The sequence below is a fragment of the Sedimenticola hydrogenitrophicus genome (genome assembly GCF_025175675.1).
Lineage (GTDB): Bacteria > Pseudomonadota > Gammaproteobacteria > Chromatiales > Chromatiaceae > Sedimenticola > Sedimenticola hydrogenitrophicus.
The window spans coordinates 57,672-112,726 of record NZ_JANIOA010000006.1 but is presented as its reverse complement, the minus strand read 5'-3'; the positions used below and the strand labels follow the sequence as shown (position 1 = coordinate 112,726).

The following is a 55,055-nucleotide window of genomic DNA, read 5'->3' as shown; positions in this document are numbered from 1 at the left end:
ATGGCTGGCGCCAGATCCCGGCCGCGGAGCGCAAGATCGCCTTCGACAGCGCGGTGGAGCTGCTGGGGATCGGACCGCTGCTGCAACGGGCCACCCACCGGCTGTCCGGCGGCGAGCGTCAGCGGGTGGCGATCGCCCGGGCGCTGCTCACCTCGCCCCGGCTGCTGCTGATGGATGAACCGCTCTCGGCCCTGGATCATGCCGCCAGGCAGGCCATCCTGCCCTACCTGGAGTCGCTGCATGACGAGTTCGGCATCCCGTCGCTCTATGTCTCCCACGACCCCCGGGAGGTCGCCCGGCTGGCCGACCAGGTGGTGCTGCTGGACCAGGGCAAGGTGGTGGCCTACGGGGAGGCCTCCAGCATGATGACGCGCCTGGATCTCTCCCTGGCGCGCTACGCCGACGCCACCTCCATCCTGGAGGGGAGCATATCGGCCCATGATCCGACCTACCACCTCACCTGGATCGGCATGCTCGGCGGCCGCGTCGCCGTGCCCCGGCAGGAGCTACCGGTGGGCAAGCGGGCGCGGGTGGAGATCCAGGCCCGCGATGTGAGCCTGTCGCTACGAGCCCATTCCGATACCAGCATCATCAATATCCTGCCGGGGCGGGTGGTGGACACCCAGGAGATCAGCCCCAGCCAACTGCTGGTGCGCCTGGAGCTGGAGGATGGCCAGACCCTGCTGTCGCGCATCACCCGGCGCTCGGCCATGGCTATCGGCCTGCACGAGGGGTGCCGGCTCTATGCCCAGGTCAAGAGTGTGGCGCTGATAGACTAGTGGCACCAACAACGGCGGATGGGTGAAGGAGGAACGACGTAACCCATCAAACGGACAGCTTGCCGTACACGGCGGATGTCTGGCCGAACGTGCCGTCGGTTGGCGGTTGAGGAGTCGGTGGGTTACGCGGCACCCAAGCGTGATCGTGACCTGGTAGCAACGTGCCTGTGCGCCGCTAACCCACCCTACCATCCACACGGGCCAGGGCCGCCCTATTCGGCGTAACCGAGCGCCTCGTCCAAACGGTGCTTGCCCTTGACGAAGATGCCGTTGCCGCGCGCCAGCTCCTGCCCGCGGGCGTTGTAGGCGATCGACTCGACAATGAACTGGGTGCGGGTCTGGCTCACCACCCGGCCCACCGCGCGCATCTCGCCGCTGGCGACCGGCCGGATCAGGTAGGTGGTGAAGGAGGCGGTGAGGACGAACACCTCCGGTTCCAGGGAGCTGGCGGCGAAGTAGGCCGCATCGTCCAGCATCTTGAAATAGACCGAGCCGTGCACCGCCCCCGCCGAGTGGTGGTACTCCTCCCGCAGCTCGATAGAGACCTCCGCCCAGCCTTCCGCGACGGTGATCTCCGGCTGGTAGAGCTGGTTGATCGGGGCCGCCAGGTACATGCGTTGCAGGGCGTGATAGTGCGGCGTCATATCGATCGACATGGTGCTTCTCCTCGGGTGCGAGGGTGTCCGGCCTGGAGACTCCGGGCATTCAGGAAAAAGTCTATCAGAGAGCGGTGACAGCTGCGCGCCGCGTCGACCGGCCGCCCGATCCTCGAGCAGGAGACGCAGCCCCTCGCCGCTGATGTTGACCTGATTGCGCATGCCTGGCTCCCTCGTTGGCCCGTTGAATGGCGGGGTTGAACGGCCGGGTTGGACAGCGGGCGGTGCGTGGCCGGAACACGGCGACCCGCCTAATCGAAGCCCCGCCCCTGGCCGGCCTCCTCGTAGGTTACGCCGTCCCGGATGTGGTAGATGCGCCGGAAGGTCGGGATGATCTTCTCATCATGGGTGACGACGATAATGGCGGTCTCGAAGCGGCGTGCCATCCGGTTCAGGATGCGCATCACCCCCAGTGCCCGCTCGCTGTCCAGCGGCGCGGTCGGTTCGTCGGCCAGGATCACCGGCGGCCGGTTGACCAGGCCGCGGGCGATCGCCACGCGCTGCTGCTCGCCGCCGGAGAGCTGCGACGGCATGGCCCGGGCGCGGTGCTGCACATCGAGCCCCTGCAGCAGTTCCAGCGCCCGGCGGCGGGACTCCGCGTTCGGCTGTCCGGCCAACATCGGCAGCAGCGCCACGTTGTCGGTCACATCGAGAAACGGAATCAGGTAGGGGGCCTGGAACACGAAGCCGATCCGGTCACGCCGCAGGGCGCGCAGATCGCCCACTCGCCAGCCGTCGTCGTAGATCACCTCGTCACCCAGGATCATGCGCCCGGCGGTCGGTTCGATGACCGCGCCCAGGCACTTGAGCAGGGTGCTCTTGCCCGATCCCGAGGGCCCGATCAGCCCCACCACCTCGCCTGGGGCCACCTGCATGTCGACCCCCTTCAGGGCGTCCACGGCGGTGTCGCCCCGGCCGTAGCGTTTGGTCAAACCTTCGATGCGGATACCCTTGCCGCTCATCTCAACCTCCGATCGCTTCGGCCGGGTCGACCTTTAGGGCGGCGCGGATGGCGATCACGCTCGCCAGCACGCAGATCACCACCACCGCGCCGAATCCGATCACTGAATCCAGCGGCAGCAGCAGCACGTACTTAGGGAACACCGGCGCCCAAAAGGTGGCGGTGATCTTGCCCACCGCGAAGCCGATCACCCCGAGGGCGATCGCCTGCTGCAGGATCAGCGCGGCGATGGTGCGGTTGCGGGTGCCGATCAGCTTCAACACCGCGATCTCGCGGATCTTGCCCAGCGTCAGGGTGTAGATGATGAAGGCCACGATGGCCGCGCTGACAATGGCCAGGATCACCAGGAACATGCCGATCTGCCGGGCCGAGGTGGCGATCAGCTTGCCGACCAGGATCTCCTCCATCTGCGGGCGGGTGTAGACGGTGAGCCGCTTCCAGCGGCGGATCGAATCGGCCACCGTGGCCGCGGCATGTCCCGGCGCCAGTTGCACCAGCACCGCGTTGACGTAGGGGTTGCTGCTTTGCGAGTTGATCACCGCATCCAGCAGCCCGGGCACCCCGGGGCGGTTGAAGGCGGGATTGTCGGCGGTGCGCCGACGCTCCTGGCGGATCGCCTCGTTGTCCTTGAGAAACTGCGCCTCCTGGGCATCCCGTAGCGGGATAAACACCATCGGATCGCCGCTGGAGGAGACCATGCGCCGGGTCAGGCCGACCACGCGATAGGCGTTGCGGCGGATCTGGATCCGCTCGCCCAGTTTGAATCCGCTGGCGACATCGGCCACCGCCTCGAAGTGTCCCCGGGTGATCTGGCGCCCGGCCACCAGGCGGGGCGGCCAGCCGGGCAGGCCGGGCTCGCCGGCGGTGATGCCGGTCACCATGGCGCGCACGTCGCGCTCGCCCTGGCGTACCTGCATGGTGAGATAGGTGACGTTGGCCACCCGCGCCACCCCGGGCAGACCGCGCACGCCGCGCCACACGTCATCATGCAGGCTGGAGGATTCGGCATAGGGCCCGAGGGTATCCCGCTGCACCACCCAGAGGTCGGCGCCGCTGTTGTCCAGCAGCACCCGGGCGTCGTCCACCATGCCGCGATAGACGCCGGCCATGGTCAGGGTGACCCCGATCAGCAGACCCAGACCGATGCCGGTGAAGACGAACTTGCCCCAGGCGTGCAGGATATCGCGGCCGGCCAGGCTGATCACGACCCGGCTCCGGACAGACGCTCCACCGGGGTAATCCGGCTCCGCGCGCTCAGCGCCCGGGCACTGTAGACAACGATGCGGTCGCCGCTTCTCAGCCCCACACGCACCTGAACCCGGCCGTCGAGACCGGCAACACCCAGCTCGACCGGGGTGAAACGCAGGTCGCCCCCGCTCACCTGCCAGACCCCGAGACGGCCCTTGACCCGCTGGATCGCGGCATTGGGAATCACCGGCGCGGACGGCAACCCGGGCAGGCTCACCGTCACCTCCGCCAGTTCACCAAGCGGCGGCAACGGATCGGGAAGACGCGCAAAACTCACCTTGGCCAGGGTCTCCTCGGTGACTTGGTCGGCCAGCGGTTCGACCCGCAGCACCTGGCCCGCCAGCCGCTGCCCGGCACGGGAACGCAGCACGATCCCGGCCGGCAGCGCCGCCCGCAGTCCCTGCGCCTCGGTCTGGTTGAAGCGCACGTTGATCCACAGGCTGTTGGTATCGATCAGCTCCACCACCGCCTGGCCGGCCACCACCGTGGTGCCGGGATCGGCGCCGCGCAGTGTCACCAGACCGGCGGCCGGTGCAACCAGTTGCAGATTGTCGCGTTGCGCCTGCAGCGCCTCCTGTTCCGCGCCGACGCGCACCAGCTCCTCGCGAGCCCCGTCCAGGGCCGCCCCGGTCAACAGCCGTTCCTGCCGTTTGCCGGCCACCACCTCCTCGCTGACTGTATGCGCGGCGAGCAATTTTTCGTAACGCAACGCCTGCGACCGCGCGTAGGCGTGCGCCGCCTCGGCCTCGCGCAACTGCGCCCGGGCGCGTTTCAGTGCCGCCGCCTGGGCCAGCAGCCGGGCCTCCAGGTCCACCGGCTCCATCTCCCCCAGCAGCTGCCCCGCCCGGACCCGATCACCGACCTGCACCTCCAGGCGCTTGACCCGTCCGGCGACCGTGGGGCCGATCCTGTAGCGGTAGCGGGCCTCGACGGTGCCGATGCCGAACAGTGCGGGCGATAAAGTGTGTTCTTCCACGGTGGCCAGGGTGACCGGCACCGGCGCCAGCGGACCGGAACGCACAGCCACGTAGACGAACAGCCCCAGCAGCGGCAACAGCACCGCCAGCAGCCCCAGGGTACGGCCCTGGATCGGCAGCCGTTTCACCGCCCGCTCCCGATGCCACGCCGGTAGATGGCAAATACGCGCGGCGCATCACGGCTGATCCGTTGCACATCGCCCGCCAGCAGCGACTGCATCACCAGCCCCTGGATGGTGCCGACAAACAGGCTGACGGCCGCCTCGGTATCGAGCGCCGGATCGAGCTCCCCCGCCGCCTTGCCGGCCTCGATCAGTTTACGCACCCGCTCGCCATAGCGGCCGATCAGGGTCTGCACCATGCGTTTCGGCGCCGTCTCGCCGGCGTGCTGCAGCTCGCCGAACAGCATGCGCGGCACCCCCGGGTGCTCCGCCACGAAGCCCACGTGGGCCATGAACATCGCCTCCAGCGCCGCACCGGGGGAATTGACCGACCTGATCGCCTTATCCACCCGCGACAACAGGCGCTCCGCCACCCACTCCATCACCGCGCGCAGGATGGCGTCCTTGTTGGGGAAATGGCGGAACAGCGCGCCCTGGGTGAGCCCCATGCGCTTGGCGATGGCGGCGGTGGTGATGTCGCTGGGATTCTGTTCGGCAGCCAGTTCCACCACCGTCTCGACCGTGATGGCGCGCCGCTCCTCGGCCGGCAGGTGTTTGACATGAAGTGCCATGATTGCTCCCAATAAAGATAGTAATTAGTTACTCACTTTATACCTTTTAATCGTCTTGTCAATCTGCTTGAGCGGAAGAAGACGCCATGCCGTGGGTGGAACAGGGGCCGACGCCCGACCCGAGCGGGTAGAATCAGGCGAGGGGAGCGAGGTCGTCCCTCGATTGCCGCAGGTCCTCCTCGCCCCCCAGTTCACGCAGGCCGGTAATGGCGGTGACGATGTGCGGCTCATGCCGGTCCAGCGGATAGACCATGTAGACCGGCAGGGTGATGAGCGGACTATCCTCCACCGGAAACAGCCGCTGCGAACGGATCAGCTTGCGCACCAGGCGCACCGGGAAGTAGGCGGAGCCGCCGTGATTGCTGATCAACTGCATGGCGAGCCAGCCGATATTGACCCGCTGCGCCGAGGTGTCCATGTCCGGAAAGCGGGCGGAGAACTGGGCCAGGAATTCCGGCCCCCAGTCGACGTGCACATAGCTGGAGTCCTGCCAGCGGCGGTCCGGGGCGCTGGTCATCAGCACCAGCGATTCGCCGAAAATATACTCGGCGGCGATGGTGGGCCGGCTTTGCGGGGTGTAGAGCACGCCGATATCGATATCCCCCTGCACCAGTCCCTGCATGATCCCCTCTTCGAAGCCGATCTCCAGCCGCAGCGAGATGTCCGGCGCGCTCCGGCGCATCCACTCCACCCAGTGCGGCAGGAATCCGTCCCACAGGGCGATGCGTCCCTGCAGGGTCAGCCCGGCGCTGAAACCGCTGGAGAGCCCCACGTCATGACGCGCCTGCTCATAGGTGCGCACCAGCACCTTGGCGTGGCGCAGAAAACGCCGTCCCGCCGCCGTCAGTTCGGCGCCGCCGCGGCCACGCCGGAACAGCGGGGTTCCCAACTGCCGCTCCAGGGTCTTGATACGGGCACTGACGGTCGATTGGGTGATGTGCAGTTTGGCCGCGGCGCCGACAAAGTTGCCGGCGGCGGTCACCGCCAGAAAGGTGCGGGCGAACTCGATGTCCATGGATGGCAGCCCTCCTCGGCCAGGTGCGGATGGCCTTATCATATCGAATATTACGATATTAAATAACAATAATATTCGTTTGTTGAATGCTGCTCCCCTATTTATACTGACTCCAGTACCGCCTGCCGCAGCGCGAGGAATCGATGAAAACCAATCCCTTTGCCATACGCACCGAATACGTCACCTTCGATAACCAGCGGATCGCCACCGATCAGGAGGGTTATATCCAGGATTTGGACGACTGGTCTGAAGGCTTTGCCCTGGCGCAGGCGGCAAAAGAGCACCTGACACTGACGGAGGAACATTGGGAGGTGATCCTTTTCATCCGCGATTACTATCACCAGCACCATGTGCAGGCCCAGGTGCGCGACATGATCAAGCACTTCAGAAAGGTCTGGGGAAGCGAACGGGGCAACACCCGCTATCTGCACGACATCTTCCCCATGGGTGGGCCGCAGAAACAGGGCAATCGTCTGGCGGGCATTCGCAAGACCAAGGGTGAACACTGAGCATTCATCCGCGCCGCACCCGGCGCCAACCCACCCTCCTCTCCCCGTTTCACCAGCCAGAGCCCTTCACCTACCCGCCGACCAACAGCGGCTGACGCAGCAAATTCGGTGACCGGCCCTGTTGAGAAGGGCGGGAGTCGATTAAACTGGCGCGGTCGATCCGCTTCAAGCCGGAAGCGCGATCCCCGGCACCGCCCGGCCACCGTAACAGGACCTGCTTCCACAACTCAAGAACACATCAATGGCCCACCTTTTGACTCGTGCCCTGTTCACCCTGCTGCTGCTGCTCGCGCCCCTCGTGCCTTGCTCGGCCGGGCTCCAGCTGGCCGATCTGCCCCGGATCGCCGGCGATCATCCGGGCAAGAGCGGGGTCTACCTGCTGGAGAAAGGGGAGCAGTCGTTGCTGGCGCGGGCCTGGCTGGTGGAACAGGCCAGGCGCTCCATCGACGTGCAGTACTTCATCTGGAGCACCGACAACATCGGCACCCTCTCCAGCGAGGCGCTGCTGCGCGCGGCCGAGCGCGGGATAAAGGTGCGCATTATCGTCGATGACCTGTTGATCGATGCCGAAGCCGAAACCCTGCTCTCCCTGGCCGCCCACCCCAATGTGCAGATCCGCATCTACAATCCGATGCACTCGGTTGGCGTCTCTTTCTGGCGGCGCGCCTGGGGACTGGTGAGTGATTTCCGTGCCTCCAATCAGCGCATGCATGACAAGAGCGTGATCTACGATGGCACCGCGGCCATCACCGGCGGCCGCAACATGGCCGATGAGTATTACGACCATGACCAGGAGTACAACTTCCGTGACCGGGATGTGCTGCTGGGCGGCCCCGTGGTGCAACGGATGCAGCAGAGCTTCGAGCAATTCTGGGACCACCCGCTCAGCGTCCCGCTGGAGCGGCTGTTGGCGGATGAGCAGTCGAACCTGTCGACGCGGCAGGTCGACGCCTACCGCGTCTGGCTGCATGGTTACGCCAAAGACCCCGCCAACTTCGCCCCGGAGGTGCGTGACGCACTGGCCAGGATGGCCAGTGACGCACCCGCCATGATCGCTGCGATGCGCTGGACGGATGTTCGCTTCATCAGTGACCAGCCCGGCAAGAATCCGGGCCATGAGGGACTGGGCGGTGGCGGCAACACCACCCGCTCACTGGTCGAACTGATCGCCGGGTCGCGTCGGAGCATCACCATCCAGAGCCCCTACCTGGTCATGCCCGAGGGCGGCCTGGCCCTGTTCAGCGATTTGATCCGGCGCGGCGTCCAGGTGCGCATCGTCACCAACTCCCTGGCCTCCACCGACAACCTTCAGGCCTACTCCGGTTACGCCAAACAGCGGGACGCGCTGCTGGCGGCCGGGCTGGAGATCTATGAGTTCAAGCACGACGCACCGATCGCACGGGAGTTGATGACCCGCCCGGTCCCGCCGACCCGCGAACCGCCGCTGTTCGCCATTCACGCCAAGTCCCTGGTGGTGGATGACCGGATCGCCTATATCGGCACCTTCAACCTGGACCCCCGCTCGGCCAACCTGAACACGGAGGTCGGGGTAGTGATTCATGACGCCGGGATTGCCCGTCAGCTCAGGCAGGCCATTGAACGGGATATGCAACCGGAGAACAGCTGGCGTGCCGGCGCGGACAATGCGGAAAACGGTGGCGGCATCAGGAAGCGGGTAAAGCTGTGGTTCTGGGAGCTGATGCCGCTGGAGCCGTTGCTGTAGGATCTGTCCCTAGGGCCGTCAACCGGACTCCGCAGTAGTCATCTCCAGGTATTTCTTCACCGTCCGGCGATCCAGTCCCGAGTGTCGGGCGACCGCCTCGTAGGTGCCATAGCGACGGAAAAGCTGCTCGCAATACCGGCTTAGCAGCTGGCGCGCCGTCGGCGCCTGGCCGACCGACCACTCCCCGTCGTCTGCCCGCGACTCCCAGGCGAACTCCTCCGGAAGCAGCTGTCGGGACAACAGACAGCGACGTATCACCTGTTCCAGTTCCCGCACATTTCCCGGCCACGGATAATCGGCCGGCAGATCCCGTTTGATAATGCCCATCACCTGATCGAGTACCTGCTCGACGGGGCCGCCCAGCATGCGTTCGAGCAGCAGTCTCACCATCAACACCAGCTCCTCCGGGGACTCCGCCAGTCGCTGGCGGAGCGAGGGCATGTGCAGGACCTGCGAACTCACCCGGTAGTAGAAGTCATCCCGGAAGCGGCCGCTCTGGCGCAGTTCCGGCAGGGACCGGTTGGTCGCGGCCACGAGGCGTCCGGAGAAGCGCTTCTCTTCATGGCTTCCCACCGGGGAGAAGCGCCGCTCCTGTAATACCTTGAGCAGCTTGATCTGTACGGTAACGCTGACATCCCCGATCTCATCGAGGAACAGGGAGCCGTAACGGCTGCAGCGGCCCAACAGCCCCGTGTGAGTGTCCACCGCCCCGGTAAACGCCCCCTTGCGATGCCCGAACAGCTCCGATTCGATGAGGTTTTCCGTAAACTGGGACAGGTTGGTGGCGATAAAGGCCTGGGTGAAGGCGCTACGGAAACAGCCGCCCTGGGGGTCGTAGGGGATATAGCCGGAGCGCCCGATGGCCGCCGCTGCCGCGCCCTTGCCGGTACCGGTCTCGCCCAGCAACAGGGTCGAGAAGTCCTCCATCCGGTCCCACAGATAGCGGTCATAGAGACGCGCATCCTCGGTGAACAGCAGATTCCACAAGCCGCGCCGCAGCGCCTGCATGGAGGCCGTGCGTCCCACCAGCGCCCGATCGATAAAATAGTAGGCGCGGCGCAATTGGAAAAAGAAACCGAAATAGCGCAGCGCCTCGCGCGCGGAAAAGCCGCACTGCTCCAGCTCGCCCACCACCGCCTTGGCGAAGGGGACCGGCAGCGGGCGATCCGGCTGCGCCAGTTGCTGTTCGATATGACGGTCCAGCGCTTCGGTACAGTTATGGTAGCTGCGAAACAACAGGCCGTGTTTCAGCCATTCACGCTCTTCACCGCTGAGTTGCTGCAGGCGGGTGATGCCGCGTTCCGCCAGACCGGCCAGCATCCGCTCCAGCGGAGCCGCGATCACGCTGAAGTAGTGGGCACCGCTATCCAGCCCTTCGCGCCCTGGAGAAATACCGGGGGACACACCAGGAAAACGCGCCCCCAATAGCGCCGGATCGATACTGAACGGGTTGCTGTATATGGTCTCCTCCAGTTGCTGGAGAAACTGCCTCTCCCTCTCGTTCAGCATGCTTGTGCCCCTGATTTTTTCACTTCATGAATTGTAACTACTCACCCTGTCTGTAAGTGATAGGCCTGCCTTGTTGGCCGATCTCGATCCAGCCATCATGTGAGGCCGGCAAGATAGGCCTATCGCCCCGTGAATAGTTACCATAAATTATACATTTTTTGTATATCATGCATGCATTTTTGTACTTTATGGGCATTTACTATCAGATACAAAGCCCTGACACATGAGCACATCTATATGAAATTTAATAATATTTTTTCTAAAAACAAAATTGGCAAGGGGGTTGCAATGACAGCAGTGCATATCACAAACAGGAGCAACAAATCATGCACATCGCATCAGAAAGCCTTCAATCCTCCCCTGAATCCACCCCCCTGTCCGGCGAAGCGCACATGCAGACCTGGGACGGCAGCGAACTCTTCTACCGTTACTGGCTGCCCGCCTCCCCCTGCGACCGGGCGGTGGTGCTGTTTCACGGCGGACACGAGCACTCGGGGCGTTTTCTGGAGCTTGTGGAGCAGTTGGAACTGGAGGATTTTGCCATTTTCGCCTGGGATGCCCGGGGCCATGGCTTCTCCCCGGGGAGTCGGGGCTTTGCCCGCCACTTCCTGGACTATGTGCGTGACGCCGAAGCCTTCGTGCGCCACCTGGCGGATGAATACCGTATCCCACTCGAAGAGATGGCGCTCATCGGTCACAGCGTGGGCAGTGTCATCGCCGCCACCTGGGTGAATGACTACGCCCCGCCCATCCGCGCCATGGTACTCGGCTCCCCCGCCCTCAATATCAAGCTCTACGTGCCGGCCGCCCTGACCGGACTCCGGCTGCTGCAGCGCCTGCGGCCCGACGCCCATATCAACAGCTATGTCAAACCGGGCATGCTGACCCACGACCAGGCGGAGGCGGCGGCACGCCGCGCCGATCCGCTGATTTCGCCCCGCATCGCGGTCCGGGTCTTGACCAGCCTGTTCGACACCGCCGAACGATTGATCGACAGCGCCAACGGCATCCGGGTGCCGACCCTGATCCTCTCCGCCGGCAGCGACCGCGTGGTACAGCAAGCAGCGCAGCGGCGCCTGTTCGACAATCTGGGCAGCCGGGAGAAGTTGTTCAGAAACCTGCCCGGCTTTTATCATGAGATCTTTCATGAGCGCGACCGGCACATCCCCATCGCCGCGGCGCGCGAATTCATCACCCGCCAGTTCACCCGCACGCCTTCTCGGATGATGCAGACCGGAGCCGGCGCCGATACCGGTGCCTGCAATCAGGACCGCTACAAGCAGTTGCAACAACCGCTTCCCCTGCTCTCCCCTACCCGCTGGTGGTTTGCCGCCAGCCGCTTTGGCCTCAAAACCCTGGGCCGCCTGAGCGCAGGCGTGCGTCTGGGCTGGGAGAGCGGTTTCGATTCCGGCCGCACCCTCGACTACGTCTATCGCAACCAGGCAAGGGGTCTGGGCCCGCTGGGCCGGCTCATCGATCGCCACTACCTCGATAGCGCCGGTTGGGTCGGCATTCGTCAGCGCCGCCTGCATCTGGAGAGACAACTGAACCGGGCCATCGACGACCTCAGGGCACCAGGACAGAAGGTCCATATTGTGGATATGGCCGGAGGCCCGGGACGCTACCTGTGCGAGGTGATGCGCCAGCGCCAGGACCCCGCCATCAGTGCCGTTTGCCGGGACCGGGACCTGGCAGGACTGGCGGAGGGGCGCGAACTGGCCCGCGCGTCAGGTGTGACCCGGCTGACACATGAACCGGGGGATGCCTTCGACCCGGACTCCATCGCGACCCTGTCGCCGCGCCCGGATATCGTCATCGTTTCCGGCCTCTACGAGCTGTTCGATGACAATGCCCGGGTGCTTCGCTCGCTGCGCGCCATTCACCGGCAGATGCGTCCGGGTGGGTGGCTCATTTACACCAACCAGCCCCATCACCCGCAGCTGGAGCTGATCGCCCGCACCCTGATCAACCGTGACGGCGACCCCTGGGTGATGCGCCTGCGCCCGCAGTCGGAGATCAACGACCTGGTACGACAGGCCGGTTTCACCCCCCAATCCCAACTGCAGGACGATGACGGAATCTTCACCGTCACCAGCGCCCTGAGGGAGGCCTGATCATGGACAACCCGCAGACAACCCCCACTCACTGGGAAAAACTGTTTTGGGCGCTCGGGCTGGGCAGTCTGTTCCTCCTGGTCTACGGCACCACCAACAGCCTGAGCGCCGAGCTGAATGGACTGCCCAGCCTGTATCTGCCGTGGGAGGAACGGATACCCTTCCTCGGCTGGACCATCCTGCCCTACCTGTCGCTGGATATCTTCTTCATTCTCAGCTTTTTCTGGCTCAGGGATCGACGGGAACTGCTTGGCCATGCCGGACGGATACTGCTGGCCCTGGGCATCTCCTGCCTGCTGTTTCTGCTCCAGCCGATGCAGTTCGGATTTGTCCGCCCCGAGACCAGCGGCTGGGTTGGCGGACTGTTCAACCTGCTCACACTCGACCTGCCCTACAACCAGTGCCCCTCGCTACACGTCAGTCTGAGCCTGATCTACTGGCCGCTGGTGCGGCGTATGGCCGACGGTTGGGGCCGCCGCCTGCTGGGCCTCTGGTTCTGGCTGATCGCCCTCTCCACCCTGACGGTCTATCAGCACCATTTCATCGATCTCGTTGGCGGCTTGCTGGTCGGCCTGCTGGTGATGCATACCATCCCCCTGAATGATGCACCGGGGGCGGTGGTCAACCGGCAGTCGGCGCGTATGGCGATTCGCTATGGGGCGGGCGCCCTGGCCGCGCTCGCCCTGGCCCTGCTGAGCCGGGACTGGGGATGGGGCTGGCTGCTGCTCTATCCGATGCTGACCCTGGCACTGGTGGCCGGCGCCTATGCCGGCGGCCGGGCCGATTTCCTACAGAAACGCCACGGCCGGCACTGCCTGGTCACCCGGCTGCTGTTCGCCCCCTACCTGATCGGCACGCACCTGACCTGGCGCTACTATCGCTCCCGCGTCTCGCCCTGGAACCACCTCAGTGATGGCATCTATTTCGGTCGCCGCCTCACCGCCAGCGAGGCGGCCCGCCTCAAGCAGTTGGGAGTCGGCGCAGTCCTGGACCTGGCTCCGGAAACCGCCGAAACAAAGCGCTGGGGCGAGCTCCATTACCACCACGTCCCCCTGCTCGACTTCGCCACACCCAACCGCCAGGCGCTTCAGGCCGCCGTGCGTTTTATCCGCCAACACCGCACCGGGGTCTACGTGCACTGCAGCCTGGGCCTCTCTCGTTGCGCCCTGGTGGCGATCGCCTACCTGATGAGTGAGGGCATGAGCCTGGAATCGGCCCACCGATACACCAGGGAACACCGTTCTGGTATAGTGCTCGACGATTACGCTCTGGGTACGCTAATCGCGGACACTGCAAACACGGATATGATCACCAGGAAGGGGACGGCTCATGCCTAGCATCTATGATCTCAAACCGGCCTTTCAGGGCCTGCTGCGACCGCTCTGTGCCCGTCTGGCCGCCGGCGGCATCACCCCCAACCAGATTACCCTGGCCGCCCTGCTGCTCTCGCTCGCCAACGGCACCGCCCTGGCACTCTATGCAACCGAAGCCTGGCCACTGCTGTTGCTGCCCGCGGTGCTGCTGGTGCGCATGGCGCTCAACGCCCTCGACGGCATGCTGGCCCGGGAGCATGGGATGCAATCCCGCCTCGGTGCCGTACTCAACGAACTGGGGGATGTGCTGGCCGATACCGCTCTCTACCTGCCCCTGGCGCTGGTGCCCGGCGTATCCGCTACGTTGGTCGTGTTGCTGGTTTTCCTCGCCATCCTGACCGAATTTGCCGGCATCCAGGCGATCCAGATCGGGGCAGAGCGTCGATATGACGGCCCCTTCGGTAAAAGCGACCGGGCGCTGCTATTCGGTGCCATCGGTCTGCTCCTGGGTCTGGGCCTCTCCCCGGGCCCCTGGCTGATGCTACTGCTGGCGCTGGCTACCGTGCTGGCCCTGCTTACCGTTCTTAACCGGGTTCGCCATGCCCTGCTGGGCGGGGGGCAGGCATGAACTTCCATCCTCACGCCCTGTGGGCGCTGGCCGGCATTTTCGGCATCCTGATCCTCGCCACACCGACCGCCCACCTGATCGAAAAAAGGCGCCAACTGCCGACCGCCGGCGAACTCACACTTCGCGTCCGCTCCTGGTGGATCATGGTCAGCCTGTTCTCCGCCGCCGTGCTGCTGGGAGCGACCGTCACCACCTGGCTGCTCGGTTTCATCAGTTTCCTGGCCCTGAAGGAGTACCTGTCACTGATCCCCACCCGACGCTCCGACCGGCGGGTGCTGTTCTGGGCCTACCTGACCATCCCGCTGCAGTACTACTGGGCGGCGATCGGCTGGTACGGCATGTTCATCATCTTCATTCCCGTCTATGCCCTGCTGGTTATCTCCGCACGCAAGGTGTTGATCGGCGAAACCGAGGATTTTCTGCGCTCCATGGGTACGATCCACTGGGGGCTGATGATGACGGTGTTCAGTATCAGCCACGCCGCCTTCCTGCTGGCGCTGCCGGAGGACGTTGCCCCCGCCGGCGGTGTCGGCCTGCTGATCTACCTGGTGCTGCTAACCGAACTCAACGATGTGGCCCAGTATGTGTGGGGCAAGCGTCTCGGCAAACGCAAGGTGGTGCCCCGGGTCAGCCCCGGCAAGACCTGGGGGGGACTGATCGGCGGCTGTGCCACGACCCTGGTGGTCTCCCTGGCCAGCGCCCCCTTCCTGACACCGCTCAACCCGATCGAGGCGGTGGGCGCCGGCCTGATCATCGGCCTCTCCGGCTTCCTGGGTGACGTGGTGATCTCGGCGGTAAAACGGGATATCGGCATCAAGGACAGCGGCAGCCTGCTTCCCGGACACGGCGGCATACTCGACCGGGTGGACAGCCTCACCTTCACCGCCCCGCTGTTTTTCCATTACCTCTACTACTTGTACTACTGACGGGTACTACTAATGGGCACTACTGATGGCGGGAGATGGGAATCATGAAAGACTGGCCTAAGCTGCTCTTCTTCACCTGCATTGTGCGCCCCCTGGTGCTGATCATACTCGGCCTCAATGTCCGCCATCGGCAACACCTGCCCGCCACCGGACCGGCGATCGTCGTCGCCAACCACAACAGCCACCTGGACACCCTGGTGTTGATGTCGCTGTTTCCGCTCGCCCAACTGCGGCGGTTGCGTCCGGTGGCCGCGGCCGACTACTTCATGGCCAATCCGCTGCTGGCCTGGTTCGCCACCCGGGTGATCGGCATCATCCCCATCGAGCGAAAAAACCACGAGGGCCATCACGACCCGCTGGCCCCGGTGCAAGCGGCCCTAAACCAGGGCGACATTATTATCATTTTCCCCGAAGGCACACGCGGCCAGCCGGAACGGATGCAGAAGTTCAAAAGCGGCATTATTCATCTGGCGAAAGCACACGACACCATCCCCATCAGCCCGGTGTTCCTGCACGGCCTGGGCAAATCCCTGCCCAAGGGCGAGGGGCTGCTGGTACCGTTTTTCTGCGATGTGTTTGTCGGCCCGGCCCTCTATTGGCAGGGTGACCGCACACGGCTGATGCAACAACTTGAACAACAGATGGAGGCCCTGGCCTCGGAACAGGGGCATGCGGCATGGGATTGAACCCGCGTCGGCCGAAAAACATTTTCCCAATGGCATATTTGAATGGCACTAAGTTAAGCCCAGAGCCCTCGTCATCCCGGCGAATGCCGGGATCCAGAACCCGCATCCGCGGTGAATTCATGGATTCCGGCCTGCGCCGGAATGACGAAAAAATGGATTCCTGCCTTAACTTAGTGCCATTCATGTCATATTTAACCTTCATCAGGCACTGAGCATGGACAAATTAACCAAATTGCGCGGCTTCACTCCCTTCATCCTGACCATCTTTTTCAATGCCTTTATCGACCTTGGCCACAAGATCCTGATCCAGGACACCATTTTCAAGATCTATGAAGGGCAGACCCAGATCATCCTCACCGCCGTGGTGAACGGGCTGATCCTGCTGCCGTTCATCCTGCTGTTCACGCCGGCGGGTTTTCTCTCCGACAAGTTCCGCAAACCCAAAGTAATGCAGATCAGCGCCGCCGTGGCGGTGGCACTGACCCTGCTGGTCACCCTCTCCTACTACCTGGGCTGGTTTCAGTTGGCCTTCGGCCTGACCTTCCTGTTGGCGGTGCAGAGTGCCTTTTACTCCCCGGCCAAGTACGGCTACATCAAGGAGCTGACCGGTAAGGAGAATCTCACCTCCGCCAATGCCGTCGTGCAGGCGGTGACGATCATTGCCATTCTTTCCGGCATCTTTGTCTTCTCGGTGCTGTTTGAGCAGCGCCTGGCCGGCACCCGCTACAGCGACAGCCAGCAGCTGCTGCAGGCCATCGCGCCGATCGGCTGGGTGCTGGTGGCCTGCGCCGTGCTCGAACTCCTGCTCACCCTGCGACTGACGCCGGTGCAGGCGGAGGCCCCCGAGTTGCAATTCGACTGGCAGCGCTATCGCACCGGACACTGCCTGCGGGACAACTTCAACAAGCTGCTCGGCAGTCGCGCCATCTGGCTCTCCATCGTCGGGCTATCGGTCTTCTGGGGCATCTCCCAGGTGGTCCTGGCCGCCTTCCCGGCTCTGGCCAAGGCCTCCCTCGGCCTGGATAACACCGTGGTGATCCAGGGCATCATGGCCTGCACCGGTATCGGCATTATCGTCGGTTCCCTGATTGCCGGTCGGGCCTCGAAACACTACATCGAAACCGGTCTGATCCCGCTGGGCGCGGCGGGCGTGGTCATCACCCTGTCATTCATCCCGCAACTGGGCTCCACCGGACTGCTGATCGTGGATTTCCTGTTCCTGGGTGTGTTCGGCGGCCTGTTCATCGTCCCGCTCAACGCCCTGATCCAGTATCACGCCCGGGATGAGGAGTTGGGTACCGTACTGGCCGGCAACAACTGGGTGCAGAACCTGGTGATGCTGGGATTTCTCGGCCTGACCGTGCTGTTCTCGATCCAGGGCATGGGCACCCAGGGACTGTTCCATCTGCTGACGCTGACGGCACTACTCGGGGCCATCTACACGACGTATCAACTGCCCCAGTCCCTGGTTCGCTTCGTCATCGCGCGCCTGTTCTCCAGCACCCATCGTATCGAGGTGATCGGTTTCGAGAACCTGCCGGCCCAGGGCGGGGTGCTGCTGCTGGGCAACCACATCAGCTGGCTGGACTGGGCGATGGTGCAGATTGCCTGCCCCAGGCCGGTCCGCTTTGTCATGGAGCGATCCATCTACCAGCGCTGGTACATCAAGTGGTTCCTTGACCTGTTCGGAGTGGTGCCGATCGCCAGGGGCCAGAGCAAGGAGGCACTGGAAACCATCAATGCACTGCTTATGGCCGGCGAGGTGGTCTGCCTGTTCCCCGAGGGCGCCATCAGCCGTAACGGCCAACTGGGTCCATTCAAGCGGGGTTACGAACGCTGCGTCGAGGGGGTGGAGGGCGTCATCCTGCCCTTCTACCTGCGCGGCCTCTGGGGCAGCCGCTTTTCGCGCTCCAGCAAAAAACTGCAGGAGCTGCGCAACAGCGGCCTGCGGGGCAACGTCATCGTCGCCTTCGGCAAGCCGTTGCCGATGAACACGCCGGCCGACGCGCTCAAGCAGCAGGTGTTCGAGCTCTCCATCGACAGTTGGGAGCAGTACACGCAGAGCCTGGAGAGCATCCCGCTGGCCTGGATGCGCAGCGCCAAACGCATGGGCACGAAAACCTGTCTCAGCGATGCCCAGGGCGGCATGCCGCTGACCGGGCACAAGGTGCTCACCGGCGTGATCGGGTTGTCCCGACTGATCCGGAAACGCAGCCCGGAACAGCATATCGGGCTACTGCTGCCCACCAGCAGCGCCGGCGTGATGACCAACCTGGCCGCGCTGCTCAGGGGCAAGACCGTGATCAACCTGAACTACACGGCCAGCACCGAGGCCCTGCTGTCGGCCGTCGAGAAGGCGGAGATCCGCAGCCTCTACACCTCCAGCCGCTTTATCAGGAAACTGCAGCAACGCGGGATCGACCTCGAACCGCTGCTGTCACGGGTCGAGGTGCACCATCTGGAAGAGATGAAGGAAGCGATCACCCCTGCAGTCAAGCTACTATTGATGGCCGCCTCCGTGCTGCTGCCGGCCCGCCTGCTGTTCACCCTGTTCGGCAAGCCGGTGGATATCCGGCAGCCGGCGGCCGTTCTCTTCTCCAGCGGCAGCGAGGGTGATCCCAAGGGGGTGGTCCTGAGCCATCACAACATCATGGCCAACATCCGCCAGGTCACCGATGTGCTGGATGCCCGTCACGAGGATGTGGTCATGTCCACGCTGCCGCTGTTTCACGCCTTTGGCCTGACCGTGACCGGCCTGATGCCGATGGTGGAGGGGATTCCGGCGGTCTGCCATCCCGACCCCACCGACGTACTGACCATTGCCAAGGCGATCGCCCGCCAGCGCGCCACCATCTTCTGCGGCACCTCGACCTTCCTGCGGCTATTCATCCGCAACCGCCACGTCCATCCCCTGATGCTGGAGTCCCTGCGGGTGGTGGTGGCCGGTGCCGAACGACTCAATCCGGAGATCCGTGATGCCTTCAAGCTCAAGTTCAACAAGGAGATTTACGAGGGCTACGGCAGCACCGAAACGACCCCGGTGGCGAGCGTCAACATCCCCGACCGCCTGGACCTGCGGGGCTGGCAGGTTCAGGAAGGAAATCGGTCGGGCACCGTCGGCCTGCCGCTGCCGGGTGGCAGTTTCCGCATCGTCGATCCGGACACCCTGGAACCGCTGCCGGCCGGAGAGGATGGCCTGATCCTGTTTGGCGGCACCCAGGTGATGCTGGGCTATCTCAAGGATGCCGAAAAGACCGCCGAGGTGATTGTCGAGTCGGAGGGCAAACGCTGGTACAAGACCGGCGACAAGGGGCACCTGGACAGCGATGGCTTCCTCACCATCGTCGACCGCTATTCGCGTTTTGCCAAGATCGGCGGGGAGATGATCAGCCTGGGCGCCATAGAAGGCGCGATCGGATCCCGACTCCCGGATGACGTGGAGATCCTCGCCACCACGGTGCCGGACGAAAAGAAGGGCGAGAAGGTGATCGTGCTGTTCGCCGGCAACATAACCCAGGATGAACTCAAGGCACTGATCAATCAAACCGACCTCAGCCCGCTGATGAAACCGGCCCAGTTGGTGGCCGTGGAGACGATTCCCAAACTGGGCAGCGGTAAAAGCAATTTCAACAAGGCCAGAGAGATCGCACTGGCAGCGGGGGTAGCATGAAGACCGTTGACATCCATACCCACCTGCTGAACCCGGAGGTCAGCTTCCATCGCCTGTATGACAAGATCACCATCCCGCTGTTTGCCCGCAGCCTGGGGGCGGATCCGAAACAGCTGCTGAGACAGCCCTACGCGACCTACGTCTCGGCCATGGCGGCGTCGATAAAAAATTCGGTCCATGTGGAAAAGAGCTGCCTGTTCGGGGTCGATGTACGCCTGGATGAGCGGGGCCGGGAGATTGATCGCGACCGGACGGTCTGCGCCATGACCGAGGATGTGCTAACCGTGGCCAGGCGTTACCCGGATCAATTCATCCCCTTCTTCTCGGTCAATCCACGCCGCCCCGATGCCCTGGAACTCATCGACCGGCACATGGAGAACGGCTGCCGCGGGGCCAAGTTCCTGCAAAACTATTGGGGTGTGGATCTCAATGACGAGCGTTTTATCCCCTACTACGAAAAAATCGAGGCACACAACATCCCGCTGATCATCCATGTCGGCAGCGAGTACAGCATTGACTCCCACAGGCGATACGAGGGCGTCGGAATGCTCGACCTGCCCCTCGCCACCGGCGTCACGGTGATTGCCGCGCACATGGGACTGGGACGGCTGAACTATAAACTTCGCCTCTGGCGCAACTTGTCGAAAGATCCCCGCTTCTTTGACGCGGACTACTTCCAGCTGCTGGCGATGCTGAAAGCGCACCCCAATCTCTATGCGGATATTTCTGCGATCCTGGCCCCCATGCGGGCACGGGCATTAAGGCACCTGTCCGAACAGACCGATGTGCATCACAAACTCCTGTTCGGCACCGACTATCCGGTGCCCTTCACCGTGCGGTTCAACAGTTATGACCTGCCAAAACAGAGAAGAAAGCGGATCGGCCTGGTAGGTAATCCGTTTGACCGCTACATCGCGGCGCTGCACGACTACTTCCCCTCTGGCAATCCGCTCTATACCAACTACACAAAACTTCTCTGATACGGAACGAAGGCCAATCCCGGGCAACCGCTCAAGCCACCGGGCGTGGTGGCGAGCGCCCGATCCTCACGGTTTGACCTTTATCATGGATATGGCCCATGCGGCTCCTGAATAATGGGCAACATGAGCATGCCCTATGCCGAGTCTATTGCCGTGCCTGAGGATCACGACTTCAGATCCCGTGGCCGGGTGCCTGGAAACAACGGCATCTGGGTCGGCATTTTTTGTGTGCTGGTGGAGTTTCTGCTGCTGTTCATTGTCTACTTCGTGGCCAAGGCCCACCACCCCGAGGCGTTCGAGAGCGGCCCAGACAAACTGGTCACCCTGGCCGGGGTGACCATCACCATGCTGCTGCTGACCAGCGGTTACTGCATGGTCAAGGCGGTCGAGTCGATTCGCCGGGACGCCTCGGTCACGGCGTTCCGCTGGATCGCGCTGGCGTTTCTGCTCGGTTGCGGCTATCCGCTGGTGAAGTACTTCGAGATCCGCTGGAACATTGCGCACGGCATCGACGGCGAAACCGGTATCTTCTACACGGTCTACTACTACCTGACACTGAATCACCTGGTGCATGTCTTCTGGGGCCTGCTGGGCCTGGGTTGGGTTGCTCTGCGGACCAGCCGTGGCAGCTACTCGTCAAGGGACTACAGCGGCCTGGAGGCGGCGGCGGTCTACTGGCACACCACCGATGTCATCTGGCTGGTGATCTTCCCCTTTTTCTACGTACTGAGGTGAGCATGGGGCATGCGGAGAGAGTCTGGCTGCTGCTGATCGGTCTCACCCTGGCCGGGGCCTGGTTCGCCGAAACCGGGCACGCTGGCTGGCCGCTGACCCTGCTGGTGGCCGGCTTGATCGCGGTCAAGGGACGTATGGTGATCGACCACTACATGGAGATGACCCGCGCCAACGCCCACATCCGCCACGTGCTCTACGCCTTCGCCACGCTGGTTCCGCTGCTGGTCATCTTCACGCATGGCTGGGGCGACCTGCTCCGGCGACTGACAACGCTGAACTGACCCGGAAAGAGGTCGGGTAAAAATACGCCGCGCGTTCGCCGGATCATCGAGGCACCATCGAACAGCACGCTGAATAGCTCGGCGATGTTCGAACAGGAGAAACATCCCCGCGGCGGTCACACCGGCCATATGGATGCCGGGCAAACCCGGCCAGGCGGTACTGGTAAAGAGCGCTTGATCCAACACAGTTTCAACAACCAGTTTTCCCATGTAACCCAACCCGGCGACAACAATCAGGGGGTGCGGGTTATCGCGCCATAGTTGCCAGAACACCAGCGTCAACAGCGTGTTGAGTACGCCGGACAGACCGCAATAGTAATCCAGATCCGTCACTCCCCACCAAAGCCAGGCATCCAGAAACAGCAGACTGAACAGCATCGCCCGACAGAGCCGCTTTCTGTCCCGCCGCTCCAGAATGGATGCGATAAGACCGAGGGCGAGGATGTCCCAGAACGCATGATAAACATCGCTGTGCACCAGGTGACCACTGAGCAGCCGCCACCAATCCCCCTGTAATATCTCCTCGCGCCCGTACACCAGCGTCTCGGGTGCGGGACCCGCCAGCAGGTACAGCCCTGTCGCCACGAGTGCCAGCCCGAGCGAGAGCCACGGCAGCCCGTTGCTGCCGTGGCTCGTCGATATCGCGGCATTAACCGCCATCAGGCTTCACCCGGTGATTTCGAGCGACGGATATGACCAGCAGTGGCAGCAGGAGCAGGAGGCTCCAGGGGTCCATGGCTCCGCCGCCCCGGCTGTGACTGGCCCGCGGCTGGGTGTACAGGGGCTGTTTGGTATCAACGCGCCGCGACACCACAGGGTGTTGGGCACGTTGTTGCTGTGCCGCCTGCTCATTGGCAAGGCGCTGTTGGTTACGGCGCTCGATGCCCCTGGCCTGAAACTGCTCCTCACGCAACACCACCATGGAGGTGTAATCGGTCACCAGGCTGTACTCCAGGGCTAGATCGGTGGCGGCTTGTTTGAGATCCGGCTGTTCACCGAAGTTCTCCATTTCGGTCTGCATCTCTTCGATGGCAGCATATGCCCACAACCGTTCGATCTCCGGATTCTCCTTGCCGATGGCCGGAAAGGCGAAGCGCGTCCGGTATGTCTTGTCAGCACCGGATATCCGGCCGCTCAGTTCCACCTCGGCATCCCCCTCTCCCCAGTAGTGTCCGAACAGCACCAGTTGTTGTCCCCGATACAGGCTGCCTATCTCCCTGGGCGTGATATCGGCGGTCTTCACGCCCTTGATCTTCAACTCCACGCCATGCAACGCCTGGTGCCCGACCTTGCTGACGGCGGTGAGTAACTGACCCACGATATCATCGCTGTTGGATATGCGGACCGCGAAACCGCCGGAGGCCTTGGTCATCGCCTCGAGCATGGGGCGATTGGCGCTGTTGCCCATGATAAACGTGAACAGCCGGGTGTCTTTTTTCCGGATCAGCTCGATGAATTTACGCTGCGCCGTCTCCCCCACATTGGCAACGCCGTCGGTCACCAGCACGATGGCGCTGGTACGGTCCGCTTCAAGCGAGTTGAGCCCTTTTTTCAGCCCGGCATATAGATCGGTGCCGTTTCCCGGCTGGATACCTGCCACCTGGCTGGCGTACTGTTGAACGGCTTCCCGGGTGGCGTTGACATATCCCCGGGTCAGCTCATGCGCGGTGTTGTTGAACAGCACGATACGAAACCGGTCTTCGGGACGCAGCTTTGCAAGCGCCCGCTCCACACCGTCCGTCAGCGTCGCGTACTTGCCACTCATTGATCCCGAGATATCCAGTACAAAGACCCAGTCACGCCCCTCGGTTATCGGTTTCAGGTCATCCCCCGGGGTGATGGTCAGCATGTAGGTCCCACGCTGTTTCGGATCCGGCTTATAGGTGACCAGATCGACACTGCCGGGCAGGTTGGCCTGAAGGCGCCAATAGACCACGAGATCCTTATCCAGGGTAAACGCCGCACCGGACTGCGGCTGTTGAGGATTGAAGGCGTTGCCCCGGGCACCCTCCTCTTTCCTGGCACCGGCGCTGTTTGCCAATTCAACCAGCCACTCCCCATCGGGCAGCTGCTGGACCTGCGCAGCGGCCTGGTTGGGCACACGCAGGGCATCCACCGGATAGGAAGAGCGCAGTAGCAAGCGGAAACTGAACGCTTCCTCAACCGTTTCATTGGCCGTCCAGAAGGCCAGCTTCTCCTCATCCACGCCGCCCTCTTCGAGGGGGTAGACATAACGACCAATCCCGGTATCGACGCTGGCAGTCTGCATATAAACCAGGCGAATACGCGTATCCCCGCCGGCCCGCACCGGTGCCACACTGATGTCGAAGGTTTTGTAGCTGTCCTTCTCGGTAATACCGGCATCGCGCCCGGCCGACTTCTCCTCCTCATAAACCTGGCGCGCGGCTTTCTTCTCCAGCACTTCTCCGGAGACAGGTTTGCCATCTATCCACAAAGTGAATTCGGATACCGCGCCATGCTCCGGTACCGGAAAGGAGTAGACCGCCTCCAGGTCCTGGGCATGGGGATTATGGAAAGTCTGCTCCACTGTGGTGACGGCATAGCCGTCCTCGACCACCACGGAAACATGGTGTTCCTTGATTCCCAGTGGAGGCAGACTGCCATCACTGGGAGAGAGCAGACCGGCTGCAAGTGCCGTGTTTCCCAGTAGCAGCAAGGTAAAGGCAATGATTGCACGCTTCCAAGGTATGTATTCAATCAGTCTCATGATCAGGCTCCGTTTAATTAAACTATGTTTAATTTAATCCCGGCAAGAGACCCCTATGGGGCCTCGGGTTTTATTGAACGATGTTCAATTACAGCTTTTAGCACACAATTGAACAATGTTCAATACTTCGCTAAACTAACGCCATCCTTTCCCAGACCAGGTACGAAATATGGGCCGCCGCAGCGATCACAGCCGTGAAGAGATACGCCAACTGGCACTGGGCGCCGCCGAGGCCATTGTTGCCGAGGGTGGCTTCAAGGCGTTGACCGCACGCAAGGTTGCCGCCGCGATTGGCTACACCGTGGGGACCCTTTATCTGGTATTCGAGAACCTTGATGACCTGGTATTTCAGCTCAACGGCCGGACTCTGGATCAACTCTATCAACGCATGCTGGATGAAAAGCACCATAGCTATTCAGGCAAGAAGGCGTTGTATGCCCTGGCGACCGCCTACATCGATTACGCGGAAGCGGAATCCCCGCGCTGGAACATGTTGCTTGAATATGTGGCTGGCAAGGATGAGGTGATGCCGGATTGGTACCTGGAGAAGCTGGGCCAGGTATTTGGCCTGGTCGAAGAGACGCTGGCATCGACGGTTGGCAACCAGGATGACAAAACCATCAGCCAGGCGGCGCGGGTTTTATGGGCGAGTGTGCACGGCATCTGCATTTTGAAGATCCGCCAGCGGCTCGATCTCGCCGGAGGGCAGAGTACCGGTGAGATGGCCTGCATGCTGATCGACAACTTTGTCGAAGGTATGAGTCGATAGAAATTTCGAGAGGGAAAGCGGCTACGCTGTCGAACTAGGCTGTTTGAAGTCGCAGGTTCGAATGCGCTATCTGAAAACGAAAAACCCGGACGCGAGGTCCGGGCTTCGTTACCAATTGGTGGGCGGGATGACTCGGCGGCTGCGCCGCCTCATGCAGCTGCGCTTCGTTGTGCTGTCAAACCTGGCTTATTTGAAGTCGCAGGTTTGAATGCGCTGTCTGAAAACGAAAAACCCGGACGCGAGGTCCGGGCTTCGTTACCAATTGGTGGGCCATGTAGGATTCGAACCTACGACCAATGGATTAAGAGTTTCCATATAAAACAATAAGTTATTGTGATATATGGAAAATCAGCCGTAATCAAACGAAACCAAAAGAAGTTTACAAACAGTAACTTAGCGTACTTTGACGAACAGAGTAAAAACTAAGTGTTGCACCGGAAATACACCGCTTATCACTATATTGCCCTGCCGTGTTACGGTAAAAATTAGCTCAGAAATCATCCGATTCTTTTTCAGTCTTCCTACGACGCAATTCATTCTGCATCCATTGCGACGATTCAGCCATGTCTCGGCGCAGCTCTGTCAGTTCGTCAGCGGTCAGCCGGCGCACGGCTGGTTCCGCCTTCTGCTCAGCCTGGTGTCGAGCGATGGCTTCCGCCACGGTTTCACCTGGGCGCAGGCCGTACAGTTCGTAGGAGTTGGTCGTTGTAAAGTGGGCGGGCGGCTCGAAAACATATCCGGCCGCAATCATCTCGGCCTCAATCTCTTCGGTGATAAAAAACGGCTCGTCCTCATGTGAGTTCGTCATACTCTTTCCTCTTGGCATTCATTTTGTCTGATGTACCACCCCTTAACTAATGCGCCATCGATGTATAATGCCCGTCAGCGGATCACGAATACTCTCTGGATGATAGTGCCCCACTATGCAATGGGGATCTAATCTAGATCGGATGCAGAATCCAGCCCCTCTCGAAGGATTTATTTGGAAATCTGAACCTTCCAACAGCTCCTGGAAAAGAGCTTCCAGTGACCAGCCGGAAAACTCCTCAAGCGTATAATCACTAATTAGCTCCAGGGGAACATCACAGACTAACACCGTAGGCTTCCCATAAGTTGTTAGCACTTGTCGATAGTCGCGTTTACTTCCAATTTGAGCTGCCAGCGACGTAAGGTATTCACTGCCATATATCATGTAATGTCCGCAATAGGTAAGAAGCATCTCTTCGTTGGCTTCGAAGTAAACTCGACCTTCTCGCAGGTCACTTCCAACCTGATGAATAGCCGCCTGAAGACTCGATTCATTCAACTCCGGGAACTTGCCCTGAAGAAACAGCAGTCTTGCTTGACGGTGGAATTTTTCAGGTTGAAGCGGTTTCAGCCCCTCCCCATAAAATCGTTCCACATCATCCGTTCTTGTACCATGCACCGCACGAATGGCACTGTAACGCTCCCTTAGGCGATTAGCGAGCAATGACTTCATATCAAAGGCTTCATTACGAACCCGGTGAACTATTTCCTCTAACCAACTCGGATCATCACTAACAATATCCTCTGGCGGCGCAGCCAAGAAGGACTCCACCACTTCTGGAGTAGCAAAGTCTTCTATCAAACCCCATATGCTAGTCTTCCAGCTACCATAATCCCGATGGTTCCATACATCACTGGGGGCATCTGGCCTTTCATCGTAGCAAGCATGTAACCCCCTATCCTGTGCGGACCGGAGGTTTTCTACAGCATCGTCCGTTGTTTTTTTGGTCATGGTAGCTGTACTCCCATCCGTAATACCAAAACCATATCACTCACATCCAGCGATAATAATAGTAATAATAATATTATTACTATTATTATCAAAACAGACTCCCACCTGCGCTAAACCGAGATTTGCTCAGTTATAAAGAATTAAATAACTCACCGATTTCAACGATTTGGCGAATAATAGCGTGCTGGAGCGTGATGGGTTGAACGCCAAGTAAAGGCTGCTGTGGGCCTGGCCGTCGAGAAGGCCGAGCAAAGGAAGGAGGAACAGCAGACACAAAACCAGGAAGAGCGGAAGGAACAGAAGCAGCGGCGAGCTGCACGTATCGGGTGATATCTTATCACCATCCCATCGAGACAGACCAGGCCAGGGCGGCAAGTTCACAGTGCCCCCATCGAAATAGTAAGGCGTATACTCGGATATCCCGATCAAGGCCCCAAAACAGAAAAGCCCACCTTGTGGTGGGCTTTTCCTTAATCGGGACTCTTGGCTATCTCCAGACCCGCTGGAGACCTGTTTCCAGGCGGTACAACCACACTGCCGAAGCAGCTCCGTTCATATGATTGCCGTCACAGTATGTGGTAACCCCGTAAACACGTCAATACTTACAGCTAGAGCCTACGGGTGGAATCGAACCTTCGACTCTGTTCGATTTACCCCCCTGCCCACGATGGGGGGGCAGCTCATGAAAGGCGGGGCTTTTTCTGCAGGTTAAATAGTTCGAAGGGCGGTCATAGGCACAAAAAGCCACATGGGGTTGTCGGTGAACGGTTCGAACAAATCAAATCGGTGGTAGAACGCCAGGGCGTCCTCATTGATCACATCGAGGATCAGACACCAGGGCCCGGAGGCCGACCGTTGTCAGCTCGACCGCTTTGCGTAGGGCCGTGACCAACGTTTTGGCACCCAACTGCTGGCTGTCAACAACAGCGAATGTGCCACTATGGCTACTTGGCCAACCGGATTACCGGGATACAGCTGGCTTTCAATCGACAGGCCCGGGGTCTGGGGTCAGTAGTGGTCAAAGGCCGGAAAATGAGGCATTATGAAGAAAAATCATTGTACGAAACGATCAATAGCCTTCAGGAAGCTGGGCCGGAATGCACAATACGGATACCTCACCTGCGCTATCACCCCAAATAGCGAACCACCGGGCAGCCGGTAAAAGACAAATGCTTATTAAATAGAGTTAGCAACCCTATCGAAGGCGGCTCAGTTCAACAGGCGTTTATGCCGCATGCTGGGTACGCTGCATAAATGCTAATGGGTCAGCCCTCTTACTCTCAGGAGATTTTGCATGGACAAAAATGTTGAAAAACAACTGGCCGAGTTCTTCGCTGCTCACGACACCAAAAAGGAGAGCGTGCGCCAAGTCAAAAGCGAGAGGGAACAAAAGGAAGCAGCGTTCTTGTCCCAGTTTGTTGAGCGTCGTGCCAGCATATTGAGGCCAGCCTTCGAGTCGTTCGCTAAAGCCGTGGAGATGCGGGGCATCAAGTGCCGAATTGAAGAGCAAGAAGAAAAGGCATTAGATCAACATCAAGTCCAGTCCGCTGCGATCACCATTGCTTTTGTAGTTGGTAACGACAGCCATCGGCGGCTTTCGGAGTATCCACACCTCACCATATCGTGTGAAAAGCATGCCAGTATGCTAACGCTCCATAAAAGCACTATGAGTCCTGGCCGTGGCGGGCAAAGTGGCCCCGCCGGGAAAGTTGGAATCCAGGACGTTACGGAGAATTCGTTGCATCAATCTCTTGTTGAGCTACTCCAGCAATCGCTGCTCTAAATAAGGGCTAACCCGGCAGTCAACCGGACCTGCGCGAAAAGCCGCGCAGGCCGGTTACTTCTACGTTGAGGCTTGAAAGGAATCGTGTATGGGTCTGGTTGCTAAGAACAAACACACGAATGAGTTGGTATATATATTTGACTACAAAAATCCTAGGAGCGAGCTAAAAAAGGATGATCTGTTGTGCCATCTGTGCGGCGGTGAGTTGATTATTAAGGCTGGGCTCGTGCGAATAAAGCACTTTTCGCATAAACCAAACTCACCATGCTCATGTGATTACGAAAGGCATCCTGAGAGCGAAGAGCATTTGTTTTTCAAGCGGCTTATTGCAACTCAACTGAGCAGTGAGTTTGAAGAGTACTTGAACGCGAAGCCATTGTTGGAGTATCCCGTTCATGAGGTGCATCGGGTTGCCGATATTGTTTTCGCATTTCCAAGTGGTTGGCTAGTGGCTCACGAAATTCAATTGTCATCAATCACTACTGAGCAATTAGAGCGACGCACAAATGACTATAGAAATGCAGGAGTTGATGTTATTTGGTGGCTTGGCAAAAGTGCGGACACAGAAACCAACCGCCAGTGGCTATACAAGAATTATGGAGAGTGCTACACGCTTGACTGGGATGAAGTACATAAAATTTGTACCGAAAACGATTAATGAGAAAACGTCATTTGTATGGAACAAGGTACGTATAGGTGGTGTGCTCCAGCGCTACCCAAGATCGTTCAGTAGTAAAGAGTTTATGGATTCCTATATTTGGCAATCGGATACGATCAAGAATTTAGTATTTTTGTCGATAGCCACATGGGGAGAGCTGTCCCAAGAGAAAATTATATCGTCGCTGGGTATCAATGTTTTGAGTAATAGCGTTATGTCCTCTATCAGCTCGAATTTGGAGGCTGGAAAAAGAGGAGGACTTTACCGTAAAGCTGGTTCGAAAAAATTTGCGCGCTTTTCCTTGGAAGAGAATTTCGTGAAATCAAAGCAAATGGCCAGGGTTCATTTTCAGCCTAGTCAACAGGCTGTAAGAATTGCGCGAGCACGAGCAAAAGCTTAACAAGTCATATATGCAGGACAACGTTGATCATGTGATGAAGTTCATTACCGATTTTCATGATCGGCAGGAGTTTGGCTAGCTCAGCCCCAAGGATCTCGCTAAATTCTCCGACAAAGAGGTTGACCGCCAGGTAAGGGCAGCTGTGGGTTTGGCCATCGAGAAGGCCGGGCAAAAGTAAGAGAAGAGGCAGGTGCAACGTCAGGAACAGGAGCCGCGAAGATCGGCGCGAATTTAACCCCGATCTAGGCCATGGACTGATAACAAACCCACCGGATTTCAGACGACGTCAGCGCTAACGCGCCTGAACCCGCGCGTTAGCCACAGGAAAAGCAGCATGAGTGAGCAAGAACGAAATAAAGAAAGGTCAGAGCACAGGCAATTTCTAATGACAATGTCTGGCGGGGTGTATGAAGGAGAAGATCTGGAAGAAATATTCAGAATACAAGAAGGAAAGTGTTATTTTACTGGGACGCCTCTGTCCCCTCCATCCCATGACAAAAAGAACTACTCGCTTGATCATTTGAGGCCTGTATGCAGGCGAGGTAGCTGCTGGCCAGAAAACCTTGCGTATGTGCTAAAAGAAGTAAATCAAGAAAAACACGATAGATCAAAAGCTGTTTACTGGAATATCCTAGAAAAAAGGCATGGTACAGACTGGGTTAATGAGCGAAAAAGCATAGCGAAGGAGATTGATAAAAAGCGCAAACTTATAGACAAAAGGCGCAAGCTTACAGTCGATATGCTGCTGAATTTATTCCAAGGCCATTTGGCCGACAAATATCCAGGAAACGAAATTGATTTTTCTCTAACAAAGGACGACTTCCTTCAGTTGACGGTTAACGACGTAGGGGTTTACTTTGATCCAGGGTTTATCAGGAAAAAAAGAAAATTCAAGGATGCAAGTTACTTTGAAGGTATTGTTCAGGGCATTATTGGAAGGGGATAAATTAATACAGTTTTAGTAGCATCACTTTCCTACATCGAGCACCAGGTCAAGCGCCGGGCGATTGAAACAGAAGGGGCTGGGGAGGGTTTCCCCGGCCTTTTTGCATTCAGGCTGCTTTTGTTAGCGTCTCATCGTAGCCGGTCGGTGGCTCTTGATGGCATCCGCCAGGCGCGCGAGGGCTGCGCGGTCGCGCGTTTCGCACTCCCATATCACCATCACTTCCCAGCCGGCCGCTTCCAGTGCCGCGTGGTTGCGCCCGTCGCGCTCGACGTTGCCGGTGAGCTTCGGTTCCCAAAACTCCAGGCGGGTTTTTGGCAGGCGCGCGGCCGCGCAGCCAGGGTGACGATGCCAGAAGCACCCATGCACGAACAGCGCGACGCGCCGGCTTGGGAACACCAGGTCGGGTGTGCCGGGCAAACGCCGGTCATGGAGTCGATAGCGCAGGCCAGCGGCGTGCAACGCCTTGCGTACGCGCATTTCCGGTTTGGTGTCGCGCCCGCGTACGCGCGCCATTTGGGCGCTGCGCGCGGGATCGACCGGGTTCATTACCGTTGCTCGTCGCCCGCGTCCGTGTCGGCGTCGTCATTGTCGGCCGGTTCCTCCGGCGACATGGCGGCGTGCTGGACGAAGGCGGCCAGGAACTCGCGCACAATGTGGACGGTATCGCGGTAAGGCGGGGTTTGCCCGAAGTGCTCTCCAACGCGGCGCTCGATTTCCTCGGGCGTCATCTTGTCGTTCAGGGCTGCGGCCATCGCCCAAGCGCGGCCGGGGTGTATCACGTCCCAGGGGGAACGCTTGTTCGCGCGCGTGGTGGCGGCGTCGCCGTGCTTGCTGATTCCCCAGCAGATGCCGATTTCGTTGTTCCATACCGGCCGGAACATGCCGATCAAGTGCCGCTCAGCAACGAGCTGCGCGTTCGTGGCGCAAATCAGGCGGCGCGCGTCGAAGTCCTCGACGCGAAGCGGATGCGGCAATACCTCGCGCTGCGCGTGCTCCCCAACCGTCTTGATCATACGGCGGTGATCGTTCAGCCGGCCATAGAGCCGCGGGCCTTGCTCGCGCGGGGTGCGTGCGGTCGGATTCTCGGGATCGGCCTTGCCCACGTAGATGGGCGTTTCCGTTCCGGACACGGGGCCATAAAGTGGATGGTCACCGTGGTAATAGATCGCGTACACGCCAGAGCCGTAGGTTTTGGCGAGGCGGCCGAGTGGAACGCGATCCTGGGCGATGAGCGCGAGGGCGACCAGGTGGCCGGCGGTGTCAGGGTCGGTGGGATCGAATGAAGTGCCGGGGTCTTTAATCGGGTCGAGATCGGAGCGGGCCGCCTCGATGTCGCCCATGATGGAGAGCAATTCCGCCATCGTCTTTTTGGCCGCTGGCTTGCTCAGGCTGGGTAGCAGCTCGCGCAAGTGCGCCAGGCGCTCGCGCATCTCCTCGATGACGGATTGTGCGGGGGTTCTCGGTCTCCTCGTCGCCATCACGCCACTGCCTGCCGTGTCCCGTCGTCTTCCCTCAGCACGGCGGCGATCCACGCGCCCATCGCCTCGGAGAGCTGCGCCGGAACGGCATTGCCGAGCTGGCGCATGCTTTCCGTCCACGAGCGCGGGAAATGGTAGGTGTCCGGCAGACCTTGAAGGCGGGCGGCTTCGCGGGTGGTGAAGTAGCGCACCGAGCCGTCACCCTTGACCATCATGTTCTCGCCGCCGGGCACACCGTGATCGCCGGCCTTGAGCGCCTTGGCCGGTTGATCGAGCGGACTCCCGGTGTGTCCCGGGTACACACGCGCGCCATCCCGGAACACGTGATTTGCCTTGCCGGTCGGCTCGCCCAGGCCGGCGAGCGCATCGCGTACCGTCGCCCACGGCTTGCCTTCCGGCGGCGTTGCGCGGGCGCGCAGGCGCTTGACGGCCGGGAGATCGCCGGCCTGAATTTCGCGGTCGGCCGGCTGCCGTAGGCCGTGACGGCGCCAATATTCGCCGCTAACCCACTGATCCCATAGCAGTCGCTCGCGGGAGTGCGTCGGCGTCGGCGGTTCCAGCTCCGCGGCGAGATCGGCGCGCACTCCGGCGACGATGACGCGGTGGCGCTTCTGCGGCGCGCCGTAGTCCGCGGCGTTCACCTGGACCACGAGCACCCGATAGGACGGCGGAAGCCCGCACGCCTCCAGGCGTCGGGTGTGCTTGGCGTGGTCCTCTCCGTCCTTGCGGGCCATTTCCGGGTGGTGAAGATGGGCGACGATCCAGCGCAGATAGTTGGCGAAGGCCGGGCGCGCGAGGCCGCGCACGTTCTCGAACAGGAAAGCCCGTGGGAGGGTTTCCCGAACGGCGCGGATGGCCTCCGGCCACATGTCGCGCGCGTCCTCGTGGCCGCGGTGCTTGCCGCCGATGGAGAACGGTTGGCACGGCGGGCCGCCGGCCACCAGATCGAGGTCGGCGAAGCCGCGCCAAGCAACCTCGCGCACGTCGCGCTGCTCCAGTGGCCAATCGCGGATATGGCGCAGCTTGCGCCGCCGGTTGTGGTGCACGGTGGCGACGGCATTCTCGTTCCACTCGACCATCAAGTCGTGATGAAATCCCGCCCTGGATAAGCCCAGTGCAAGCCCTCCGCATCCGCTGAACAGCTCGACGCTACGCATTTTTGTGTCCCTCTCCGAGATCCAGGGAAAACAGCGGGCCTTGCGCGTGTTCGATCAGGCGTTCCACAGCGCGACGCACCAGCCAAGCGACCTTTACGCCGTTCTGTTCGGCGATGCGTTCCAGGTCGGCGTGCTGCTGTCGCGTCAGCGTGGTTGTGACCCTCACCGAGTCGCGGCCATCCTTTCCCATAGAGATTTTCTCCCGCGGTATTTTGCTGCAATTCGCAGCAATTATGCCGTTGGAGTATGTGATAAACACCTTTAAACGTCAACGTCTGAGTTCCCTGTTAGCCCACCATCCTGATCGGTCATCGTGACCCGTCAGAACGGCAGTGCGCTCACGCGCTTGCTAATTGGGTTGACGCTTCAAAGCCTGCCGGCCGTTGCTGCCCTAAAGGGCGGCTGGACCGGTGGATATCAAACTCCACGTCATTGGCTGCCGGAATCAGCTCGGCAGGGTCTGCAATCAGACCAAATATTCTTGGTACACCGCTCAGGAGTGCCAGGCCTTCCGCCTCGATGTTGAGCGCGGCATTGTGGTCCCGGTCATGGTGGGTGCCGCATGCCGGGCAGTCCCACTCCCGGGTCGAAAGATCCAACTTGTCCAGCTTGTGGCCACAGCACGAACAGGTCTTGCTCGATGCGTACCACTGGTCAATCTGAACAAAGGTTCTTCCGTACCACTCGGACTTGTACGCCAACTGCCGCAGCAGCTCGCCCATGCCCACGTCGGCCCGGGACAGGCGCCGGTTCCGGAGCAGATTCTTCACCTTGAGCGTTTCGGCACACACCACTTGGTTTTCGTGGATCAGCCTAAAACTCAGCTGGTGAAGGAATGTTTGTCGCTGATGGGCAATCTTCTGATGCAGTTTCGCAATGCGTTTTCTCAATAACGCTTTTCGTCTGGAGCCTTTCTGCTTGTGCTTCAGGCGCCGCTGCAGGATTTTCAGCCGGTAGAGATTGTGGTACAGCGGCTTGGGGTTCAGTACTTCATTGCCCCGGGAGTCGACCGCACAGGATTTGATGCCCAGATCGACACCGGTCGAATCGTACTTTGCCCGGGCCAGGGTCTCGACCGGCTCATCCACCATGAACGATATCCAGTAACGGCCGGTCGGGTCTTTCTCGACCGTGACCATCTTGGGCCTGCCTTCGGGCACCCGGCTCCAGCGCACCCGCAGGCTGCCCAGCCGGGGGATCACCAGCCTTTCACCCGGGATGAAGGTTTTATCGATGTGCCGCTGGTCAAGCTGGTACCGGACCTTGTTCTTGCTCCGGCGCCGTGGTCTGAATTTTGGGTATTGGGCGCGGCCTTCGAAAAAGTTTTTGAACGCCTTGTCCTGGTCGAGCAACCGTTGCACCAGCACGCCGGCCGACGCCTCGGCCAGCCAGGGCTTGGTGGTTTTCTTGATCGTGGTCAGAACCGCGGAGAGATCCCGGTAGTCCAGGGAGAGGCCCCATTTGCGATAGGCTTGCTGTCGAAAACCCAATGCCCAGTTGTGCACATTGTGCGCCTGCTGATACTCCACTTCCAAGCGTTTACACTGCTTGACAGTGGGCAGGCACAACAATTTATAGGTCCGCATCGGCATCATTCCAATTATAGAACGTATGGAGAACGCGTCAACCTAATTTAACAGGGAATGTTGTAACATGGATCCGCCGATCGCCCAGTGTCCTTCCGCAGTGATTGCGATAGTCGGGCCTTTGGCTCAGGTCGGCGGGGGCGCAGGCCTTCCTTGGCATGCTTCGTCAAAGGTGGCGGATAACGGGCGCTATGTTAAATCACCCCGCCAGAAGCGACCGCCCCGGCCTCCCCTAACCGCTTGATCTGGTAACCAATATTATATATATTGGTTACCTGCTTGCTATTTTACCAAAGCCGACACTTTTGGCAGACCCTACCCCATGAACGAAGTCGAAATCCGTACCCTGGTCCAGGCCGGCGTGGATCTCCGCCTGGCGGCCGTACCCCGGCCCCTCGATTTGCCCGGCTTTACCGTGGTGATCAATACCGGCCGCCTGGAGCAGCGCGAAATGAAAACCCGGCGCGGCCAGGTCCGGGTGTTCAAGAAGCTGGAAACCCTGTGGAAGCTGTGCAAGGAGCTCGGGATCGCGGGGTTTGAGGTGCGGGTTCGATAGGTAGGCGCACGGTAGAGTAACCGAGAATCCCAAACAAAGCACTTTGGTGAGGAGAAGGTATACATGATCAAGAAGGGCGACACAGTTGTAATCAAGCCGGAATGGCGTGATCCAGGCGATGAGGGTTTTCATTGGATAGCACTAGAGGACGAGGACGGGGGGCGGGTGCGTATTGCGCCGACCGATACGGGCATGGCCATAGAGCCAAACTACGTCGTCGAAACGAGCATGTTAGAGAACGAGTGAGCTGGCGGGTATCGTCATGACTGCTAACAGGCCCTAGTACACATTCAGAGCATCGAGTTAGCCGCCCACGCGGCATTGGAAAAGACTGGTTAGGAAGAGATGATAGTGGATAAGAAGCAGCTTGTTAAACTCATCCAGAATCACGAATCAGCCGAAGCCGGGATCGGCGAACGGGTACGAACATTAAGAATGGCCAATGGACTGACGCAAGGACAGCTTGGAGACCTTGCCGGATCAAATAAGGCAGCGATCCAAAAGATCGAAATCGGTAAATCTATGCGCCCCAGATGCCTAGCAACACTGGCTGCTGTCCTTGGCGTTAACCCGGCTTGGCTTGCCTGGGGTGCTCCGTATGCCTCGCCTGAGATAAGGAGTTAGTCAGGGCCTTCTGTTTCTGTGACAAGGCGAAAGGTGGCCCGCCGGGCTTGGGCCTCTTGGTCTCTCGATAGGTGAGTGGCAACCTTCCCAACCAGTTTACCGTTTCGGTCCGTGATAATATGTCCGCTGTTGCCCAACCGTCGCCAACGTGGAGTTCTCGATGCCGGCGGCGGGCATGTAGAAATGCACTGTATAACCAGGCAGACTTTTTAGCGGCTAAAATTGAGGAAGGAATGCGCCTATCCGATGCACTGAACTTGAACCACGCTGCGATCCACCGCATTGTTGAATCGCATCGTGTCCGGAACGTTCGCGTTTTCGGCTCTGTGCTGCATGGCGCTGACCAGGACAGTAGCGACATTGATCTGCTGGTTGATGGGCTGCCTAGTGCCACGTTATTAGACTTGGGCGATTTACAAGTCGAAATGGAATTGCTCCCCGGCGTTTATGTTGATTTGTTGACACCCGGCGACCTGCCGCCGGTGCTCCGGGCCAAGGTACTCGCGGAAGCACGGTCAGTCGGCGAGGTCGGAGCAAAAGTAAGGGACGGGGCATGGCCTCGCTAATCAAAACCATGGAAAGCGAAACATTTGAAAGCGTATGGGATGCGCTCTGCGATACTCCAGAGGAAGCGGCCAACATGAAGGTGCGCGCCGAACTGTTGATAGATATTCGCGAACGGGTGAAAGCATGGGACCTGAGCCCAGAGAAAGCCGCAAAGCGGCTCCGTTTGACCCGTCCGCGATTAAATGATCTGCTCCGGTGCAATGCTGGTGAATTCTCGCTCGATGCCCTCGTGGTCATCGCAACGGCGGCCGGCTTGGCCCTGCATATCGAGGTTACCGATTTAACTGATAAGAGGCGACGGGGGTAGGCGAACTATTGACAGATGAGGGGCGGACTGCAAACCATGTCGACCTCGACGATCACCAAGCCGTCCAGGATGAGCGGATAGCTGAGCGCTAACAAGCTTTTGCCAGCGCCAGTTTCCCCACCAAGTACGCAGTCCAAAAGTAGAGGCCTATGTCGTTCTCAAAAGCATCGATAGGTACGAAAAGGCGGCTCAGGAAGCCGCCTTGTCAATGTTAAATATCCGAAATTAAGCAGGGTATGGAGTGGTCACCGAGTCACTCACCTGACGCAGCGTAGCCTGTGCCTTTAGGAAATCCTCCTTACTTGCCAGCCCTGTTTCCGCTTGGTAATACACAACCATGACCATGTTGGCAACGGCCTCCGCTATTGGTGAAATCCTCCTGGCCGTCTCTTGGTTGATCCATTCGATCTCCATCAGTTGAGTGGCTGCCTGGTGCAATACCTGGCAGGGTTCGATAGTATACTGTGTTGCCATTATTCACCTCCTATTCAGGTGTAGAGTGGAAGTGCCGGTCGGTTCTTCACCAACTGACCGGCGCGTTTTAAAACTTCTCGGTATCATTCCCGACGAAGGCCGCAATCTCAGCCTCTGCATCCACATCTGTCGAGTCTGCTGATGACAAACTGTTTCCGTCGAATACCACCGCCGACTCTACGCCCCGTGTAAGGATCGCATCCGCAATGCGGCCTCCAGTGGTATCAGCTATCCGTTCCTTCGTTGCATCCATGATATTGGCGGCCTTGTCCTTGACGATCGATACGGAACCTTTAGCCAGGTTCGCGCCGGCATCGGCGGCTATCTTGGTCGCTGTGCTGGCTGTCATTGCGGCGGCGGCCATGAAGCCCCCCTTTGGTTGTTGTGTGGCGCTGGTGCCTGAATCGGAGGCTGTCTGTTGCGTGCCTGCTGCGCTGTCGTCCCATTGGACCCTCGGCCGCCCGAGCTGGACGCGCCTATGCCACTGCCGGAGGATTCGCCGCCGGCCGAAGAGTGACCGCCATCACTATCGGCAACAGTATCTCCGGAGTCGCTGGCTCCGCTCGCGGCGGCTCCACCATTATCGCCTCCGGCGGGGGCCGAAGACCCCATTGGTGAAGCAAAGCCGGCCGCCTCTGCAAGCGGGGTATTTCCAGTACCTGGTAGTCCTCCGCCGCCAGGTCCTCCACTGGGATCGCTGCCACCTTCGCCACCCCAAAGGCTTGTTAGTACATCGCTACCTGATGCAACGTTGGCGTTCGCCTGGGAGACGGCGGCCATTAAAGAGGATAAAGCTCCAGCGCCTGCCACCCCTGCCTTTTCAAGGCCGTGCGCCAGTGCAACACCGCCTGATGCGAAAGCACCCGCTGTAACCGCACCCGCACCTATCATTGCACCCGCGCCAAGCTGGCCAATTCCGGTATTTCCCATGCTCGCTCCCGTGATGATACCGGCAATTGTCGTCGGAACTTTATTGGTTAATACGAGCAGAATAATCGAAACGACCATCATCACAGCAAGTTCCTGGATAGTCGTATGGCTACTGATTTGCATGGTGAAATTTTCAAGAAAGGATTTTCCGATTGCAACCACCAGGATCATCGTGAGCAGTTGAACAGCGATACCAAGAATGGTTCTGTAATAATTCATCGCCATATCTGATGTCCATCGAGAACCACCAAATCCAAGAAAGAATATTCCCGCGTATAGGACAATCCAGCTCGTGGCAAGTAACAACAACAAATTAACTGAAATTAGAGCGAGTATAGCCAGGATAATCCCGCCAAGAATCATCATCGCTATCGCCATATCGAAATCCTTCCAACCGAGCTGATCTACAGCGCCGAGTATTTTTCCAAACAAATCAAAGCCAATATCGACTATTGCACCTGGATCTAACTTGGTGGAACCAAGGCCACCAGCTTGAGCGCCGAGTTGTTGCATACTTGAAATAATGGTTCCAGCAATATTCATCCCGGTGACTGCATTTGTCAGTAGCCACCAAAAGAAGCCTGTGAAGACGGTAAAGCGAAAGAACTCCGCGAAGAATTCGCCTATATCGGCCTTACGTAGCGCCATCATGCCGAATGTCCAAACCATGGAGATCAGCACCAACGTCCAGAAGAGTCTGCTCGCTGCATCAGTAAGCGCTATTGCCCAGCTACTCGCTGCAGTATCAAATTTCTTCAAAACTGTATTCATGATCCCGTCGCTACCGAGATCCGCCATCGCCGCTTCCGAAGCCAGGACCAGCACACCCCCAATAATCAGTGCTTGCCAGTATATTTTTTTCATCCTGATTCCTTTTCTATTAGTAATCGCCTGGTGGGCTCTTCATGAACGTCCCTGAAGTTAAGCGCTTTCTTTGGTTGAAGGACCGGCAATCGGCAATAAATGTATCCCGACTTGCTTCGTCTCTGAGATCATTCAAGATTGCCAATTTCATATCGGATGAACAATTTTCCGCGTTGGCCTCCGGAGGGACACCCAAACGGTCTTGCGATATATTGTGAGCCTGTCTGGTATCAGTATCATTCGATTCCTCACCACAACCGACCAGTAATATTGCCAAGCAAATACAAATTGTCATGTAAATTTTCATGCGTTCCTCTTCATCAGTAACATCTCCAAATAGATTTAATAATCTCCGGTAGGACTCTTATTGAATACTCCCGAAGTTAGCAATTTTCTTTGAGCGGATGAACGCGCCTCTTCCGCCATTTGCGCCTGCATCCGCGTGGTTACCGCATTCTGCTGAGCAATCAGGAGTCCCCGGATCTGCAGAAGCTGGTTGGCTTGCTGACTGGCGAACTGATTAGCGTAACCGATGGCCTCCATACGACCTTCAGCGTTTCCTGCAGCTGTCTGGAGCTGTTCTAATCGGCTGGCGTCGGTCTGCAGGGCGTCCTGTTGTGCGTCCAGACCCCGGAAGACGGCATTATTTGCCAGTTTCTGTGATTGGTAGCCGAGGTGGCGGGCTTGGTCCAGCGCTATCCGTTCTGCGGGAGAGCAGAAGCCATTGGAATTGAAGCATGGGGAAGCTTCGTAATAATTAAGATCGCCAAATTGCGATAGATAGGCATCCACGCTGCCTAGCGTATTTTTGTAATACGAAAGGGAGTCGATGAGGTTGCGGAGGTTGTTCATTGTCGAGACGGCATTGTCCCAGATGTAGGACGAAGGCTCTGTCGTGTTTTGCAGCATGTTTTGATACTGCTGCAGTTGGGTTTGATATTGCTGAATCAGCTTGAGGGTCTGGCTGACCGATTCCGAGGCGCTGACCGTGGTTTGCACGATGTTGGTTACATCGATAACCGGGATGCCGCCGGCGTGAACTTCCGGCAGCATCGGGCCGGAGGTCAGTGCAATGGCCAGTGCGATTTTAGCGGCTAAAATTTTTTTCTTCATAACGATTACCCTTTTTTGATATGTGGCTAGGGTCATCGAACAGCTTCGCCACGGAGCTAATCGGTAATTGACCAGGGTGACACCGAAGCCCGGCCTTTTTTTCTAAAAAAAGTCACGGCATCCTCTAGGTTGTCCATCTCGTGATGCACGGCGCTGACGCGCTGATACACTCCATAGCCCATCCGTTCGGTCTTGCTTTCTCGTAGGCGATGTACTTCGCCAGGGCGGCAAAGTCGGATTTACCAACCGAACGCATGGGAACGTGCGTTGCGATCAAAGCATGCCCCCGCCGGTGACCCCAATTTTTTAGCGGCTAAAATAATCACTGCTCCGCCCTAGGCATGACAACGGACATCATGATCTTTCCCATTTCATCCTGGGTGGCCTCAATGCGGCCTAGCAACGCCTGTATGGTAGACCCGCCAAAATGCGCAGTACGTTCATCATTGGTCAACCAGAGCTTTAGCAACCCACCCAATCGACCCAAGTCGCCATTAATCCTGGCCAGCTCGCGCACCTGTTCGTAATCAACAATGCCCTTTATTTGGTAACCCTGGCCGACCTCGCGCAAATAGCGGGCGACACTCAAGCCGGATTGCTTCGCTTGGCGTTCAATCGTCTCTTTCTCATCCGGGAACACCGGCACCCGCAGGTGCTGCCGGCGCTTCCTGTCTTGCTGTTGCTGGTCTTGCTCCATCGTTCAACCTCGCTTGAAAGCCGGCGGTAGCCGGTCAGCCTCGCAGAGCAGGATTTTCGTTGAGCGCCCCGGGTGCGAATAAGGAACAGTGAAGATAGGTAACCGGCTTGCCCGGTTAGCTAACTTCACCCATCCTGCCCTGACTTCGGAGGCCATTTTCAAGCTGTCGATGCTGCGTATCTTGTGCTGTGCATGCGCTATCGAACAGCAACAGCGTACAAACACGACGACAATGGCTAAGATACAGACAAATCCAACGGTTACAGCGTTCCGACAGCGCATCAACAGCGCACCAAACACCAGGCTACAGCGTTGAATCGTGGCCATCAGATCAAGTCCTCTCTTTTCGGAGAAGGATCGAAACTGAAGCTTCTGATCTGAGACAAATTGCCCCTCTTCGGTTCGCTGGATGCCGTCGGCATCACCTCATTTGCACCCCTACCTTGGGCCGCTGGCTTCACTGTGCTAGATTGTTTGGGACGCTCTGGTGGGGCGTTCGTGATGTGCCGACGAACGTACCTAAGGAAGGTTTCGTAACGGAAAGACACCCGGCCGGTTTCGCGCATATGTTCCCAAATGGTCTTGAGCGCGTACCCGGCGGCGATGGCCGCTTTCACGTCTTCGCGCACAGCAAAAAAGATAGCCACGCATTCCCTGCGCCTGGGCTTTGCTATTTTTTGTTTCTGGGCAACCCATGCAGCCAGCTCTTGCTTTATGTTTGTTGTCATATTTCCTTTTCCTTCGGTTAGTGGTTGTTCACACATCATAGCCATGCGAGCTAAAGACTTGGGCCATGTTCGCTCCTTCCCAGCTTCCTGGACGGGTAATGACCATCGCTGCATCTTCCGCTAACATTGACATAAAGCGAGACAGGCTCAGTGCTCCATGACTTGTGCAACCATCTCTGCGGCTGTTCTCCCGATTGCAGAGTTCTACAAGCTCATTCAGATTGTTAGCTGTATTTTCGCTAACCCGAATCAGTATTTGCTTCATAATTTCCAATTCTCTTTCGATTTGAAACACTGCTGATATATAGCTAATGCATTTCTGATGCGTGATACACCGCCGCCTAGTGATACGACCAGGTGCAACGCCAGTAACTGGTTTATCATGAGATATCATCTATTCGGTATCTAGCGTTACTCACAGATGACCACCGGTTAAATATTGGTTAAATACGGTTAAAGGTATGATTGCCTACTTTTTCATCTTTAGATTCATGACCTTATAAAACCGTTTTGCCTTGCTATCCCGATGAATCGCCCCGCCATCCCGATAGACCGCCTCACTATCCCGATGATCCGCCCCGCCATCCCGACGGCACTTCACATGATCCATGTTACTCACGAACCCATTCGGCCTGAACATTACCTTGCCTACTAATACCTATTCTTGCACCGCTGAAGATTCCAACACGCACCAACTCATTCATGGCTTGAGTCAACGCGACGGAAAAGTTTCGCGCCCTACCTGACCAACCACACCATTGACGCAACAGATCAACCCCTATTTTGTGCTGGCCTTTTTTATGGCTGGCTGAGTAACCCTGTAACCATTTAGCCAACCCTATTTTTCGTTTTAACTCTAACCTGCGTTGCCAATCCAGAAGTCCATATTCGGAATTTGAAAATAGTGCCTTCACTTTTCTGTTAAGAACCACATAATATTTTCCTGTTCCCTGATCGTAGTCATATTGGTCAATTAGATGAAAACCTGTTTTGTACCGCTGTGTCTCAATAAAAACCGCTGCAATCACTAACCTATTAATAGCGTCCGCCAGCCATCGATAGTCGCTGCTACCCACACAACGGTTTATATCCCGGAGGAAATCTGCCCTCGTAAAATACACCCGCTCCTCCAATGGATATCGCCTAGCGAGGTGCAAAACCTGGAGAAAAACATCTTGATCAGCCATATCGAGTTGCTTCCCTGAAAAATATAAAGCAATCCCTTTCGGGCTAGATAAACAACTCATATCATGCAAAATGCGTCTACCTGGCTGCACAGGGGCAAATAGACTAGTTCGTGATATGTAATTGGGTAAAGCGCGATTCAACTCAGCCCAGTAGGGCAACCCCAGCTGTTCCCCATCGCTTAATGCAGACTTAACCTTATACTGCGATTGTTTACTGACTTGCAGACGCTTCAACGTTCTGACTAGTGGACTAGCACAGGCACTTTCATGAATCTTATCCATAACAGCTTCTACAGAATTTATGCTGTTATGATTCAATCAATTCAGCAATAGCTGCCACTCGGAAGTACACTCTCCTTCCGATTTTTTTCTTTCCCATGTTTAACTTTTTGGACACTTCGTTATTCCGTCCAAGAGAAACCCTGAGCCCATCAGGACTGCGCTTCAAAATTTCAGCCACCTCGGCAAGAGTCAACAGATGTCCATACCGATTAATCAATGAAGTCTCAATATCCATTCGTAATATTCCGTACAATTTCGTCTATTGTTACGAAGGTTATGTGTAGTGGAACTTGCTAACAACACCTTAGTTGGTCAAAATGGTTGACATGACAAATGCCCTTGAAATCATCATTTGGGAAGGCTGTGACGCAGGTGTTTCACAAGCTATCAAGCAGTTCCGTGACCGGTGGCATCCGTACTCCAAATACTCGAGGCGCTACCCAGTAATACGCCTGGTACAAGAGCTAATTGACCCAGCCCTGGCTCGCTATGCGGCGGAACTATCTCCTCATTATCTATACCATGCGCCAGGTCTGGCGACTGAGGCTTCATTCAGTGAAATCATCCGGCTGGTTGGACTTGACGCCATGGTAACGCTACAAAAGGAACTGCTTCGTAAGTTCTTGCGCCTCACGATCGATGAGTCGGATGCGGATCGGCGATTTATCGCGACGCAAGAATCTCTAATTGAGCTTGTTTGGTCCTGCGCTTGCAAGCGCCCGGCGAAGTCTAAAGTACCAGAGGGAGGGGCTTCACTAAATGCCGAGCGGTACCAATCTCATTGTAGGTTCTGTGGAAACCAGACTGAGTTCGCGTCATTCATAGAATGTGGGAAATGGCCGTCACAGGATGATGAAAACTTTAGCTTGGCGCTACGGTTGAGTAGCCGGTACTGCTCCGAGCATCGTCCCAAGCATGCGGACGGTACATGGAACCCTGCCTATCGACGGGCAAAGTGCTCCCAGGATCAATTCAAACTGGAGCTAGAACGATTGAATCGGCAAAGCGCCAAGCCTGCTAAGCCGCAATCCAGGTCGGGAAACAGGGCAATCGACCTATATATCCTCAATCACGCGGCACGCCAGACTTTGCAGCCTGCAGACAAAGCAGAGCTGAGGAATCAGGCACGCCAAATGGCTGATGGCAAACTATCTGACCGCAAAAAGCAAATCATCATGATGCTTACTTCCGGTCACACCCAATCGGAAGTTGCTAGAACGCTCGGCATCAGCCGACAGGCAGTTTCTAAGGCTCTTACTTCGATTCCTTCTTCGTACCGTCTAGACGAGTTGCGATAGCAGTCAGCTCGCCCACCAGAACTTCGGCCCGGAGGTGGATATAGCGCTTGATCGCATCGCTAAGGATCAATCGTTCCACTGGGGCGCATTTAGCCAAGATGCCACTCACCGTTTTATCCTCACTGCAGCGAGTCCAATATTTGTCGCACTATTCGGTTGTCAAAATCGAGTGGGCAATTTGGGGAATTTAGAATCGGAGAAAATTTTAGCCGCTAAAATTTCTTTGGTGTAAGCAGGCCCGCTTCTCACGATTTTGATGAGCCACCATCGAGCCTTGCAACCAAGTCTTCTGCCCTCAAGTGGGTATATCGCCTAAGCATCTGCATCGACTTGTGTCCGCTGATAGCTGCAACCTCCTGATCGCTCATCCCCTTTTCCACAAATCTGGATACCGCTTCATGGCGTAGATCATGAAAGCGCAGATCAGATATTTCGGCGCGTTTCAGCGCCTCTGACCAGACCTTATTGGTCCTATATGGGCGCCGAACACCATCCCTGCCAGGTTCACCATAGAAAATCAGGTTCGTCTCCTTTGGTCGCACCGAATGCCCTATTGCCTGGCGTAAAACCCTGGCTGCTCTTTTTGACAATGGTACAGTTCTGGCGCTACCGTTCTTTGTCTCACTCAGACGAACAATCCGCCTACGCAGATCCACCTGATCAATTGTCAGCGAGAGAACCTCTCCATGCCGCATAGCAGTGTACAGCGCTATCCGGACAGCCCAACCAAGCATGGGATTCGAATGGGCATCACACTCCTTCAGCATCTTGCGCGCCTCACTCCAGGTAAGACGCCTGTTTCTCCCCTCACCAGGACTTGGCCTGCGAATGTTTGAGACCGGGTTATAGATCAACCCAATGCCCCACTCCTTTATCGCCGTCGTGTACAGATGGCCAAGCAGAGCGAGCTCAAGGCGGACCGTGGCAGGGCTTCGCCCCGCCTCCAGGCGCTCATCACGATAGGCAGCAATAACATCAGGCGAGAGAGAAACCAGGGAGTAGTCGCCAAGCTTGGCGGTAAGCGGCTTTGCCCGCATTTGCTCCGCTCGCTGGGTCGATGCCCGTTTGGTAGGCGTAATCTCTTTTATATAGCGTTCCAGGGCTTCCTTGAGAGAGATTTTCTGGGACGGGGACCTTCTGATATAGACACCCCGGATCATCTCATCCTCAGTCCGCCTGGCCCAGTCTTCAGCATCCCGTTTAGTGCGAAAAGTCTTCGCGGTTGTTGGCCACCCTTTTCGGCGAATGACAGCTTTCCAGGTACTGGAGGGGGTCTTAATTATTGAGGCCATCGGTACACAGGCTCCTTGCTTAGTGTACCGAAATTGTACCTCACCAATAAAAAAGGAGCTACGAATTAACGTAACTCCTTGTTTATATTGGTGGGCCATGTAGGATTCGAACCTACGACCAATGGATTAAGAGTCCACTGCTCTACCAGCTGAGCTAATGGCCCAATTTATGGGGTGGACGATGGGGCTCGAACCCACGACAACCGGAATCACAATCCGGGACTCTACCAACTGAGCTACGCCCACCATAAACTGTAAAGAACCTGGCACGCCCGGCAGGATTCGAACCTGCTACCCTCGGCTTAGAAGGCCGATGCTCTATCCGAATGAGCTACGGGCGCATGATCGATAATTTGGTCGGGGTAGAGAGATTCGAACTCCCGACATCCTGCTCCCAAAGCAGGCGCGCTACCAGACTGCGCTATACCCCGATAACCGGACCCCCGCCTCTGTGCGAAGAGGCCGGAATGATACGCAGCCAGTCCGACCGAGTCAACGAATAATTTCCCCGTACCCGACGGCTGTGCAGTGAAAAATCCGGGGTTTCGCGCTATCATGCGCCCCTTCCTTTGAAACTGTAGTGGAATCCCGCCCATGAGTGCAAATATCCTTGACGGCAAGGCCATTGCCGCTGAACTGCGCAGCGACATAAAGGCCCGCGTATCCCGCATGACCGAGGCTGGGGAACGCCCGCCGGGGCTGGTGGTGATCCTGGTGGGCGAGGACCCCGCCTCCCAGGTGTATGTGCGCAACAAGCAGCGCTCCTGCGAGGAGGTGGGCTTTCTCTCCGAACTGCGCCGCCTGCCAGACGACACCACGGAGGCGGAGCTGATTGCCCATATCGACGAGCTGAACGGCCGCGAGGATGTGGACGGGATTCTGGTTCAGCTGCCCCTGCCCCGGCAGATCGACGAGGAGACGGTGACCGAGCGCATCCTGCCGACCAAGGATGTGGACGGCTTCCACCCCTACAACGTGGGCCGTCTGGCGCTGCGCATGCCGATCCTGCGCCCCTGCACCCCAAAGGGGGTGATGACCATGCTGGAGCGCACCGGACAGCGACTGGAGGGGCTGGATGCGGTGATCATCGGCCAGTCCAACATCGTCGGCCGGCCGATGGCGCTGGAGTTGCTGGCGGCCCGCTGTACCATCACGGTGTGCCACAGCCGCACCAAGGATCTGCCGCAGAAGATTGCCAACGCCGATGTGGTGGTGGCCGCGGTCGGTCGCCCCAACTTCGTCAAGGGCGAGTGGATCAAGCCGGGGGCACTGGTGATCGATGTGGGCATCAACCGCCTGGAGGACGGTAGCCTGTGCGGCGACGTGGATTTTGCCGGCGCCAGCGAGCGTGCGGCGTGGATCACGCCGGTGCCGGGTGGTGTCGGGCCGATGACCGTGGCGACCCTGCTGGAAAACACGCTGCAGGCGCGCGAGCTGCACGGCAGCTAGCGATCGCTACTCGGATGCGGTCCCGCGCTCGCCGGCTGCCGGCGGGGCGCGCCGCAGCCACTCCAGGCGGGCGCGCAGCACCCGTTTCAGCAGCTGCCACAACAGCCAGAGCGAAAACAGCGGAAACAGCACCGTCTGCATCAAAAACACCACAATCATGTTGATGGCATTCTCACTGATATTGGTCGCCGCCCGGTTGAACGCGGCCATCCGCGCCTCGATATCCACCGCCCGGGTTGCGGTATCGTAGACCCGCCGGGCCTGATCCAGCAGCGACTCCGCCTGCCCTTCCGGCAGGGTTGGCCGCAGCTCGCTGTTCACTTCACCGATCTGGCTCGCCGCCCGCTCCAGTTGCCCCCGCGACTCGCTGTACTGGGGCGCCAGAAAGGCCTGGTAGAAGCGCTCACCGCCGATGGCGATCAGGGCGACGGAGAGCCGCAGAATCAGCAGGGCGAGCGCCAGCCGGCAAACCATACGGCCGATCCCGCCAATGCGTCGCCGGCCCGGCCACCAGATGACCAGCAACAGCGACAGGATGGCCACAACCGTGGCATAGGTCAGCCAGGGAGAGGCCATCACATCCAGCAGGATGCGCTGAATTCCGAACGAGGCGCTGCTGGCCAGCATGACCCAGGAGAAACGCTCCACCAGGTCGTTGACCGGGTCGAGGATCTCGCCCGGCTTGAAGTTGAGGCCGATGCCGACCGGTTCCACCGCCACCTCGGTGCCCTGGGCCACCGAGATCACCCCGTTCAACCCCCGGCTTACGGCAAATACCAGCAGCGCCCGCTTGAAACCCGCCTCGGTCTGCGCATGACCGATCCGGTCCAGGCTACCCTCCTGGATCACACCCATCAGCAGCAACAGCAGCAGGGTGATGGCGAGTTGTCTGAGCGGCGGCTTGAGCATGATCCCTGGCGACCCGATAGCGTGGCGAAGGCCCCATCTTACGTGAAGGAGCCGGCGCGAATCCATTCTAGCCCCAGGCAATCGCCACTTTTCGGGTCGCCACCCATGTGATCCGGGGTCAGTGCGTAGGATGGGTGGAGGAGGAACGACGTAACCCATCGCTCAGCCGCATCCGAAGATGGGTTACGGCGCGCCCGATAGCTGTGCAGAGCCTCCACGACAGAGGCCACGCGCCTCCACCCATCCTACGCTACTGTCGGACTTGCGGGAGATCAGGCGGAGGGGTAGGACTCCAGCCCCGGGTTGCCCGCCATGCCCACCAGTTTGGGGGTGTTGAGCTTGTCGATCTTCACCAGTTTGCGATCACGCAGGTAATCCGCCACCACGTCCCAGATCGGCCGACCGGGCGACTGACTGCCGACCGTGGCCCAGCCGGCGACCATGTACTGCTTGCCGGCCTCGATGGCGCTGCCGTCGTTCAGGGTCATGTTGCTGATGCGCTGACCGAACGACTGGTTGGGATCGCACACATAGTCCATACCGCCCAGGCGCACCATGTCGCCCCCCTGCTGGAAATAGGGGTCGGGGTTGAACAGGTTGTCGCACACATCTTCCAGGATCGCCTTGATGTCGGCACCGCTCATCTCCCGGCGGTAGGTCTCCGGGTAGGTGATGCAGGTCTGGTCCATCACGTGCTCCATGGTGATGGTCTGGCCGGGTATCACCGTGGTGCCCCAGCGGAAGCCGGGCGAGAGCGAGATCTGCGCATCGTTCACCTTGAGCAGGGCATCGCAGATCACCTGATCGAAGGTGCCGTTGAAGTTGCCGCGGCGGTACAGGGTCTCCTCGGCCACCGCCAGCGGCTCCTGCAGTCTGGCCAGGTAGGGTGCGCGCATTTCGTCGATATAGGCCTGCATCCCGGCATCGGCCGGCAGCAGGTTGGAGAAGATCGGCAGCAGGCGGTACTGATAGCCCTGCAGTTTGCCGTTGCGCACATCCAGGTCCATCACCCCGAGGAACTTGCTGTTGGAGCCGGCGTTGGTTACCAGGGTCTTGCCGGAGGCGTTCTCCACCACCGTGGGGGCCGGCATGCCGTCATGGGTATGGCCGCCGAGAATGACATCGATACCGGTTACCTGGGCGGCCATCTTCAGGTCCACGTCCATGCCGTTATGCGACAGCAGCACCACCAGGTCCGGTTTCTCGTCGGCCCGTACCTTGTCCACCATGGACTGCATCCGCTCATCCTGGATACCGAAGGTCCAGTCCGGGATGAAACGGCTCGGATTGGCGATCGGGGTATAGGGGAAGGCCTGACCGATCACCGCCACTCGTACCCCGTTTATCGTGCGCAGGGTGTAGGGCTTGAAGGCGAGCCCGCTATCCTCGTCAAATCCGCCGAAGTCACTGAACTTGTAATCGAACAGCGCCTCTTCCGTCACCTTCACATTCTGGGCGAGGAACTCACCCTTGAACTCACCGATATTCTCGATAATCTCACTGTCCTGATAGGTGAACTCCCAGTGGCCGGTCATGACATCGACCCCCAACAGGTTACTCGCCTCCACCATGTCCTTGCCGCGGGTCCAGTAGGAGGTAGCGGAACCCTGCCAGGTATCGCCACCATCCAGCAGCAGGGTGTTACCGTCCCCGCGCTCCGCCCGCAGGCGCTTGACCAGGGTGGCCAGGTGGGCGAATCCCCCCACCTTGCCGTAGGTCCTGGCGGCGCTGTCATAATCGAGATAGCTGAAGGCATGGGCCGCGTGGCTGCCGGCGGCGATGTCGAAATGTTCCAGCAGGGCGCTCCCCACCAGATGCGGCGCCCGGCCCAGGGCGGCGCCGACCCCCAGGTTTACGTTGGGCTCGCGAAAGTAGATGGGATTGAGCTGGGCATGACAATCGGTCATGTGCAGCAGGCAGACATTGCCGAAACGGGGGACCTCGTAAAGGTCTCCCGGCCGTCCGGCCGTGGCCCGGAGCGATCCCGGCAACAGGCCCGCCACGCCAGCCATGCCCATCAGGTGCAGGAACTCTCTTCTGGATATGCTCATGTCGGATCAACCTTACTGTCAGGCTCCGGTCAGCACTGCCGCCTGGCCTGTATTGTGTTATGTAGCACCATACGGTTCCCGGGATCCGTACGGATCCCGGGGATGGTGACGCCGGTTTGTGCCGCACCCGGGGTGCGGTTACCTCCCGATGAAGCGGATCAGCCGATGGCCTCTTCGACGCTGTCGCTCTTGCCCATGTTGTCGGTCCAGGTGAGCTTCAGGGTCTCGCCCTTGCCGCCATCGAACTTGAAGGAGAGATAGGGGTTCTTGGAGACACCGCCACTCCAGTGGGCGTTCATCACCATCTTGCCGCCCACTTCACACATCACCTCCTGGATAAAGTGTGCCGGTACCATCCCGCCGCTCTTGGAGTCCTTGCGGAAACCCGACTCCATGGGATGGGTCATCAGGGCCTTGACGGTGGTTACCCCGTCCTTCTCTTTTGCGCGAATCTTGATTGTTGCCATGTTCTATACCTCGAAAAATAGTGTGTCTGCTATCAAATGCCGATGGCGTCCTGACGGGGCTTAGCCGCCGCAGCCGCCGATCGTCACCTTGACCTCCTTTTTCGCGGTATAGAGCTTGCCACCGGCCTTGACCACCGCGACCACATCTCCGCTCTTACCCATTTTGATCCGGGTGGAGGCGTAACCGTGGGCGCCGTCGGTCAGATCAAAACTGGCCACCAGCGGCGACGGATTGTTGGGCGCGGCGATGGTGATCGACTCCACACCAGCCATGGTGGCCGTCACGGTGACGGGAACCACCGCGCCGTTCTCGGCAATCTCCGGAGCCTTGATATTGATCTCCGCGCTCTCGGTCATCTCTCCGGAGCCCAGCAGGGTCGAGATCGCATCGTCCATCTTTTTCTCGCCAAACGCCTTGTCCGGCCAGGCGGCCAGCACGCTGGTAGGTACCAGCAGTCCGGCGCCCACGGCAACACCCAGTGTGCCGGCGGCCACTGAACCCTTGATAATCAGTCTGCGTAATTCATTCATAACTGTTTCCTGTCTCTAGATGCTTCTGTAGATACTTCTGATCAGGGCATGACCGTGGTCAGACCGACGCTGACCCAGTCCTGCATACCACCGCGATACCATTTCAGTTTATAGGCGGGGTAACCCATCTTGGTCAGTGTCTTGATATTGACCGATGACTGGGGACACCAGATGCCGTTACAGAACAGCACCAGGGTCTTGGCTTTGCGGAAATCCCACTTGCCATCCACCATCTGTACGCCAAAGCTGTTGACCAGGATATCGCTCAGGGTCTCCGCCTCGGTTTCGATCTCGAAGTTGCCCGCCACATCGATATTGATCTTGTCCCAGGGAATATTGACCGCGCCGGGGATGGTGCCGCGCCGGGTCCAGTCCGGGGTGCGGGAATCCACCAGCATCACACTGCGGTCGCCATTGCTGATGCGCTTCAGGTAACCCAGCACGTCCAGCTCACCGATCGTATCCACCCCCGGAATGAGGTGCATCGGCTGGATGCAGAAGGGCGGGCAGTGGCGGGAGGGGTGGTTATAGGCTGCCGGAATAGTGGCATCCTTGTCATCGACCCGCCGGATGGTCACCGGCTTGCCGTTGTGCATCACCTCCAGCGACTCCATTCCCGGAGTAATCTTGGCCATGGGGCCGGCCATCGCCAGGCCGGACAGCACCACACCGCCGATCAGGGCCAGGGTAATCAGTACCTTGCCGTATTTCATTATGTCTCTCCTTCGGTTTGATCCGTATCAGTACTTCAGATAGGAGGGTATTTTGAGCTCGCTCTGCGACACCTGCTGCTCATAGCCGAGCCGGCCTTCCTGTTCGGCCTTTTTGGCCAGTTTCACGGCCTTGTCATGCTCGCCGGCCTTGGCCGCCTCCTGGGCCTGCTTTATGAACTTGCCGGTATCCCGCCACTCGCCATTCACCGAGGCCGCCTGCTTGCGCGCCGCCTCCGCCTTGGCGATGGCATCGGCGGCCATCGCCGCATCGGCCTTCATGCCACCCGCCAGAACGGCGGCGGACCCGGCCAGCAGCCCGAATGCCAAAACCAGCATTGCTAATACAGTTTTAATCTTCATATTCCTCTCCAGTTTCACTTATTGCCCGATCCTGAATGACAGGGGACGCCTATTTGCGGGCACTCGGACCATTCAGCTCCAGGCCGTTGCTCAGGGAGGTGAGGAAATACTCCAGGTTGCGATACTCCTCACCCTGCGCCTCCAATGCCTTGGCACGGATGTTATTGTTGCAGCCGGAGAAGCGGCGATGCAGCGTGCCGACGGTCCCCCACTTGGAGCGGTACACCGGCCAGCCGGTGACGTGACCGAGCGTCGGACTGAGGATCTCGGTGCGCACCCGCAGGCCGGTATTCTGCAGGTGACAGGTGGCGCAGGAGAAGTTCAGCTGACCGCGCCGGGTGAAATAGAATTTCTTGCCGTCCTCATAGGCCGCCATGGCGCGGGGATCGTCCTTCGGCACCTCCACGTTGATCACCTTGCCGCGGGACTGGAAGGCGATATAGGCCAGAATGTTGTTGATCGGTCCCTTCTTGTACTTGAGCGGTTTCTCGCCATTGGCCTTCAGGCAGTTGTTCAGGGCCAGCGGCAGGGTCATCACCATACCCTGCTGTTTATCCCAGCTCGGATACTTGTCGGCCATCGCCGGTCCGTCCGGAAAGCAGTCCTTGTAGCCCTTGCCGTTGGCGAAGGGCTTCTCCCACATCGCCTGGCCGGCATCGATGAACGGCTCATAAGGAGGAAACTCCTCGATCGCTTCCCAGTTTTCACGCCCTATCGGATCGATGGCGTAGACCCCGTTGGCGTACTCCTCCATCGGCACCGAGGGGAACTTGGCCTTGTAGTACTTGATGAACGCCATGCGGTCCTCCTCGGGACCCGCCTGGGCGGTAACGGCGGTAATCGCCAGTAACGCCAGAGTAATCAGTATTTTTTTCATAGTCTCTCTTCCCAAAACCCTAAACCAAAAATAATCAGTCGCGGTTGTGCAGCGCTGTTGCCTCAGAGGGTCCAGATATACTCGACGATCTTATCGATCTCTGCGTCCGACAGGACCTGCAGCCGACCGAAGGGCACCATGGCGGACTCGGGATTGGCCGCGGTGGCATCCCAGATCTGCGCGCGCAGCTTGGCCTTGTCGGGATAACGCGCCTGCATCGCCAGCAGCGGCGGCCCGACATTCCCGGGTGTGGGCTCGTCTTCGATCATGTGACAAGCGAGACAGTTGCCTTTTTTCCGGTTGACCGCGATGGCTTTGCCTTCGGCGACGACCGCGGGGTCAACCTGGGCAGCCATCGCCTTGGGCGCTTCTTTTGTCGTGGGTTTGCCGGTGCAGCCAGTCAACCAAGCCGCCGACGCTATGATGACCAGTGTGGAAACCAGTCTGACAGTTTTTTTCATCATCTCCTCCTAAGGAATGCTGAAGGGGTGACCGCCTGCCCAATAGCTGAACGTCAGCCTGTGCGCATCCCTGCACGTTCATTTATCGGACAAGAGGTCAGTTATGTCGTCACTCTACCTGATTTATTGGTTTAGCGGTCCCAGAGTATAGTCGGCATGGTTGCGACCGGTTACTCGATTCCGTGGCAGATTTTCGGACGTAGCTGATTATGGAAATTGATCCAGGTTAAGGAAATTGGAACATACTGCAGCAGATATTGTGGTTTTCCACTATTGGGATTCCAGGGTCAACATCATGCGCATCAGGTCGGAGAGGGTTTTCGCCTCCATCTTGTCCATCACCTTGGCCCGATGGGCCTCGACCGTGGACTGACTGACCGAAAGTTCGGCGGCAATCAGCTTGTTGCGCAGCCCCTGCACCACCAGCTCCAGCACCTCGCGCTCCCGGGGTGTGAGGCGGGACAGCTTCTGCTTGATCTCGGCCAGCTGCGAGGCCTCGCCCCGCTGCCGGGCATCATACTCCAACGCCCGATGCACGCTGTCCAGCAGTGACTGATCATTGAACGGCTTCTGGATGAAATCCACCGCACCCGCCTGCACCGCGCGTACCGCCATCGGCACATCGCCATGACCGGTGATAATGATAATGGGCGGACAGAGCGGCTGCTCCAGTAGTTGGTTCTGCAGGTCCATGCCGCTCATGCCGGGCATGCGCACATCCAGGATGATACAGCCGGGCCGTGAGGCGTCGAACTGATCCAGATAGGCATTGGCGGAATTAAACGACTCCACGCTGAGCCCGACCGACTCCATCAGCAACTGGAGTGCCTCACGGACCTCCCGATCATCATCGACGATAAAGACTGTACTCTCGCTCATGTTTCTGTTTCCCTATTGTGGGTATGTGGGCAGCAGGAAAATAAAACGCACCCCACCCCCCGCTACGGGTTCGACGAAAATCCGCCCCTTGTGCGCCTCGATAATCCCCTGGCTGATGGAGAGACCGAGCCCCATGCCGTTGGACTTGGTGGTGACAAAGGGATTGAACAGCTGATCGGCCACCGCCGGATCCAGCCCGGGACCGGTATCGGTAAGGGTGACCCGCACATAATCGACCGCCTCGTTGCGCGTGGCGATACTCAACAACCGCGCCCCCTCCGGGATATCGGCCATCGCCTCGATGGCGTTTCTCGCCAGGTTCAGGATCACCTGATCGATCTGCACATGCTGCGCCAACACCTTGCCGATCCGTTCATCCATGTCCAGGACCACCTTGACCCCGGCCTTGCGGATCTCGGTGCGCAGCAGGGTGATCACCTCATTGATCACCTCATTGATATCGATCAGGCTCAGTTCCGGCTGCTCTTTCTTTACGAACTGCCGCAGGTGGCGAATGATCTCGCCCGCCCTGGCGGCCTGGGCGCCGATACGCTCCATCACATCGATCACCCTTTCCGTCTCGCCGCTGCCGCTCTCCAGCATGCGGATACAGGCGTGGGCGTTGGTGGCGATGGCCGTCAACGGCTGATTGATCTCATGGGCGATGCCGGAGGCCATCTCACCCATGGTGCTGAGACGGGCCACGTGGGCCAGGTCGTCCTGATGCTGGCG

60 protein-coding genes, 4 tRNA genes and 1 pseudogene (2 of these 65 cut by a window edge) are annotated in these 55,055 nt (G+C 58.9%); 24 read left to right on the top strand and 41 right to left on the bottom strand.

What is annotated here, in order from left to right:
- Window positions 1–779 carry the 3' portion of a molybdenum ABC transporter ATP-binding protein gene (modC, locus tag NPX02_RS05445; protein WP_260292421.1) on the top strand. Its footprint begins 295 nt before the window's first position, so the window shows 779 of its 1,074 coding nt (coding positions 296–1,074); its start codon lies off the left edge, out of view; its stop codon occupies window positions 777–779.
- 212 nt (window positions 780–991) lie between these two features.
- On the opposite strand, the gene NPX02_RS05440 is transcribed toward modC, so the two are convergent.
- The 6 genes from NPX02_RS05440 to NPX02_RS05415 form a co-directional block, all read right to left on the bottom strand.
- Complete coding sequence (locus tag NPX02_RS05440) at window positions 992–1,597, bottom strand: PaaI family thioesterase (protein WP_335342514.1); 606 nt, start codon at window positions 1,595–1,597, stop codon at window positions 992–994.
- Between the two features lie 89 nt (window positions 1,598–1,686).
- Window positions 1,687–2,397 carry an ABC transporter ATP-binding protein gene (locus NPX02_RS05435; protein WP_260292420.1) on the bottom strand — a complete coding sequence of 237 codons (711 nt, stop codon included), beginning with the start codon at window positions 2,395–2,397 and terminating at the stop codon, window positions 1,687–1,689.
- A 1-nt stretch (window position 2,398) separates the two neighbouring features.
- Window positions 2,399–3,601, bottom strand: coding sequence for an ABC transporter permease (locus tag NPX02_RS05430; RefSeq protein WP_260292419.1), 1,203 nt, complete (start codon window positions 3,599–3,601; stop codon window positions 2,399–2,401).
- Window positions 3,598–4,749 (bottom strand): efflux RND transporter periplasmic adaptor subunit, encoded by a 1,152-nt coding sequence (locus NPX02_RS05425; RefSeq protein ID WP_260292418.1) that lies wholly within the window; start codon window positions 4,747–4,749, stop codon window positions 3,598–3,600. The genes NPX02_RS05430 and NPX02_RS05425 overlap by 4 nt, the downstream gene beginning before the upstream one ends.
- Entirely contained in the window at window positions 4,746–5,354 is a 609-nt protein-coding gene (locus NPX02_RS05420) for a TetR/AcrR family transcriptional regulator (RefSeq protein WP_260292417.1), read from the bottom strand. The genes NPX02_RS05425 and NPX02_RS05420 overlap by 4 nt, the downstream gene beginning before the upstream one ends.
- 133 nt (window positions 5,355–5,487) lie before the next feature.
- On the bottom strand, window positions 5,488–6,369 hold the full coding sequence (locus tag NPX02_RS05415; RefSeq protein WP_260292416.1) for a LysR family transcriptional regulator: 882 nt from the start codon (window positions 6,367–6,369) through the stop codon (window positions 5,488–5,490).
- A 143-nt stretch (window positions 6,370–6,512) separates the two neighbouring features.
- Here NPX02_RS05415 and NPX02_RS05410 point away from each other — a divergent pair, with 143 nt between their 5' ends.
- Both NPX02_RS05410 and NPX02_RS05405 read left to right on the top strand, forming a co-directional pair.
- Window positions 6,513–6,878 (top strand): TusE/DsrC/DsvC family sulfur relay protein, encoded by a 366-nt coding sequence (locus NPX02_RS05410; protein WP_260292415.1) that lies wholly within the window; start codon window positions 6,513–6,515, stop codon window positions 6,876–6,878.
- 241 nt (window positions 6,879–7,119) lie between these two features.
- Window positions 7,120–8,601: a phospholipase D-like domain-containing protein gene (locus NPX02_RS05405; RefSeq protein WP_260292413.1), complete on the top strand. Its 1,482-nt coding sequence runs from the start codon at window positions 7,120–7,122 to the stop codon at window positions 8,599–8,601.
- A gap of 18 nt (window positions 8,602–8,619) precedes the next feature.
- Here NPX02_RS05405 and NPX02_RS05400 read toward each other — a convergent pair whose 3' ends face one another.
- Entirely contained in the window at window positions 8,620–10,110 is a 1,491-nt protein-coding gene (locus NPX02_RS05400; RefSeq protein WP_260292412.1) for a sigma 54-interacting transcriptional regulator, read from the bottom strand.
- A 326-nt stretch (window positions 10,111–10,436) separates the two neighbouring features.
- Here NPX02_RS05400 and NPX02_RS05395 point away from each other — a divergent pair, with 326 nt between their 5' ends.
- From NPX02_RS05395 to NPX02_RS05355, 9 genes are all read left to right on the top strand, one after another.
- Window positions 10,437–12,224: a bifunctional alpha/beta hydrolase/class I SAM-dependent methyltransferase gene (locus tag NPX02_RS05395; protein WP_260292410.1), complete on the top strand. Its 1,788-nt coding sequence runs from the start codon at window positions 10,437–10,439 to the stop codon at window positions 12,222–12,224.
- A gap of 2 nt (window positions 12,225–12,226) precedes the next feature.
- Window positions 12,227–13,561, top strand: a complete 1,335-nt coding sequence (locus tag NPX02_RS05390) for a dual specificity protein phosphatase family protein (protein WP_260292408.1) — start codon at window positions 12,227–12,229, stop codon at window positions 13,559–13,561.
- A complete protein-coding gene (locus NPX02_RS05385; protein ID WP_260292406.1) occupies window positions 13,554–14,165 on the top strand; it encodes a CDP-alcohol phosphatidyltransferase family protein in 612 nt (203 codons plus the stop codon). Before NPX02_RS05390 ends, NPX02_RS05385 begins: the two co-directional genes overlap by 8 nt.
- Entirely contained in the window at window positions 14,162–15,091 is a 930-nt protein-coding gene (locus tag NPX02_RS05380) for a phosphatidate cytidylyltransferase (protein ID WP_260292405.1), read from the top strand. Before NPX02_RS05385 ends, NPX02_RS05380 begins: the two co-directional genes overlap by 4 nt.
- A 44-nt stretch (window positions 15,092–15,135) precedes the next feature.
- Complete coding sequence (locus tag NPX02_RS05375) at window positions 15,136–15,777, top strand: lysophospholipid acyltransferase family protein (protein ID WP_260292404.1); 642 nt, start codon at window positions 15,136–15,138, stop codon at window positions 15,775–15,777.
- Between the two features lie 214 nt (window positions 15,778–15,991).
- Window positions 15,992–19,447, top strand: a complete 3,456-nt coding sequence (locus tag NPX02_RS05370; RefSeq protein ID WP_260292403.1) for an acyl-[ACP]--phospholipid O-acyltransferase — start codon at window positions 15,992–15,994, stop codon at window positions 19,445–19,447.
- Window positions 19,444–20,427: an amidohydrolase family protein gene (locus tag NPX02_RS05365; RefSeq protein WP_260292402.1), complete on the top strand. Its 984-nt coding sequence runs from the start codon at window positions 19,444–19,446 to the stop codon at window positions 20,425–20,427. Before NPX02_RS05370 ends, NPX02_RS05365 begins: the two co-directional genes overlap by 4 nt.
- A 123-nt stretch (window positions 20,428–20,550) precedes the next feature.
- On the top strand, window positions 20,551–21,162 hold the full coding sequence (locus NPX02_RS05360) for a cytochrome c oxidase subunit 3 family protein (protein WP_335342513.1): 612 nt from the start codon (window positions 20,551–20,553) through the stop codon (window positions 21,160–21,162).
- A gap of 2 nt (window positions 21,163–21,164) precedes the next feature.
- A complete protein-coding gene (locus NPX02_RS05355; protein WP_260292401.1) occupies window positions 21,165–21,443 on the top strand; it encodes a cytochrome C oxidase subunit IV family protein in 279 nt (92 codons plus the stop codon).
- Window positions 21,444–21,554: 111 nt separating this feature from the next.
- On the opposite strand, the pseudogene rrtA reads toward NPX02_RS05355, so the two are convergent.
- Window positions 21,555–22,103: pseudogene (rrtA, locus tag NPX02_RS21575) on the bottom strand (rhombosortase); the annotation flags it as partial.
- A complete protein-coding gene (locus NPX02_RS05350) occupies window positions 22,093–24,171 on the bottom strand; it encodes a VIT and vWA domain-containing protein (RefSeq protein WP_260292400.1) in 2,079 nt (692 codons plus the stop codon). The pseudogene rrtA and the gene NPX02_RS05350, both read right to left, overlap by 11 nt.
- 169 nt (window positions 24,172–24,340) lie before the next feature.
- Here NPX02_RS05350 and NPX02_RS05345 point away from each other — a divergent pair, with 169 nt between their 5' ends.
- On the top strand, window positions 24,341–24,940 hold the full coding sequence (locus NPX02_RS05345) for a TetR/AcrR family transcriptional regulator (protein WP_260292399.1): 600 nt from the start codon (window positions 24,341–24,343) through the stop codon (window positions 24,938–24,940).
- Between the two features lie 490 nt (window positions 24,941–25,430).
- On the opposite strand, the gene NPX02_RS21670 is transcribed toward NPX02_RS05345, so the two are convergent.
- Both NPX02_RS21670 and NPX02_RS05335 read right to left on the bottom strand, forming a co-directional pair.
- Window positions 25,431–25,748, bottom strand: a complete 318-nt coding sequence (locus tag NPX02_RS21670) for a hypothetical protein (protein ID WP_470423639.1) — start codon at window positions 25,746–25,748, stop codon at window positions 25,431–25,433.
- 42 nt (window positions 25,749–25,790) lie between these two features.
- On the bottom strand, window positions 25,791–26,699 hold the full coding sequence (locus tag NPX02_RS05335; protein WP_260292398.1) for a hypothetical protein: 909 nt from the start codon (window positions 26,697–26,699) through the stop codon (window positions 25,791–25,793).
- A 1,294-nt stretch (window positions 26,700–27,993) separates the two neighbouring features.
- Between NPX02_RS05335 and NPX02_RS05330 the strand changes: the two genes are divergently transcribed.
- The 4 genes from NPX02_RS05330 (at window position 27,994) to NPX02_RS05315 (ending at window position 30,486) form a co-directional block, all read left to right on the top strand.
- Window positions 27,994–28,482, top strand: coding sequence for a hypothetical protein (locus tag NPX02_RS05330; protein ID WP_260292397.1), 489 nt, complete (start codon window positions 27,994–27,996; stop codon window positions 28,480–28,482).
- Between the two features lie 88 nt (window positions 28,483–28,570).
- Window positions 28,571–29,140 carry a competence protein CoiA gene (locus tag NPX02_RS05325; protein ID WP_260292396.1) on the top strand — a complete coding sequence of 190 codons (570 nt, stop codon included), beginning with the start codon at window positions 28,571–28,573 and terminating at the stop codon, window positions 29,138–29,140.
- Entirely contained in the window at window positions 29,106–29,540 is a 435-nt protein-coding gene (locus tag NPX02_RS05320; RefSeq protein ID WP_260292395.1) for a hypothetical protein, read from the top strand. Before NPX02_RS05325 ends, NPX02_RS05320 begins: the two co-directional genes overlap by 35 nt.
- 334 nt (window positions 29,541–29,874) lie before the next feature.
- The gene (locus NPX02_RS05315; protein ID WP_260292394.1) at window positions 29,875–30,486 is read left to right on the top strand and encodes an HNH endonuclease domain-containing protein; all 612 of its coding nucleotides are present in this window, start codon (window positions 29,875–29,877) and stop codon (window positions 30,484–30,486) included.
- 120 nt (window positions 30,487–30,606) lie between these two features.
- On the opposite strand, the gene NPX02_RS05310 is transcribed toward NPX02_RS05315, so the two are convergent.
- The 5 genes from NPX02_RS05310 to NPX02_RS05290 form a co-directional block, all read right to left on the bottom strand.
- Complete coding sequence (locus NPX02_RS05310; protein WP_260292393.1) at window positions 30,607–31,032, bottom strand: very short patch repair endonuclease; 426 nt, start codon at window positions 31,030–31,032, stop codon at window positions 30,607–30,609.
- Window positions 31,032–31,916 (bottom strand): Eco29kI family restriction endonuclease, encoded by an 885-nt coding sequence (locus NPX02_RS05305; RefSeq protein WP_260292392.1) that lies wholly within the window; start codon window positions 31,914–31,916, stop codon window positions 31,032–31,034. The genes NPX02_RS05310 and NPX02_RS05305 overlap by 1 nt, the downstream gene beginning before the upstream one ends.
- A 47-nt stretch (window positions 31,917–31,963) precedes the next feature.
- Window positions 31,964–33,121 carry a DNA cytosine methyltransferase gene (locus NPX02_RS05300; protein WP_260292391.1) on the bottom strand — a complete coding sequence of 386 codons (1,158 nt, stop codon included), beginning with the start codon at window positions 33,119–33,121 and terminating at the stop codon, window positions 31,964–31,966.
- Entirely contained in the window at window positions 33,114–33,311 is a 198-nt protein-coding gene (locus NPX02_RS05295) for a ribbon-helix-helix domain-containing protein (RefSeq protein ID WP_260292390.1), read from the bottom strand. The genes NPX02_RS05300 and NPX02_RS05295 overlap by 8 nt, the downstream gene beginning before the upstream one ends.
- Before the next feature lie 148 nt (window positions 33,312–33,459).
- A complete protein-coding gene (locus tag NPX02_RS05290; RefSeq protein WP_260292389.1) occupies window positions 33,460–34,707 on the bottom strand; it encodes an RNA-guided endonuclease InsQ/TnpB family protein in 1,248 nt (415 codons plus the stop codon).
- Window positions 34,708–35,029: 322 nt separating this feature from the next.
- Here NPX02_RS05290 and NPX02_RS05285 point away from each other — a divergent pair, with 322 nt between their 5' ends.
- From NPX02_RS05285 to NPX02_RS05265, 5 genes are all read left to right on the top strand, one after another.
- Window positions 35,030–35,263, top strand: a complete 234-nt coding sequence (locus tag NPX02_RS05285; protein WP_260292388.1) for a hypothetical protein — start codon at window positions 35,030–35,032, stop codon at window positions 35,261–35,263.
- A 63-nt stretch (window positions 35,264–35,326) separates the two neighbouring features.
- Window positions 35,327–35,509: a hypothetical protein gene (locus NPX02_RS05280; RefSeq protein ID WP_260292387.1), complete on the top strand. Its 183-nt coding sequence runs from the start codon at window positions 35,327–35,329 to the stop codon at window positions 35,507–35,509.
- A gap of 105 nt (window positions 35,510–35,614) precedes the next feature.
- Window positions 35,615–35,887, top strand: a complete 273-nt coding sequence (locus NPX02_RS05275; protein WP_260292386.1) for a helix-turn-helix domain-containing protein — start codon at window positions 35,615–35,617, stop codon at window positions 35,885–35,887.
- A gap of 233 nt (window positions 35,888–36,120) precedes the next feature.
- Window positions 36,121–36,453 (top strand): nucleotidyltransferase family protein, encoded by a 333-nt coding sequence (locus NPX02_RS05270; protein WP_260292385.1) that lies wholly within the window; start codon window positions 36,121–36,123, stop codon window positions 36,451–36,453.
- On the top strand, window positions 36,441–36,761 hold the full coding sequence (locus NPX02_RS05265; protein WP_335342512.1) for a helix-turn-helix domain-containing protein: 321 nt from the start codon (window positions 36,441–36,443) through the stop codon (window positions 36,759–36,761). The genes NPX02_RS05270 and NPX02_RS05265 overlap by 13 nt, the downstream gene beginning before the upstream one ends.
- 225 nt (window positions 36,762–36,986) lie before the next feature.
- Here the strand turns inward: NPX02_RS05265 and NPX02_RS05260 are convergent, their stop codons facing one another.
- The 10 genes from NPX02_RS05260 to NPX02_RS05220 all read right to left on the bottom strand — a co-directional run bounded on the left by NPX02_RS05260 (window position 36,987) and on the right by NPX02_RS05220 (window position 43,271).
- Window positions 36,987–37,235: a type I toxin-antitoxin system ptaRNA1 family toxin gene (locus NPX02_RS05260; RefSeq protein ID WP_260292384.1), complete on the bottom strand. Its 249-nt coding sequence runs from the start codon at window positions 37,233–37,235 to the stop codon at window positions 36,987–36,989.
- Window positions 37,236–37,302: 67 nt separating this feature from the next.
- A complete protein-coding gene (locus NPX02_RS05255; protein WP_260292383.1) occupies window positions 37,303–37,599 on the bottom strand; it encodes a hypothetical protein in 297 nt (98 codons plus the stop codon).
- Window positions 37,581–39,029, bottom strand: a complete 1,449-nt coding sequence (gene trbL, locus NPX02_RS05250) for a P-type conjugative transfer protein TrbL (RefSeq protein ID WP_260292382.1) — start codon at window positions 39,027–39,029, stop codon at window positions 37,581–37,583. Before trbL ends, NPX02_RS05255 begins: the two co-directional genes overlap by 19 nt.
- A gap of 16 nt (window positions 39,030–39,045) precedes the next feature.
- Window positions 39,046–39,324 carry an entry exclusion lipoprotein TrbK gene (trbK, locus tag NPX02_RS21570; RefSeq protein WP_418067317.1) on the bottom strand — a complete coding sequence of 93 codons (279 nt, stop codon included), beginning with the start codon at window positions 39,322–39,324 and terminating at the stop codon, window positions 39,046–39,048.
- Between the two features lie 47 nt (window positions 39,325–39,371).
- The gene (gene trbJ, locus NPX02_RS05245) at window positions 39,372–40,142 is read right to left on the bottom strand and encodes a P-type conjugative transfer protein TrbJ (protein ID WP_260292381.1); all 771 of its coding nucleotides are present in this window, start codon (window positions 40,140–40,142) and stop codon (window positions 39,372–39,374) included.
- Window positions 40,143–40,464: 322 nt separating this feature from the next.
- The gene (gene traJ, locus NPX02_RS05240) at window positions 40,465–40,839 is read right to left on the bottom strand and encodes a conjugal transfer transcriptional regulator TraJ (RefSeq protein ID WP_260292380.1); all 375 of its coding nucleotides are present in this window, start codon (window positions 40,837–40,839) and stop codon (window positions 40,465–40,467) included.
- 326 nt (window positions 40,840–41,165) lie between these two features.
- On the bottom strand, window positions 41,166–41,567 hold the full coding sequence (locus NPX02_RS05235) for a TraK family protein (protein WP_260292379.1): 402 nt from the start codon (window positions 41,565–41,567) through the stop codon (window positions 41,166–41,168).
- 28 nt (window positions 41,568–41,595) lie between these two features.
- On the bottom strand, window positions 41,596–41,832 hold the full coding sequence (locus tag NPX02_RS05230; protein ID WP_260292378.1) for a hypothetical protein: 237 nt from the start codon (window positions 41,830–41,832) through the stop codon (window positions 41,596–41,598).
- A gap of 346 nt (window positions 41,833–42,178) precedes the next feature.
- The gene (gene trfA / locus NPX02_RS05225) at window positions 42,179–43,036 is read right to left on the bottom strand and encodes a plasmid replication initiator TrfA (protein ID WP_260292377.1); all 858 of its coding nucleotides are present in this window, start codon (window positions 43,034–43,036) and stop codon (window positions 42,179–42,181) included.
- A 25-nt stretch (window positions 43,037–43,061) separates the two neighbouring features.
- The gene (locus NPX02_RS05220) at window positions 43,062–43,271 is read right to left on the bottom strand and encodes a helix-turn-helix domain-containing protein (protein ID WP_260292376.1); all 210 of its coding nucleotides are present in this window, start codon (window positions 43,269–43,271) and stop codon (window positions 43,062–43,064) included.
- Between the two features lie 82 nt (window positions 43,272–43,353).
- On the opposite strand from NPX02_RS05220, the gene NPX02_RS05215 reads away from it, so the two are divergent.
- Window positions 43,354–44,334, top strand: a complete 981-nt coding sequence (locus NPX02_RS05215; RefSeq protein ID WP_260292375.1) for a LuxR family transcriptional regulator — start codon at window positions 43,354–43,356, stop codon at window positions 44,332–44,334.
- Window positions 44,335–44,579: 245 nt separating this feature from the next.
- Here NPX02_RS05215 and NPX02_RS05210 read toward each other — a convergent pair whose 3' ends face one another.
- The 5 genes from NPX02_RS05210 to NPX02_RS05190 form a co-directional block, all read right to left on the bottom strand.
- Window positions 44,580–45,626: a tyrosine-type recombinase/integrase gene (locus tag NPX02_RS05210; protein WP_260292374.1), complete on the bottom strand. Its 1,047-nt coding sequence runs from the start codon at window positions 45,624–45,626 to the stop codon at window positions 44,580–44,582.
- Between the two features lie 88 nt (window positions 45,627–45,714).
- Window positions 45,715–45,790 (bottom strand) — tRNA-Lys (locus NPX02_RS05205).
- A 6-nt stretch (window positions 45,791–45,796) separates the two neighbouring features.
- Window positions 45,797–45,872, bottom strand: a tRNA-His gene (locus NPX02_RS05200).
- A gap of 18 nt (window positions 45,873–45,890) precedes the next feature.
- A tRNA-Arg gene (locus NPX02_RS05195) sits at window positions 45,891–45,967 on the bottom strand.
- 13 nt (window positions 45,968–45,980) lie between these two features.
- Window positions 45,981–46,057: transfer RNA gene (locus NPX02_RS05190), tRNA-Pro, on the bottom strand.
- A 163-nt stretch (window positions 46,058–46,220) separates the two neighbouring features.
- Here NPX02_RS05190 and folD point away from each other — a divergent pair.
- Window positions 46,221–47,075, top strand: coding sequence for a bifunctional methylenetetrahydrofolate dehydrogenase/methenyltetrahydrofolate cyclohydrolase FolD (folD, locus tag NPX02_RS05185; protein ID WP_260292373.1), 855 nt, complete (start codon window positions 46,221–46,223; stop codon window positions 47,073–47,075).
- Between the two features lie 6 nt (window positions 47,076–47,081).
- Here folD and NPX02_RS05180 read toward each other — a convergent pair whose 3' ends face one another.
- The 10 genes from NPX02_RS05180 to NPX02_RS05135 all read right to left on the bottom strand — a co-directional run.
- Complete coding sequence (locus NPX02_RS05180) at window positions 47,082–47,984, bottom strand: hypothetical protein (RefSeq protein WP_260292372.1); 903 nt, start codon at window positions 47,982–47,984, stop codon at window positions 47,082–47,084.
- A gap of 272 nt (window positions 47,985–48,256) precedes the next feature.
- Window positions 48,257–50,035 carry a thiosulfohydrolase SoxB gene (gene soxB, locus NPX02_RS05175; RefSeq protein ID WP_260292371.1) on the bottom strand — a complete coding sequence of 593 codons (1,779 nt, stop codon included), beginning with the start codon at window positions 50,033–50,035 and terminating at the stop codon, window positions 48,257–48,259.
- Between the two features lie 158 nt (window positions 50,036–50,193).
- Window positions 50,194–50,502, bottom strand: a complete 309-nt coding sequence (soxZ, locus tag NPX02_RS05170) for a thiosulfate oxidation carrier complex protein SoxZ (protein WP_260292370.1) — start codon at window positions 50,500–50,502, stop codon at window positions 50,194–50,196.
- 60 nt (window positions 50,503–50,562) lie between these two features.
- Window positions 50,563–51,033, bottom strand: coding sequence for a thiosulfate oxidation carrier protein SoxY (soxY, locus tag NPX02_RS05165; protein WP_260292369.1), 471 nt, complete (start codon window positions 51,031–51,033; stop codon window positions 50,563–50,565).
- Between the two features lie 41 nt (window positions 51,034–51,074).
- A complete protein-coding gene (locus NPX02_RS05160; RefSeq protein WP_260292368.1) occupies window positions 51,075–51,746 on the bottom strand; it encodes a rhodanese-like domain-containing protein in 672 nt (223 codons plus the stop codon).
- A gap of 27 nt (window positions 51,747–51,773) precedes the next feature.
- Entirely contained in the window at window positions 51,774–52,106 is a 333-nt protein-coding gene (locus NPX02_RS05155; RefSeq protein ID WP_260292367.1) for a SoxAX-binding protein, read from the bottom strand.
- 49 nt (window positions 52,107–52,155) lie between these two features.
- Window positions 52,156–52,983, bottom strand: a complete 828-nt coding sequence (gene soxA / locus NPX02_RS05150; RefSeq protein WP_260292366.1) for a sulfur oxidation c-type cytochrome SoxA — start codon at window positions 52,981–52,983, stop codon at window positions 52,156–52,158.
- A gap of 62 nt (window positions 52,984–53,045) precedes the next feature.
- Window positions 53,046–53,444: a sulfur oxidation c-type cytochrome SoxX gene (gene soxX / locus NPX02_RS05145; protein ID WP_260292365.1), complete on the bottom strand. Its 399-nt coding sequence runs from the start codon at window positions 53,442–53,444 to the stop codon at window positions 53,046–53,048.
- A gap of 270 nt (window positions 53,445–53,714) precedes the next feature.
- Window positions 53,715–54,323 carry a response regulator transcription factor gene (locus tag NPX02_RS05140; RefSeq protein ID WP_260292364.1) on the bottom strand — a complete coding sequence of 203 codons (609 nt, stop codon included), beginning with the start codon at window positions 54,321–54,323 and terminating at the stop codon, window positions 53,715–53,717.
- A gap of 12 nt (window positions 54,324–54,335) precedes the next feature.
- Window positions 54,336–55,055: the 3' portion of a PhnD/SsuA/transferrin family substrate-binding protein gene (locus NPX02_RS05135; RefSeq protein WP_260292363.1), read on the bottom strand. It continues 1,422 nt past the right edge of the window; the window shows 720 of its 2,142 coding nt (coding positions 1,423–2,142); its start codon lies beyond the right edge, outside the window; its stop codon occupies window positions 54,336–54,338.

Coding starts and splice junctions, on each gene's coding strand:
- NPX02_RS05440 (WP_335342514.1), bottom strand. CDS start 1,597: ATGCGCAATCAGGTCAACATCAGCGGCGAGGGGCTGCGTCTCCTGCTC.
- NPX02_RS05435 (WP_260292420.1), bottom strand. CDS start 2,397: ATGAGCGGCAAGGGTATCCGCATCGAAGGTTTGACCAAACGCTACGGC.
- NPX02_RS05420 (WP_260292417.1), bottom strand. CDS start 5,354: ATGGCACTTCATGTCAAACACCTGCCGGCCGAGGAGCGGCGCGCCATC.
- NPX02_RS05415 (WP_260292416.1), bottom strand. CDS start 6,369: ATGGACATCGAGTTCGCCCGCACCTTTCTGGCGGTGACCGCCGCCGGC.
- NPX02_RS05410 (WP_260292415.1), top strand. CDS start 6,513: ATGAAAACCAATCCCTTTGCCATACGCACCGAATACGTCACCTTCGAT.
- NPX02_RS05405 (WP_260292413.1), top strand. CDS start 7,120: ATGGCCCACCTTTTGACTCGTGCCCTGTTCACCCTGCTGCTGCTGCTC.
- NPX02_RS05400 (WP_260292412.1), bottom strand. CDS start 10,110: ATGCTGAACGAGAGGGAGAGGCAGTTTCTCCAGCAACTGGAGGAGACC.
- NPX02_RS05395 (WP_260292410.1), top strand. CDS start 10,437: ATGCACATCGCATCAGAAAGCCTTCAATCCTCCCCTGAATCCACCCCC.
- NPX02_RS05390 (WP_260292408.1), top strand. CDS start 12,227: ATGGACAACCCGCAGACAACCCCCACTCACTGGGAAAAACTGTTTTGG.
- NPX02_RS05385 (WP_260292406.1), top strand. CDS start 13,554: ATGCCTAGCATCTATGATCTCAAACCGGCCTTTCAGGGCCTGCTGCGA.
- NPX02_RS05380 (WP_260292405.1), top strand. CDS start 14,162: ATGAACTTCCATCCTCACGCCCTGTGGGCGCTGGCCGGCATTTTCGGC.
- NPX02_RS05375 (WP_260292404.1), top strand. CDS start 15,136: ATGAAAGACTGGCCTAAGCTGCTCTTCTTCACCTGCATTGTGCGCCCC.
- NPX02_RS05370 (WP_260292403.1), top strand. CDS start 15,992: ATGGACAAATTAACCAAATTGCGCGGCTTCACTCCCTTCATCCTGACC.
- NPX02_RS05365 (WP_260292402.1), top strand. CDS start 19,444: ATGAAGACCGTTGACATCCATACCCACCTGCTGAACCCGGAGGTCAGC.
- NPX02_RS05360 (WP_335342513.1), top strand. CDS start 20,551: ATGAGCATGCCCTATGCCGAGTCTATTGCCGTGCCTGAGGATCACGAC.
- NPX02_RS05355 (WP_260292401.1), top strand. CDS start 21,165: ATGGGGCATGCGGAGAGAGTCTGGCTGCTGCTGATCGGTCTCACCCTG.
- NPX02_RS05350 (WP_260292400.1), bottom strand. CDS start 24,171: ATGAGACTGATTGAATACATACCTTGGAAGCGTGCAATCATTGCCTTT.
- NPX02_RS05345 (WP_260292399.1), top strand. CDS start 24,341: ATGGGCCGCCGCAGCGATCACAGCCGTGAAGAGATACGCCAACTGGCA.
- NPX02_RS21670 (WP_470423639.1), bottom strand. CDS start 25,748: ATGACGAACTCACATGAGGACGAGCCGTTTTTTATCACCGAAGAGATT.
- NPX02_RS05335 (WP_260292398.1), bottom strand. CDS start 26,699: ATGACCAAAAAAACAACGGACGATGCTGTAGAAAACCTCCGGTCCGCA.
- NPX02_RS05330 (WP_260292397.1), top strand. CDS start 27,994: ATGGACAAAAATGTTGAAAAACAACTGGCCGAGTTCTTCGCTGCTCAC.
- NPX02_RS05325 (WP_260292396.1), top strand. CDS start 28,571: ATGGGTCTGGTTGCTAAGAACAAACACACGAATGAGTTGGTATATATA.
- NPX02_RS05320 (WP_260292395.1), top strand. CDS start 29,106: ATGAAGTACATAAAATTTGTACCGAAAACGATTAATGAGAAAACGTCA.
- NPX02_RS05315 (WP_260292394.1), top strand. CDS start 29,875: ATGAGTGAGCAAGAACGAAATAAAGAAAGGTCAGAGCACAGGCAATTT.
- NPX02_RS05310 (WP_260292393.1), bottom strand. CDS start 31,032: ATGAACCCGGTCGATCCCGCGCGCAGCGCCCAAATGGCGCGCGTACGC.
- NPX02_RS05305 (WP_260292392.1), bottom strand. CDS start 31,916: ATGCGCGAGCGCCTGGCGCACTTGCGCGAGCTGCTACCCAGCCTGAGC.
- NPX02_RS05300 (WP_260292391.1), bottom strand. CDS start 33,121: ATGCGTAGCGTCGAGCTGTTCAGCGGATGCGGAGGGCTTGCACTGGGC.
- NPX02_RS05295 (WP_260292390.1), bottom strand. CDS start 33,311: ATGGGAAAGGATGGCCGCGACTCGGTGAGGGTCACAACCACGCTGACG.
- NPX02_RS05290 (WP_260292389.1), bottom strand. CDS start 34,707: ATGCGGACCTATAAATTGTTGTGCCTGCCCACTGTCAAGCAGTGTAAA.
- NPX02_RS05285 (WP_260292388.1), top strand. CDS start 35,030: ATGAACGAAGTCGAAATCCGTACCCTGGTCCAGGCCGGCGTGGATCTC.
- NPX02_RS05280 (WP_260292387.1), top strand. CDS start 35,327: ATGATCAAGAAGGGCGACACAGTTGTAATCAAGCCGGAATGGCGTGAT.
- NPX02_RS05270 (WP_260292385.1), top strand. CDS start 36,121: ATGCGCCTATCCGATGCACTGAACTTGAACCACGCTGCGATCCACCGC.
- NPX02_RS05265 (WP_335342512.1), top strand. CDS start 36,441: ATGGCCTCGCTAATCAAAACCATGGAAAGCGAAACATTTGAAAGCGTA.
- NPX02_RS05260 (WP_260292384.1), bottom strand. CDS start 37,235: ATGGCAACACAGTATACTATCGAACCCTGCCAGGTATTGCACCAGGCA.
- NPX02_RS05255 (WP_260292383.1), bottom strand. CDS start 37,599: ATGGCCGCCGCCGCAATGACAGCCAGCACAGCGACCAAGATAGCCGCC.
- trbL (WP_260292382.1), bottom strand. CDS start 39,029: ATGAAAAAAATATACTGGCAAGCACTGATTATTGGGGGTGTGCTGGTC.
- trbK (WP_418067317.1), bottom strand. CDS start 39,324: ATGACAATTTGTATTTGCTTGGCAATATTACTGGTCGGTTGTGGTGAG.
- trbJ (WP_260292381.1), bottom strand. CDS start 40,142: ATGAAGAAAAAAATTTTAGCCGCTAAAATCGCACTGGCCATTGCACTG.
- traJ (WP_260292380.1), bottom strand. CDS start 40,839: ATGGAGCAAGACCAGCAACAGCAAGACAGGAAGCGCCGGCAGCACCTG.
- NPX02_RS05235 (WP_260292379.1), bottom strand. CDS start 41,567: ATGACAACAAACATAAAGCAAGAGCTGGCTGCATGGGTTGCCCAGAAA.
- NPX02_RS05230 (WP_260292378.1), bottom strand. CDS start 41,832: ATGAAGCAAATACTGATTCGGGTTAGCGAAAATACAGCTAACAATCTG.
- trfA (WP_260292377.1), bottom strand. CDS start 43,036: ATGGATAAGATTCATGAAAGTGCCTGTGCTAGTCCACTAGTCAGAACG.
- NPX02_RS05220 (WP_260292376.1), bottom strand. CDS start 43,271: ATGGATATTGAGACTTCATTGATTAATCGGTATGGACATCTGTTGACT.
- NPX02_RS05215 (WP_260292375.1), top strand. CDS start 43,354: ATGGTTGACATGACAAATGCCCTTGAAATCATCATTTGGGAAGGCTGT.
- NPX02_RS05210 (WP_260292374.1), bottom strand. CDS start 45,626: ATGGCCTCAATAATTAAGACCCCCTCCAGTACCTGGAAAGCTGTCATT.
- folD (WP_260292373.1), top strand. CDS start 46,221: ATGAGTGCAAATATCCTTGACGGCAAGGCCATTGCCGCTGAACTGCGC.
- NPX02_RS05180 (WP_260292372.1), bottom strand. CDS start 47,984: ATGCTCAAGCCGCCGCTCAGACAACTCGCCATCACCCTGCTGCTGTTG.
- soxB (WP_260292371.1), bottom strand. CDS start 50,035: ATGAGCATATCCAGAAGAGAGTTCCTGCACCTGATGGGCATGGCTGGC.
- soxZ (WP_260292370.1), bottom strand. CDS start 50,502: ATGGCAACAATCAAGATTCGCGCAAAAGAGAAGGACGGGGTAACCACC.
- soxY (WP_260292369.1), bottom strand. CDS start 51,033: ATGAATGAATTACGCAGACTGATTATCAAGGGTTCAGTGGCCGCCGGC.
- NPX02_RS05160 (WP_260292368.1), bottom strand. CDS start 51,746: ATGAAATACGGCAAGGTACTGATTACCCTGGCCCTGATCGGCGGTGTG.
- NPX02_RS05155 (WP_260292367.1), bottom strand. CDS start 52,106: ATGAAGATTAAAACTGTATTAGCAATGCTGGTTTTGGCATTCGGGCTG.
- soxA (WP_260292366.1), bottom strand. CDS start 52,983: ATGAAAAAAATACTGATTACTCTGGCGTTACTGGCGATTACCGCCGTT.
- soxX (WP_260292365.1), bottom strand. CDS start 53,444: ATGAAAAAAACTGTCAGACTGGTTTCCACACTGGTCATCATAGCGTCG.
- NPX02_RS05140 (WP_260292364.1), bottom strand. CDS start 54,323: ATGAGCGAGAGTACAGTCTTTATCGTCGATGATGATCGGGAGGTCCGT.